Origin of the sequence: Paenibacillus lentimorbus NRRL B-30488 (assembly GCF_000411595.1) — a bacterium.
Classification (GTDB): Bacteria; Bacillota; Bacilli; order Bacillales; family Bacillaceae; genus Bacillus; species Bacillus velezensis.
In genome coordinates, this window is the sequence record NZ_ANAT01000011.1 from 57,672 (window position 1) to 115,342 (window position 57,671).

The 57,671-nt window shown below is 47.6% G+C and carries 46 protein-coding genes, 18 pseudogenes and 2 riboswitches (2 of these 66 cut by a window edge); of the genes and pseudogenes, 21 read left to right on the plus strand and 43 right to left on the minus strand.

Translation table 11 applies throughout. The features are described from left to right. The 13 genes and pseudogenes from D368_RS07025 to D368_RS07085 form a co-directional block, all read right to left on the minus strand. Window positions 1-26 carry the 5' end (the start) of a carboxymuconolactone decarboxylase family protein gene (locus D368_RS07025; RefSeq protein WP_031306536.1) on the minus strand. It extends 352 nt beyond the left edge of the window, so only the first 26 of its 378 coding nucleotides appear in the window; it begins with the start codon at window positions 24-26; its stop codon lies beyond the left edge, outside the window. 93 nt (window positions 27-119) lie between these two features. Further along, window positions 120-935: a methionine ABC transporter substrate-binding lipoprotein MetQ gene (gene metQ, locus D368_RS07030; protein WP_015418164.1), complete on the minus strand. Its 816-nt coding sequence runs from the start codon at window positions 933-935 to the stop codon at window positions 120-122. A gap of 13 nt (window positions 936-948) precedes the next feature. Further along, the gene (locus tag D368_RS07035; protein ID WP_003151851.1) at window positions 949-1,617 is read right to left on the minus strand and encodes a methionine ABC transporter permease; all 669 of its coding nucleotides are present in this window, start codon (window positions 1,615-1,617) and stop codon (window positions 949-951) included. Beyond that, a complete protein-coding gene (gene metN / locus D368_RS07040; RefSeq protein ID WP_003151850.1) occupies window positions 1,610-2,635 on the minus strand; it encodes a methionine ABC transporter ATP-binding protein MetN in 1,026 nt (341 codons plus the stop codon). Before metN ends, D368_RS07035 begins: the two co-directional genes overlap by 8 nt. Before the next feature lie 105 nt (window positions 2,636-2,740). Beyond that, window positions 2,741-2,847: riboswitch (SAM riboswitch) on the minus strand. Between the two features lie 110 nt (window positions 2,848-2,957). After that, window positions 2,958-3,308, minus strand: a complete 351-nt coding sequence (locus tag D368_RS07045; protein WP_003151848.1) for an SCP2 sterol-binding domain-containing protein — start codon at window positions 3,306-3,308, stop codon at window positions 2,958-2,960. 96 nt (window positions 3,309-3,404) lie between these two features. Continuing rightward, window positions 3,405-3,725: a thioredoxin family protein gene (locus tag D368_RS07050; protein ID WP_003151847.1), complete on the minus strand. Its 321-nt coding sequence runs from the start codon at window positions 3,723-3,725 to the stop codon at window positions 3,405-3,407. A gap of 2 nt (window positions 3,726-3,727) precedes the next feature. Then, window positions 3,728-4,093: a toprim domain-containing protein gene (locus D368_RS07055; RefSeq protein ID WP_003151846.1), complete on the minus strand. Its 366-nt coding sequence runs from the start codon at window positions 4,091-4,093 to the stop codon at window positions 3,728-3,730. Window positions 4,094-4,162: 69 nt separating this feature from the next. Beyond that, the gene (locus D368_RS07060; protein WP_003151845.1) at window positions 4,163-4,399 is read right to left on the minus strand and encodes a YusG family protein; all 237 of its coding nucleotides are present in this window, start codon (window positions 4,397-4,399) and stop codon (window positions 4,163-4,165) included. Between the two features lie 54 nt (window positions 4,400-4,453). Next, window positions 4,454-4,837 carry a glycine cleavage system protein GcvH gene (gcvH, locus tag D368_RS07065; RefSeq protein WP_003151844.1) on the minus strand — a complete coding sequence of 128 codons (384 nt, stop codon included), beginning with the start codon at window positions 4,835-4,837 and terminating at the stop codon, window positions 4,454-4,456. Between the two features lie 58 nt (window positions 4,838-4,895). Next, window positions 4,896-5,253 (minus strand): annotated as a pseudogene (locus D368_RS07070) (arsenate reductase family protein). 113 nt (window positions 5,254-5,366) lie between these two features. Next, window positions 5,367-7,149: pseudogene (locus D368_RS07075) on the minus strand (acyl-CoA dehydrogenase family protein). A gap of 18 nt (window positions 7,150-7,167) precedes the next feature. Further along, the gene (locus D368_RS07080) at window positions 7,168-8,343 is read right to left on the minus strand and encodes an acetyl-CoA C-acetyltransferase (protein ID WP_003151841.1); all 1,176 of its coding nucleotides are present in this window, start codon (window positions 8,341-8,343) and stop codon (window positions 7,168-7,170) included. 10 nt (window positions 8,344-8,353) lie between these two features. Continuing rightward, window positions 8,354-10,722: pseudogene (locus D368_RS07085) on the minus strand (3-hydroxyacyl-CoA dehydrogenase/enoyl-CoA hydratase family protein). 189 nt (window positions 10,723-10,911) lie between these two features. On the opposite strand from D368_RS07085, the pseudogene D368_RS07090 reads away from it, so the two are divergent. After that, a pseudogene (locus D368_RS07090) lies at window positions 10,912-11,053 on the plus strand (YuzL family protein). 29 nt (window positions 11,054-11,082) lie between these two features. On the opposite strand, the gene D368_RS07095 reads toward D368_RS07090, so the two are convergent. Then, window positions 11,083-11,991, minus strand: coding sequence for a proline dehydrogenase family protein (locus D368_RS07095; RefSeq protein WP_101562407.1), 909 nt, complete (start codon window positions 11,989-11,991; stop codon window positions 11,083-11,085). An 89-nt stretch (window positions 11,992-12,080) separates the two neighbouring features. On the opposite strand from D368_RS07095, the gene D368_RS07100 reads away from it, so the two are divergent. From D368_RS07100 to D368_RS07115, 4 genes are all read left to right on the plus strand, one after another. After that, the gene (locus D368_RS07100) at window positions 12,081-12,338 is read left to right on the plus strand and encodes a hypothetical protein (RefSeq protein ID WP_003151832.1); all 258 of its coding nucleotides are present in this window, start codon (window positions 12,081-12,083) and stop codon (window positions 12,336-12,338) included. Window positions 12,339-12,349: 11 nt separating this feature from the next. Beyond that, entirely contained in the window at window positions 12,350-12,682 is a 333-nt protein-coding gene (locus tag D368_RS07105; protein WP_003151830.1) for a spore coat protein, read from the plus strand. A 136-nt stretch (window positions 12,683-12,818) separates the two neighbouring features. Further along, window positions 12,819-13,280 carry a MarR family winged helix-turn-helix transcriptional regulator gene (locus D368_RS07110; protein WP_015418172.1) on the plus strand — a complete coding sequence of 154 codons (462 nt, stop codon included), beginning with the start codon at window positions 12,819-12,821 and terminating at the stop codon, window positions 13,278-13,280. Between the two features lie 20 nt (window positions 13,281-13,300). Continuing rightward, window positions 13,301-14,896 carry an MDR family MFS transporter gene (locus D368_RS07115; RefSeq protein WP_007410079.1) on the plus strand — a complete coding sequence of 532 codons (1,596 nt, stop codon included), beginning with the start codon at window positions 13,301-13,303 and terminating at the stop codon, window positions 14,894-14,896. 107 nt (window positions 14,897-15,003) lie between these two features. On the opposite strand, the pseudogene D368_RS07120 reads toward D368_RS07115, so the two are convergent. Further along, a pseudogene (locus D368_RS07120) lies at window positions 15,004-15,890 on the minus strand (LysR family transcriptional regulator). Window positions 15,891-16,011: 121 nt separating this feature from the next. Between D368_RS07120 and D368_RS07125 the strand changes: the two are divergent. Together D368_RS07125 and D368_RS07130 are read left to right on the plus strand one after the other, a co-directional pair. Continuing rightward, entirely contained in the window at window positions 16,012-16,758 is a 747-nt protein-coding gene (locus tag D368_RS07125) for an acetoacetate decarboxylase (protein ID WP_128574669.1), read from the plus strand. Window positions 16,759-16,771: 13 nt separating this feature from the next. Next, a pseudogene (locus D368_RS07130) lies at window positions 16,772-17,811 on the plus strand (ketopantoate reductase family protein). 130 nt (window positions 17,812-17,941) lie between these two features. Here the strand turns inward: D368_RS07130 and D368_RS07135 are convergent. The 4 genes and pseudogenes from D368_RS07135 to D368_RS07150 all read right to left on the minus strand — a co-directional run bounded on the left by D368_RS07135 (window position 17,942) and on the right by D368_RS07150 (window position 21,573). Next, window positions 17,942-18,254 (minus strand): annotated as a pseudogene (locus D368_RS07135) (YusU family protein). Between the two features lie 2 nt (window positions 18,255-18,256). Then, window positions 18,257-19,081 carry an ABC transporter ATP-binding protein gene (locus D368_RS07140; RefSeq protein WP_003151820.1) on the minus strand — a complete coding sequence of 275 codons (825 nt, stop codon included), beginning with the start codon at window positions 19,079-19,081 and terminating at the stop codon, window positions 18,257-18,259. Window positions 19,082-19,241: 160 nt separating this feature from the next. Continuing rightward, window positions 19,242-19,673: pseudogene (locus tag D368_RS07145) on the minus strand (YusW family protein); the annotation flags it as partial. A gap of 118 nt (window positions 19,674-19,791) precedes the next feature. After that, window positions 19,792-21,573, minus strand: a complete 1,782-nt coding sequence (locus D368_RS07150) for a M3 family oligoendopeptidase (protein WP_128574671.1) — start codon at window positions 21,571-21,573, stop codon at window positions 19,792-19,794. Window positions 21,574-21,705: 132 nt separating this feature from the next. On the opposite strand from D368_RS07150, the gene D368_RS07155 reads away from it, so the two are divergent. Both D368_RS07155 and D368_RS07160 read left to right on the plus strand, forming a co-directional pair. Further along, a complete protein-coding gene (locus D368_RS07155; protein WP_128574672.1) occupies window positions 21,706-22,590 on the plus strand; it encodes an oxidoreductase in 885 nt (294 codons plus the stop codon). 45 nt (window positions 22,591-22,635) lie between these two features. Beyond that, window positions 22,636-23,099: pseudogene (locus D368_RS07160) on the plus strand (Dps family protein). 45 nt (window positions 23,100-23,144) lie between these two features. Here the strand turns inward: D368_RS07160 and D368_RS07165 are convergent. Further along, a pseudogene (locus tag D368_RS07165) lies at window positions 23,145-24,502 on the minus strand (S1C family serine protease). A gap of 275 nt (window positions 24,503-24,777) precedes the next feature. On the opposite strand from D368_RS07165, the gene cssR reads away from it, so the two are divergent. Both cssR and cssS read left to right on the plus strand, forming a co-directional pair. Beyond that, window positions 24,778-25,455: a two-component system response regulator CssR gene (gene cssR, locus D368_RS07170; protein ID WP_003151813.1), complete on the plus strand. Its 678-nt coding sequence runs from the start codon at window positions 24,778-24,780 to the stop codon at window positions 25,453-25,455. Continuing rightward, window positions 25,452-26,806: pseudogene (gene cssS, locus D368_RS07175) on the plus strand (two-component system sensor histidine kinase CssS). Before cssR ends, cssS begins: the two are co-directional and overlap by 4 nt. Window positions 26,807-26,832: 26 nt before the next feature. On the opposite strand, the gene spxO reads toward cssS, so the two are convergent. Next, on the minus strand, window positions 26,833-26,997 hold the full coding sequence (gene spxO, locus D368_RS07180; protein WP_003151811.1) for an anti-adapter protein SpxO: 165 nt from the start codon (window positions 26,995-26,997) through the stop codon (window positions 26,833-26,835). A 177-nt stretch (window positions 26,998-27,174) separates the two neighbouring features. Here spxO and D368_RS07185 point away from each other — a divergent pair. Then, a pseudogene (locus D368_RS07185) lies at window positions 27,175-28,049 on the plus strand (TetR/AcrR family transcriptional regulator). A gap of 36 nt (window positions 28,050-28,085) precedes the next feature. Here the strand turns inward: D368_RS07185 and fumC are convergent. Together fumC and D368_RS07195 are read right to left on the minus strand one after the other, a co-directional pair. Next, window positions 28,086-29,474, minus strand: coding sequence for a class II fumarate hydratase (fumC, locus tag D368_RS07190; RefSeq protein WP_007410064.1), 1,389 nt, complete (start codon window positions 29,472-29,474; stop codon window positions 28,086-28,088). A 67-nt stretch (window positions 29,475-29,541) separates the two neighbouring features. Then, a complete protein-coding gene (locus D368_RS07195) occupies window positions 29,542-29,727 on the minus strand; it encodes a YvzF family protein (RefSeq protein WP_003151806.1) in 186 nt (61 codons plus the stop codon). Window positions 29,728-29,983: 256 nt separating this feature from the next. On the opposite strand from D368_RS07195, the pseudogene D368_RS07200 reads away from it, so the two are divergent. The 3 genes and pseudogenes from D368_RS07200 (at window position 29,984) to D368_RS07210 (ending at window position 33,468) form a co-directional block, all read left to right on the plus strand. Further along, window positions 29,984-31,284, plus strand: a pseudogene (locus tag D368_RS07200) (spore germination protein). Continuing rightward, window positions 31,259-32,359, plus strand: coding sequence for a spore germination protein (locus D368_RS07205; protein ID WP_128574674.1), 1,101 nt, complete (start codon window positions 31,259-31,261; stop codon window positions 32,357-32,359). Before D368_RS07200 ends, D368_RS07205 begins: the two are co-directional and overlap by 26 nt. Beyond that, the gene (locus D368_RS07210; protein ID WP_039253908.1) at window positions 32,356-33,468 is read left to right on the plus strand and encodes a Ger(x)C family spore germination protein; all 1,113 of its coding nucleotides are present in this window, start codon (window positions 32,356-32,358) and stop codon (window positions 33,466-33,468) included. The genes D368_RS07205 and D368_RS07210 overlap by 4 nt, the downstream gene beginning before the upstream one ends. A gap of 42 nt (window positions 33,469-33,510) precedes the next feature. Here D368_RS07210 and liaR read toward each other — a convergent pair whose 3' ends face one another. From liaR to D368_RS07265, 11 genes and pseudogenes are all read right to left on the minus strand, one after another. Continuing rightward, complete coding sequence (gene liaR / locus D368_RS07215) at window positions 33,511-34,143, minus strand: two-component system response regulator LiaR (protein ID WP_003151798.1); 633 nt, start codon at window positions 34,141-34,143, stop codon at window positions 33,511-33,513. After that, window positions 34,121-35,203 carry a two-component system sensor histidine kinase LiaS gene (gene liaS, locus D368_RS07220; protein ID WP_128574675.1) on the minus strand — a complete coding sequence of 361 codons (1,083 nt, stop codon included), beginning with the start codon at window positions 35,201-35,203 and terminating at the stop codon, window positions 34,121-34,123. Before liaS ends, liaR begins: the two co-directional genes overlap by 23 nt. Next, window positions 35,200-35,970, minus strand: coding sequence for a cell wall-active antibiotics response protein LiaF (gene liaF, locus D368_RS07225; RefSeq protein WP_486129237.1), 771 nt, complete (start codon window positions 35,968-35,970; stop codon window positions 35,200-35,202). The genes liaS and liaF overlap by 4 nt, the downstream gene beginning before the upstream one ends. Next, complete coding sequence (gene liaG / locus D368_RS07230) at window positions 35,957-36,826, minus strand: LiaG family protein (protein ID WP_071392256.1); 870 nt, start codon at window positions 36,824-36,826, stop codon at window positions 35,957-35,959. Before liaG ends, liaF begins: the two co-directional genes overlap by 14 nt. Window positions 36,827-36,931: 105 nt before the next feature. Beyond that, a complete protein-coding gene (liaH, locus tag D368_RS07235; RefSeq protein WP_003151791.1) occupies window positions 36,932-37,609 on the minus strand; it encodes a stress responsive protein LiaH in 678 nt (225 codons plus the stop codon). Window positions 37,610-37,622: 13 nt separating this feature from the next. Then, on the minus strand, window positions 37,623-38,003 hold the full coding sequence (locus D368_RS07240) for a protein liaI (RefSeq protein ID WP_015387734.1): 381 nt from the start codon (window positions 38,001-38,003) through the stop codon (window positions 37,623-37,625). Between the two features lie 166 nt (window positions 38,004-38,169). Further along, window positions 38,170-39,438 carry an MFS transporter gene (locus tag D368_RS07245; protein WP_071392257.1) on the minus strand — a complete coding sequence of 423 codons (1,269 nt, stop codon included), beginning with the start codon at window positions 39,436-39,438 and terminating at the stop codon, window positions 38,170-38,172. 164 nt (window positions 39,439-39,602) lie between these two features. Then, window positions 39,603-40,172 carry a cob(I)yrinic acid a,c-diamide adenosyltransferase gene (locus D368_RS07250; protein WP_071392258.1) on the minus strand — a complete coding sequence of 190 codons (570 nt, stop codon included), beginning with the start codon at window positions 40,170-40,172 and terminating at the stop codon, window positions 39,603-39,605. After that, the gene (locus D368_RS07255; RefSeq protein WP_128574676.1) at window positions 40,169-41,395 is read right to left on the minus strand and encodes an ABC transporter ATP-binding protein; all 1,227 of its coding nucleotides are present in this window, start codon (window positions 41,393-41,395) and stop codon (window positions 40,169-40,171) included. The genes D368_RS07250 and D368_RS07255 overlap by 4 nt, the downstream gene beginning before the upstream one ends. Further along, window positions 41,392-42,439 (minus strand): annotated as a pseudogene (locus D368_RS07260) (FecCD family ABC transporter permease). Before D368_RS07260 ends, D368_RS07255 begins: the two are co-directional and overlap by 4 nt. Continuing rightward, window positions 42,402-43,345, minus strand: a pseudogene (locus tag D368_RS07265) (ABC transporter substrate-binding protein). Before D368_RS07265 ends, D368_RS07260 begins: the two co-directional pseudogenes overlap by 38 nt. A gap of 187 nt (window positions 43,346-43,532) precedes the next feature. Here D368_RS07265 and D368_RS07270 point away from each other — a divergent pair. Then, window positions 43,533-44,323, plus strand: a pseudogene (locus D368_RS07270) (SDR family NAD(P)-dependent oxidoreductase). A gap of 50 nt (window positions 44,324-44,373) precedes the next feature. Here the strand turns inward: D368_RS07270 and D368_RS07275 are convergent. The 5 genes and pseudogenes from D368_RS07275 to D368_RS07295 all read right to left on the minus strand — a co-directional run bounded on the left by D368_RS07275 (window position 44,374) and on the right by D368_RS07295 (window position 48,715). Next, window positions 44,374-45,252, minus strand: a complete 879-nt coding sequence (locus D368_RS07275) for an SMP-30/gluconolactonase/LRE family protein (RefSeq protein WP_071392260.1) — start codon at window positions 45,250-45,252, stop codon at window positions 44,374-44,376. 63 nt (window positions 45,253-45,315) lie between these two features. Further along, a complete protein-coding gene (locus tag D368_RS07280; RefSeq protein WP_070082351.1) occupies window positions 45,316-47,058 on the minus strand; it encodes a HAMP domain-containing sensor histidine kinase in 1,743 nt (580 codons plus the stop codon). Next, on the minus strand, window positions 47,055-47,774 hold the full coding sequence (locus tag D368_RS07285) for a response regulator transcription factor (protein WP_071392261.1): 720 nt from the start codon (window positions 47,772-47,774) through the stop codon (window positions 47,055-47,057). Before D368_RS07285 ends, D368_RS07280 begins: the two co-directional genes overlap by 4 nt. 173 nt (window positions 47,775-47,947) lie before the next feature. Further along, window positions 47,948-48,134, minus strand: a pseudogene (gene rsoA, locus D368_RS07290) (sigma-O factor regulator RsoA). Window positions 48,135-48,178: 44 nt separating this feature from the next. After that, window positions 48,179-48,715: a sigma-70 family RNA polymerase sigma factor gene (locus D368_RS07295; protein WP_087920805.1), complete on the minus strand. Its 537-nt coding sequence runs from the start codon at window positions 48,713-48,715 to the stop codon at window positions 48,179-48,181. Between the two features lie 242 nt (window positions 48,716-48,957). Between D368_RS07295 and D368_RS07300 the strand changes: the two genes are divergently transcribed. The 3 genes and pseudogenes from D368_RS07300 to D368_RS07310 all read left to right on the plus strand — a co-directional run bounded on the left by D368_RS07300 (window position 48,958) and on the right by D368_RS07310 (window position 50,878). Continuing rightward, window positions 48,958-49,113 carry a YvrJ family protein gene (locus D368_RS07300; protein WP_003151774.1) on the plus strand — a complete coding sequence of 52 codons (156 nt, stop codon included), beginning with the start codon at window positions 48,958-48,960 and terminating at the stop codon, window positions 49,111-49,113. A gap of 117 nt (window positions 49,114-49,230) precedes the next feature. After that, window positions 49,231-50,391: an oxalate decarboxylase family bicupin gene (locus D368_RS07305; RefSeq protein ID WP_077722824.1), complete on the plus strand. Its 1,161-nt coding sequence runs from the start codon at window positions 49,231-49,233 to the stop codon at window positions 50,389-50,391. A 66-nt stretch (window positions 50,392-50,457) separates the two neighbouring features. Beyond that, window positions 50,458-50,878, plus strand: a pseudogene (locus D368_RS07310) (YrvL family regulatory protein). Between the two features lie 34 nt (window positions 50,879-50,912). On the opposite strand, the gene D368_RS07315 reads toward D368_RS07310, so the two are convergent. Genes D368_RS07315 through D368_RS07325 form a run of 3 tightly spaced genes read right to left on the minus strand, consistent with a single transcriptional unit; the run spans window position 50,913 to window position 53,785 of the window. Further along, window positions 50,913-51,719 carry an ABC transporter ATP-binding protein gene (locus D368_RS07315; protein WP_003151771.1) on the minus strand — a complete coding sequence of 269 codons (807 nt, stop codon included), beginning with the start codon at window positions 51,717-51,719 and terminating at the stop codon, window positions 50,913-50,915. 18 nt (window positions 51,720-51,737) lie between these two features. Further along, the gene (locus D368_RS07320) at window positions 51,738-52,748 is read right to left on the minus strand and encodes a FecCD family ABC transporter permease (protein ID WP_071392265.1); all 1,011 of its coding nucleotides are present in this window, start codon (window positions 52,746-52,748) and stop codon (window positions 51,738-51,740) included. Beyond that, on the minus strand, window positions 52,748-53,785 hold the full coding sequence (locus D368_RS07325; RefSeq protein ID WP_486129242.1) for a FecCD family ABC transporter permease: 1,038 nt from the start codon (window positions 53,783-53,785) through the stop codon (window positions 52,748-52,750). The genes D368_RS07320 and D368_RS07325 overlap by 1 nt, the downstream gene beginning before the upstream one ends. Window positions 53,786-54,032: 247 nt before the next feature. On the opposite strand from D368_RS07325, the gene D368_RS07330 reads away from it, so the two are divergent. Both D368_RS07330 and D368_RS07335 read left to right on the plus strand, forming a co-directional pair. Next, on the plus strand, window positions 54,033-54,971 hold the full coding sequence (locus tag D368_RS07330; protein ID WP_101562421.1) for an iron-hydroxamate ABC transporter substrate-binding protein: 939 nt from the start codon (window positions 54,033-54,035) through the stop codon (window positions 54,969-54,971). A 146-nt stretch (window positions 54,972-55,117) separates the two neighbouring features. Continuing rightward, complete coding sequence (locus D368_RS07335; RefSeq protein ID WP_071392267.1) at window positions 55,118-56,032, plus strand: class I SAM-dependent methyltransferase; 915 nt, start codon at window positions 55,118-55,120, stop codon at window positions 56,030-56,032. Between the two features lie 52 nt (window positions 56,033-56,084). Here D368_RS07335 and D368_RS07340 read toward each other — a convergent pair whose 3' ends face one another. Then, the gene (locus D368_RS07340; protein ID WP_071392268.1) at window positions 56,085-57,497 is read right to left on the minus strand and encodes an amino acid permease; all 1,413 of its coding nucleotides are present in this window, start codon (window positions 57,495-57,497) and stop codon (window positions 56,085-56,087) included. A 110-nt stretch (window positions 57,498-57,607) separates the two neighbouring features. Then, a riboswitch (Lysine riboswitch) is annotated at window positions 57,608-57,671 on the minus strand (it continues 118 nt past the right edge of the window).

Genomic DNA, 57,671 nt, shown 5'->3' on the forward strand with positions numbered 1-57,671 from the left:
TTATCCTGGTATTGAGCCACTGCCATTCCCTCCAATCGTTAACCTTCCTTTTTATTATGGACAGTTCTCCGATTAATACCCGAAAAAAACCCCGGATGGATCATCCGGGGTTTTTCGCTTTATTCAGATACGGGAAGCACGGCTCCGTCGTATTTTTTCTCAATAAAGTCTTTGATTTTCTTAGAGTGAAGCACTTCCATAAGCGCTTTGATTTTCTCTGATTTTTCGTCACCTTTGCGTACGGCGATGATGTTTGCGTACGGGTTGTTTTTCGTTGATTCCACTTGAATCGCATCTTTTAACGGATTCAGTTTGTTTTGAATCGCATAGTTGACGTTAATGAAGACTGCATCGCCTTCTTCTTCATTATATGCTTTCGCCGTTAATTCAGGGGCGATTTTTTTGAATGTCAGGTTTTTCGGGTTTTTCGTAATGTTTTTCGTCGTCGCTTCAATCGTTTTTACCTTCGGATCAAGTGTGATCAGTCCGGCTTTTTCAAGCATCGCCAGCATACGGCCTTGTTCAGCGACATTGTTAGTCATGATGATGGTCGCGTCTTTAGGCAGGTCTTTCAGTGATTTGTATTTTTTCGTGTAAATTCCGAATGGCTCAAGGTGAACCGCTCCGGCATTCACGAGTTTGTAATCTTTATTTTCTTTCATTTCCTGTTCAAGGTAAGGAACGTGCTGGAAGTAGTTCGCATCCACTTCATTATCAGCTAACGCTTTGTTGTACATTTTGTAATCGTTCAGCACTTTTACTTTTAATGTGTAGCCTTTTTCCTTCAAGAGCGGTTCCGCTTCTTTTAAGATTTCAGCATGCGGTGTTTTTGTCGCGGCGACAACGATTTCCTTTTTATTCGAGCCGTTTGATCCGCAGGCGGCTAAAACTCCCGCGAACACAAGCAGCAGCGCACTTAATACAATCTTTTTCAATGTAAATCCTCCCTTATCTTTTGTCTATTATATTTGTAATTACATCACCGATAATCTGAATGATAAAGACGATGATGAGTATAAATACTGTCGCTACAAACGTTACATCCGTATTATTGGACTGGTAGCCTTCTACATATGCAAGGTTTCCGAGTCCGCCTGAACCGATGGCGCCGGCAATGGCGGTAGATCCGATCAGGGCGATGGCCGTCACGGTGATGCCTGAAATTAACGCAGGCATTGATTCAGGAATCAGCACTTTGAAGATAATCGTCGATGTCTTTGCTCCCATTGATCTGGCAGCTTCGATGACTCCTTTATCGACTTCCCGGAGCGCAATTTCCGCAAGACGGGCGTAAAACGGCGCGGAGCCGATAATCAGCGCCGGCAATGCGGCATTCGGTCCTAAAATCGATCCGACCAAAATCTTAGTAAAGCCGAGAAGCAGAATAATTAAAATAAGAAACGGAATAGATCTGAAAATATTAACGACCGCCGCAATCACGGTGTTAATAATTTTATTTTCCCATAAGCTTCCCTTGCCCGTTAAAAAGAGCAGAAGACCGAGAATCGCTCCGATGATAAATGAAAAAACTAAAGCGATAACCGTCATATAAAGGGTCTCGTATGTGGCCGTCCACAGCTCGGTTATATCAACGTTCGGGAACCATTTTTCAAACATTTGTGATCACCTCTGCTTCTACCTGTTTGTCTTTGATGAACCGGATCACGTTTTCTACTTCTTTTTCCTGACCGTCAATATGAATGAATAATGAACCGTAGGCTCCGTCCTTCGTCTGTGAAATTTTCCCCTGCAGAATATTGACGTCCACATCAAAGTTTCGGATCATTTCCGTAATGAGGGGCTGCTCGGCGGCCTGCCCGACAAATGAAAGCTGAATCGTTTTCCCTGTCGCTGTTTCCTGCAGAAAATGCTGGATGGTTTCTTTCGTCTCTTCCGGTTCTGTCACCTGCTGAACGAAACGCTTGGTCATCGGTTCGCGCGGGTTTCTGAAAACTTGGAGTACTTCGCCTTCTTCAACGACTTTCCCGTTTTCCATGACGGCGACTCTGTTGCAGATTTTTCGGATGACGTGCATTTCATGGGTAATGAGCACGATCGTTAGACCGAGTCTGTCATTTATATCGGATAAAAGATCCAAAATTGAATCGGTCGTCTGCGGATCGAGCGCTGATGTCGCTTCATCGCACAGAAGGACTTTCGGATTATTGGCGAGCGCCCGGGCGATGCCGACACGCTGCTTTTGACCGCCGCTCAGCTGCGACGGATAAGATTTTTCTTTCCCCTCTAATCCGACCAGTTTAATCAATTCATCAGCGCGGCGGACCCGTTCGCTTTTTTTTACGCCGGCGATTTCCAGCGGGAACATAATGTTCTCCCGGACGGTGCGCGACCACAAAAGGTTAAAATGCTGGAAGATCATGCTGATTTCCTGGCGCGCTTTTCTCAGCCCGCGGCTGCTTACTTTATTTAATTCCGTCCCCGCGACTTCCACGGTTCCCGACGTCGGCTTTTCAAGGCCGTTCAGGAGACGGATTAAGGAACTTTTACCAGCTCCGCTATATCCTATAATTCCAAATATTTCGCCCTTTTTGATATCAAGAGTGACATCTTGGACAGCATTGACATCCCCATGCTTCGCTTTGTAAATTTTTGAAACATTTTGAAGATGGATCAAAGCAATCACCCGCCTTACACTATTCTAAGAAATCTTCCGGGTTTCTCCGCAAAAGAAAAGCCTTTCTGCAAAAATGAGCAGAAAGGCTTATTGAAAAAGGCCTTTCTCTCATCTTTCAAAGCAGACCGCTTCGAGTGAATTGGCACCATTTCAACATCGTTGATGGTTGCCGGGCTTCATAGGGCACTTCCCTCCACCTCTCTTGATAAGAGAAAACATATCGTATTTTCGTCCGGAAATTCTTACTGTAGAATAGCACGGCGAATGATAAAAAGTCAATAAAATAAATATTGGAAGCTATTGTCACATAGTAGATTGGCAGTTACGGCCGTTTACTGATCGCCTGAAAAAATCCGTTTGTCAGCCAGAGGATGGCCTCCAGCTTCAGCAGGGCTCTGAATGATCCTTTCACTTTGAGTTTTCCGCTTTGGATAAGCTTTTGCAAAGAGACATCACCATGCAGGAGATGGATGATTTCCGTCTGGTTTCCGTAAAAGGTCAAATTAGATTTTTCCTTTGAAGCCGACGTTTTTCTCATTTCTCCCTGTCCGTTAATTGAGACCGTTAAGGCTTCTGTTTCTCCTTGGAATGTAATCAGCAGCGTTGAGGCGTTTAATAGCGGTTTCAAAAACAGATGCTGTCCGTCATTCTCTGAAACTTCTATTTTCTCCACTCGTATAACCTCCCGTTTTAATGGCCATACATACACTTTCTCTTTTTAACGGACAGAACCCTTTATAAACCGCACGACATTTTCCTGTAAATATTGTCACATCGGGAACGTTTGCGATGTTTTTTGTTTAATCAGCTCATATAAATAGGAAACGGAGCGGAAGGCGTATCCTTTCTCAACAAGCTCTCCGCCTTTAAACAGCAAAAAGCACGGAACGCTTTCAATCTGATAGGCTTTGGCGAATGCGGGGGAATAATTCACGTTGTTTTTATAGAAGGCGGCGCCGGGCAGCATTTCTTCGACGACAGTAAGCATTTTGGACGCCAGCTGGCATGTGCCGCAAAACGGGGTGTACAAATACAGGAGATAAACGTCATCCTGAATCGATTCGAGTTCATTTTCTTGGAGTTCTTTCATGATTACCACCTCAGGTCGTTCTTTTTCAAAAATACAGTGTCAGCATCAAAGCCGGCTCTGATCAGCACAGATGCGAGATGATGGCCCGGGCACGACTCGACTTGCCTGTATGTTCTGTCTATATAAATATGGCGCGCTTCGGGAAGCTCCCGTTTCAGCTGTTTTCTTAGTTTTTCTCCGGAGTCATCTGCGTCCGTTAAAATATAGACGTCTCTGTCAAACAGGCGGTCCGCCAACTCTTCCAGTTCGGTTTGGCCGATTGTCCCGTTTGTACAGACGATTTCCGCGGGTTCGATGAGCACTTCCCTGACTTTGATTTTATCAGATTTTCCTTCTACGATAATGACCTTTTCATCTCCGTTGTACATAAGCGCGTCACCTGCCGATTGTTTTAGCGTCAGATTGAAAAAGAAGGCAGTGAAATTCACCGCCAACTGTTAACACCAGCCATTCTCATAATCGCAATCGACATATTTCGGATCGCTGCCGTTTATGACATCGGCTGTTTTATAAAATTTTTGATTTTCAAATGAAAAGCCCTGTTTGAGCTCGTACTGGTCCATGCCTGTCATCTCGCCGATGGCTTCATTTTCATGAAACAAGGAAAACCGGCCGTTTTGAAAGCGGCCCGTGACGTTCTCCGTCACATCGACCTTTTGTTTATCAAAAGCCATTTTAGACACCTCCCGTTACAGATAGAGTGTCCAAATGGCCCCTTTGCTATCCGATCAGTCTTCCTGTGTCATTTCGTCATATTGCTCAGAAGTCATGAGGTTTTCGATTTCTTCAGCATCAGCCGGTTCCACGACGATCATCCACGCTTTTTCATACGGAGACTCGTTTACGAATTCAGGACTGTCATCAAGGTCTTCGTTCACTTCCGTCACCGTTCCGTTAATCGGTGCGTACAGTTCGGATACGGTTTTGACGGATTCCACGCTGCCGAATGGCTCGTCCGCTTTAATTTCGGCGCCGACTTCCGGAAGCTCGACAAATACGATGTCGCCAAGTTCGGCTTGCGCGAAATGTGTAATCCCGATACGGGCTTTTCCGTCCTCAACTTTGACCCATTCGTGCTCTTTGGAATAACGCATATCTTTCGGTGTGCTCATCTAAATCCCTCCATTTTTTCTTATAATAAGAAGATACCATAATTCTTTGAACCTGGCATTACATCCAATATTTTTCGAATTGGTCTTCTTTAAAGCCGACAGTGACTTTTTCGCCGTCTGTCGTAATCGGGCGTTTCAGGAGCATACCGTCTGATGCCAGAAGTTCGAGCTGTTCATCCTCTGACATATGATACAGTTTTTCCTTTAAGTTCAGCTCGCGGTATTTCATTCCGCTCGTGTTGAAAAACTTTTTTCAGCTCAAGACCGCTCTTTTCATAGAGGTCTTTAATTTCTTCTTTCGACGGAGTTTCCTCCGCGATATGTATTTCGTTTATTTCCTTACCGCGGTCTTCCAGCCATTTTTTCGCATTACGGCACGTTCCGCATTTAGGGTACCAGTAAAAATTTAACGACATCTTCTTCACCCCTTGTAAATGATCGTCGTTATTTTAACACAATCACTTGTAAAAACCTATAACGTTGCTTCATGAAAAAGCGCCCCTGATGAAGGAGCGCTTTCAGCATGTGATCAGACTGTATATTTTTCTTCACGGAAGACGGCTGCTGCCGCTTCACGTTTTTTCTGAATGAGGTTTTTCGGCGTCAGGCGCGTCAGTTTGCGCAGCACGGAAAGCATCATGCGGAGGGAATCTCCTTCCTCCATGGCGATCAGTGATTCTTTGGCGTGCGCTTCAATGTTCTGAAGGGCTTCCTGGGCAAAGATTTCCGTATATAACAGCTTCTGCGCGGCTTTTTCGGCACCGTCCGCCGCAATTGCTTTTTCCGTTCTGAGGACGGCGGATTCCAAAGCGTACAGCGCGCTGACAATATCGGCAATGTTCACCATGATTTCCTGCTCGACTTCGATCTCTTTGCCGTATTTCTGCGCCGCGAGACCCGCTGTCAAGAGGGCGATCTTTTTCGCCTGTCTGACAATGTATTTTTCCTGTTCAAGAGGTTCTGAGCCCGGCTCTTCAGGCATCAGCATCATGAGTTCATCTTGGAGCGCTTTTGCTTTTTCAAAGAGCGGCAGCTGACCTTTTACGGCTTTTTTCAGAAACGTGCTCGTTACGATCAGGCGGTTGATTTCATTTGTGCCTTCAAAAATCCTGTTGATTCTTGAGTCGCGATAGGCGCGCTCCACTTCATATTCCTGCATAAATCCGTAACCGCCGTGAATTTGAACGCCTTCGTCGGCAATGTAATCAAGCGTTTCAGAACCGCACATTTTGTTGAGCGAGCATTCAATCGCGTACTCGGCGATGGACTTCGCGACTTCGCGTCCGTCTTTTTGCTCCTCTTCCGTCAGTCTGCTCATGTTATCTTCGAATAAGCCTACTGTTCTGTATACAGAGCTCTCCATGGCGTAAAGCCGGGCTGACATCGTCGCAAGCTTTTCCTGAGTGAGCGTGAAGCTTGCGATCGGCGTTTTAAATTGCCGGCGCTGGTTTGCATAAGCGGCAGACAGCTCAATCACCCGTTTTGAAGCGCCGATTGTGCCGACGGCAAGCTTGTAGCGCCCGATATTCAGGATATTAAAGGCGATGACATGACCTTTTCCGATTTCGCCGAGAAGATTTTCTTTCGGGACTTCCGCCTGATCTAAAATCAGCGTTCTTGTCGATGAACCCTTAATCCCCATTTTTTCTCTTCCGGTCCCGTTGATACGCCCGGATAGTTCTTTTCTACGATAAATGCGGAAAACTTATCTCCGTCCACTTTAGCGTAGACGACAAAGACATCTGCAAAGGCGGAGTTTGTAATCCATTGCTTTTCCCCGTTAAGAATATAGTGTGTGCCCGCTTCATTCAAAACAGCCGTCGTTTTCGCGCCGAGGGCATCTGAACCTGAACCGGGCTCAGTTAAGGCATATGCCGCGATTCTTTGTCCTGAAGCCAAGTCCGGCAAATAGTTTTTTTCTGTTCTTCCGTTCCGAAGAACACGATCGGCAATGAGCCGATACCGACGTGAGCGCCGTAAGATAGCGAAAAGCTGCCGGCCCGTGAAAACTTTTCCGTAATGAAGGCTGAACTGATTTTATCCAGGCCGATACCGCCGTACTCTTCAGGCACGTCTGCTCCGAGGAGGCCGAGATCTCCGGCTTTTTTCAGCAGTCTGACCGAATGCTCAAACTGATGGTTTTCAATTTCATCTATATAAGGAAGCACATCGTTTACGACATAGTCTTCTGTCGTTTTGCCGATCATTTTATGTTCGTCTGTAAAGTCCTCCGGAGTGAATATTTGATCATATCCCGTCTCTTCAATCAGAAAGCTGCCGCCTTTTTTGACGTTGACCGTTTCCTGTTTCATGTTCGTTTCCCCCTTGTTTTAAATGAGCTCAAATACGCCGGCAGCGCCCATGCCGCCTCCGATGCACATCGTCACCACGCCGAATTGCTCGTTTCTCCGTTTCATTTCATGAATGAGTGACAGGGTCAGCTTCGTCCCCGTGCATCCGAGCGGATGTCCGAGCGCGATGGCGCCTCCGTTGACGTTCACCTTTTCTTCATCTATCCCGAGCGACCTGATGACTTGAATGGCCTGTGAAGCAAAGGCCTCATTTAATTCAAAAAGCCCGATATCCTGTAATTCGAGTCCGGCAAGCTTGAGCGCCCGCGGAATGGCTTCAATCGGACCGATCCCCATTACCTCAGGGGGAACGCCGCCTACGGCAAAGGAACGGAATTTGACTAGCGGCGCCAATCCGAGCGACGAAGCTTTTTCGCGATCCATCAGCATGACAGCCGCCGCGCCGTCACTCGTTTGTGAAGAGTTCCCGGCCGTCACGGTTCCCGTTTTAGAAAAAGCCGGGCGGAGCTTCGCCAAGACGTCAGCCGATGTGCCGGGGCGCACGCCTTCATCCTGAGAAAAGGTAAATTGTTTTTTCCGCGGCTTATGGTCATCCCCGACTTCTGTCAGCGATACTTCAACCGGCACGATTTCGTCATTGAATTTCCCCTCTTTAAGGGCTTTCGCGGCATTCTGATGGCTGCGGACTGCAAATGCATCCTGGTCTTCTCTGGATACGCCGTACGTTTCGGCGACCTGCTCCGCCGTATGCCCCATGCTCATGTAATACTCAGGCGCATGCTCCGCCAAAGCGATATTCGGCCGTGTCACATGCCCCATCATCGGAACTTGCGACATGGATTCCGCACCGCCGGCGATTACGGTGTCGCCCGCGCCGATCATGATTTTTTCCGCACCGTAAGCGATGGACTGGAGTCCGGAAGAGCAGTAGCGGTTCACCGTAATGGCCGGCACCGTATGAGGAAGCCCCGCCAGCGCACCGATATTCCGCGCCATATTTAATCCTTGTTCGGCTTCAGGTGTTGCACATCCGATAATTAAGTCATCGATATTTCCTTCATAGCCGCCTGCCCGTTTCAGCGTTTCTTTTACACAAAGCGCGCCTAAATCATCAGGACGAACGGCTGCAAGCGACCCTTTTTTCGCTTTACCGACCGGGGTTCTCGCACCGGCCACAATGACTGCTTCTCTCATAAACACCCTCCTAGTTCCGTAAAGGTTTGCCTTTGACGAGCATATGCTGCATTCTCGCTTGAGATTTCGCCTCGCCAGCGAGGCTTAAAAAGGCTTCTCTTTCAATCTCGAGTAAATATTCTTCTGAAACCTCCGTGCCGAACGGGACTCTTCCGCCGGCAATGACATGGGCCAGCTTCTTCGCAATCTTCATATCGTGATCGGATAAATAACCCGACCGTCTCATTTGGTCTGCTCCGAGCAGTAATGCCGCACAGCCGGTTTCTCCGGTGACTTTCACTTTTTTGCGGGCAGGCGGACGGTATCCGCTGTCATATAAGGAAGCAGCCAGCTGTTTCGCATCGTGCAGCAGGTGATCCTGATTCATGCTGATACGGTCTGCCGCGGACAAAATCTTCATGTCACGGGCTTCGTGTGCCGAACCGGACACCTTGGCAAGCGCGATTGTTTCGAAGGTTTTAATCGCTGCGTCCATCAGTTCACTTCCGCCGTCCAAATAATTGATGTACAGCTCTTTGTTTCCTCCGCCGCCCGGAATAAGGCCGACGCCGGTTTCAACGAGACCCATATACGATTCGCTCGCCGCCTGAACGCGTGCCGCCGGGAGACAGACTTCCGTACCGCCGCCGAGTGTCATCCCGAATGGCGCCGCTACAACGGGTTTAGCGCTGTATTTGATGTTCAGCATCGTCTGCTGAAAACGGCGGATGACAAAATCGACTTCCATGAAGTTATCATCCTGGGCTTCCATTAAAATCATCGCAAGGTTTGCTCCCGCGCAGAAATGTCTGCCTTGGTTACCGATGACAAGACCTTTATAATTCCGCTCCGTTTCCTCAAGCGCATTGTCAATCATCTGAATAATGTCTAAGCCGATCGCGTTGCTTTTCGTATGAAATTCCAGCAGCGCGATATCATCGCCGAGATCAATCAGACTTGCGCCGCTGTTTTTAGTGATAACGCCTTTTGTTTCTTTTAACGTTTGCAGGCTGATCCGTTTCGGATTTTCTTTCACAGCCCTGTATTGGCCGTCTGAATAATAAAATTGTGTTCCGTTTTCCTTCATATAAAATGTTTCATGGCCCTGATCAAGCATTTCTTTCACCCAGCCGGGGAGTGCTGCGCCTTCTGCTTCGAGCCGCTCCGCTGATTTTCTGACGCCGATGGCATCCCACATCTCAAACGGTCCGAGCTCCCATCCGAAGCCCCATTTCATGGCGTCATCAATTGCTTTAATATCATCAGCGATCTCACCTAAAAGCCGGGCTGAGTATAAGAGTGTTTGCGATGTGATATTCCAAAGCAGGCGTCCGGCGCGGTCATCGGAATATACAAGCGCTTTCATTTTGCCTTTGGCACCCTTTGCCTGTTTGGCGGCTTCTAAAGCGGGCGTCTTCATTTTCGAGCGCTCACCGTATGTCATGGTCAGCGGATCGAGTTCATATATTGTTTTACCTTCTTTTTGTAAAATCCTTGGCCTGATTTGCTGCCCAGCCAATTGTTTTTCAGCATGTCATTCATAAATTCAGGAAGCTTAAACATGTCTTTTTCAGCGCCGTCGGCTTTATCATACACATTTTTTGCCACATGAGCGAAAGTATCAAGCCCCACAACGTCAAGGGTTCTGAAGGTCGCGCTTTTCGGTCTGCCGATCAAAGGCCCGGTCACCGTGTCCACCTCGCCGATGCGGCAGCCGGAAGAAAGCATTTCTCTTACCGTGACCAGCAGGCCGTACGTACCGATGCGGTTGGCGATAAAGTTAGGCGTGTCTTTTGCGATGACGACACCTTTCCCAAGCGTGTTTTCTGCAAATGAAGTCATAAACTCCAGCACGTCAGGATCTGTTTCCTGAATCGGAATGATTTCCAAAAGCTTCAAGTAGCGGGCCGGATTAAAGAAATGGGTTCCTAAGAAATGAGCTTTAAAATCGGCAGATCGGCCTTCCGCCATTTTTGTGACGGAGATACCGGACGTATTGCTCGACACGATGCTTCCCGGTTTCCGGTATTCATCAACGAGTGAGAAAATCTGTTTTTTTACGTCAAGATTTTCGACGACGACTTCAATAATCCAATCAGCATCCTTCAATTGAGCTGCGTCATCTTCCAAATTCCCCGCCGTTATATAGTCGAGATTGGCAGCCGAAGTCAGCGGCGCCGGTTTTTGCTTCAGCAGCTTTTGCATGGCCGATCGGCTCAGTCTGCTGCGGACCTCCGGGCTTTCTAATGTCAGCCCTTTTTTCATCTCATCCTTTGTCAGCTCGTTTGGCACAATATCAAGCAGCAGGACGGGAATTCCGATGTTAGCCAAGTGCGCGGCAATTCCGGATCCCATGACGCCTGATCCGAGAACGGCTGCTTTCTTTATAAACTTGTGCATGAGTCATCCCCCTTGAACTTTGAATGAATAGTCATTCATTTTTTCGGCAAAAAAAATGAAACCCTTTTCTTCTTTCATCTTAAAAGATTTTCAGGATGACTTCAATAGCAAATATGGAATTTTTAAAATTTTTCGGCTTCCGCATGTTCCATGGCGCGGGCGGGAAACTTAAACCCGGAGGTGAAGGGAATGGTGCGAGGGAGAAAAGATCCGTCTTCTGCCGCAGTGAGCGCGGCCAGCATGAAAGGAAATGCGGGACCGAAGCAAAAAATACGGCGGCGGCAAACGGACGAGCCAAAATCAGCAATATAAAAAAGACAACATGGAATAACATACTGCGGCTGCTTTTTGGAGCAGCCGTTATTTTTTGAAGATTCCTTTCAGCACAAACGCCGCATTTGCCGGGCGCTCGGCAATTCTTCTCATCAGGTACCCGTACCAATCGGTTCCGTACGGGACATACACCCTCATCCTGTATCCTTCTTCGGCAAGCTCCTTCTGGCGCTCCGTTCTGATGCCGTACAGCATTTGGAATTCAAACTGCTCCCGGGGAATCTGATGCTCGCTGATGAGTGTTTTCGTATAAGAAATGATGTCATCATCATGTGTTGCCACCGCCGTTTCATGGCCGCTCAAAAGCTGCAGCTTAATCAGCTGCTGAAAATGAAGATCGGTTGCTTTTTTATCAGGGAACGCAACGGCCGCCGATTCTTTATAAGCGCCTTTTACAAGCCTGAGCCGCGGCTTATATGGCATCAGACCGCTGATGTCTTCAGCTGCCCGGTACAAATAAGCCTGAATGACGGTGCCGAGCATCGGAAAATCCGGCTTGCACCGCTTATACAGCTCAAGCGTACGGCCGCATCTTGAATAGTTCTCCATATCAATCGTTACAGGCACGCCGCGTTCTTTTGCCTCCGTCAATATGTCTCTGACATGCTGTTCCGCGAGTTCCTCGGAAATATCCAGACCGATGGATGTTAATTTCAGCGACAGCTCACAATCCAGTTGATTCTCGGCAATCGCCCTGATTGCTTTTTTACATTCTTCCGCCGTCCTTTTCGCATCCTTCTCTGAACCCGCATATTCACCTAGATAATCAATCGAAGCCGACAGCCCTTTTTGGTTCAGCCGCTTTACCGTTTTCACAGCTTCCGTGAGCGTTTCCCCTGCAACGAACCTTCCCGCGCCGAAGCGGATTCCGTAAGCCTGGGCGAATTTTGTAAGCATTTTATTTTTCGACAAAAATAAACATATGCTCCGCAGCAAGGATGAACTCCCTCCTTTTTCTTTTATTCGTGTATGAATTTCCGGTCGCAGAGAAAGCTAAAAAGAACAGAATTGAAGGAGGCGTTTATATGAACAACCAAGAGCAGCACGGAAACTTGCCGCCTGCCGTCATCTCAACGAAAGACCATTTGTATCTTGAGGACATGCTGAACTGGAATCTGCTTGCCATGAAAAAAGCGCATTTTATGGCGGAACACTGCCAGAATCAGACGTTAAAACAAGAGCTTGATCAGATCGGCCGGATGCATGAGAAGCATTATCAGCACATATTAGGCCGCTTGAACCCCGATCAAGGCGGACAGACAACAACAGGCTACATGCAATAGGAGGACAATACATGGAACAGCAAAATCAAAAAATCACGAATCCGCAAACGCCCGTGCCCAATACGGCGCAAATGAATGACAGAGACTTGGTCAATGAGCTGCTGACGACGGAAAAATACATCACGGCTTCATATTGCACAGCCCTGCACGAGTTCAGCCACGAGTCTCTTTATCAAGATATTCAGGCGATTTTCGATGAGTCACAAAAAGCGCAAAGAAGATTATACGATGTGATGTTTCAAAATGGCTGGTATTCCATTGAAGCCGCCGATACCCAAAAGCTTCAGCAATCGTATCAGAAGTTCCGGCAGACCATTCAGCAGCAGTCTCCTTACCAGCAGTAAAACGAAGAAGGATTTGATGTTTTCGCCAAGCATCAATCCTTTTTATTTTTGCACAAAAAGATTGACTTATCATTAATCCTTATTTATATTTAACTAATGTTAATTATTTTCTCGAGGAACAAGATGAGGAGGAGTTATGAAAAACGCGGATCAATATGTGTCTGACATCCAGAAATCTCTTCAGACGCTGCTGCAAAACATACAGCCTGAAATGGTGGAAAGCATGGCAAAACACGAGGTGACGCCTGCCCAATTATTTGTTTTAGCCAGCCTGAAAAAACACGGGAGCTGCAAAGTTTCCGAAATTGCGGAACGCATGGAGGTAAAGCCGAGCGCGGTTACGCTGATGGCCGACCGCCTCGAACAAAAAGGACTTATCGTCCGCAAACATAACCAGCAGGACAGACGCGTCATCGACATCAGCCTCACCAAAAAAGGAGAAACAAAATTCGAAGATGTTGTGGAAGGACGGAAAGCGATACTGGCGCGAAACCTGTCCGTTCTGACTGACGATGAACTGATTCAGTCCGTGAACATCATCCGCAAAGTAGCGGAAGCCGCCGAGAAATACGCGGCTGAGCAAAAAGAAAACGAATAGAAAAGAGGAGCTGCCGAAACATGAGCATTGAAAAGAAAGATCCAAAACGCACATTATTAATAACCGGCTTAATCATCGCCATGTTTTTCTCAGCCCTTGACGGCACCATCGTAGGAACGGCGATTCCTAAAATCGTGGGTGACCTCGGGGGATTAAGCATGATGACGTGGCTGACCACGGCATATCTTTTAACTTCGACGACGATCGTTCCGATTGCGGGGAAACTTGCAGATTTATTGGGGCGCCGCGTCGTCTATGTATCAGGTTTATTGATTTTTATGGGAGCTTCCGCACTGTGCGGAATGGCCAGCAACATGACGGAACTGATTATTTTTCGCGGACTTCAGGGAATCGGCGGCGGTGTCATGATGCCGATGGCTATGATCGTCATCGGGGATTTGTTCACAGGGAAACAGCGTGCCAAGTTCCAAGGGCTTTTCGGGGCGATTTACGGGCTTGCTTCCGTGATCGGCCCGCAAATCGGGGGCTGGATTGTTGACTCATTAAATTGGAAATGGGTTTTCTATATCAACCTGCCTGTCGGAATTTTAGCCGTGATCTTTATCGCAAGAGGACTTCAAGGCAGAAAACAGACCGGGCCGATTAACTTTGACATCGCCGGCATTTTCACAATGATCGTCGGAATCGTCAGCCTCCTCCTCGCGCTCAGCTTCGGAGGAAAGGATTACGCATGGGGCTCTTGGCAGATTCTCGGTCTCTTTGCGCTTGCACTTGCCGGGATTGTCGGATTCATTTTCGCTGAAATCAAAGCAAAAGAGCCGATTCTGCCGATGTACCTGTTTAAAAACAGAACGTTTACCGTACTGAATCTGATCGGCTTTTTCATGAGTATCGGCATGTTCGGCGCCGTTACGTTCGTTCCTTTCTTTATGCAGGGAATTATCGGAGTCAGCGCCACCGCGTCCGGCACGATTATGACGCCGATGATGGTATCTATGATTATCACAAGTATTATCGGAGGCCAGCTGGTTTATAAGATCGGTATTAAACCGCAAATCATGATCGGCATGCTGATCATGGCCGTCGGCTTCTTCTTATTAACGACTTTGCAGCTGGATACAAGCAAGCTCGCGGCTACATGCTATATGGCCGTGATCGGTCTGGGAATGGGGCTCGTCATGCCGCTTCTCACACTCGCTCTGCAAGAAACGTTTTCAAAAGAAGAGCTGGGTGTTGTGACCTCTTCAAGCCAATTTTTCCGGATGATCGGGGGAACGTTCGGTATTACGGTGCTCGGCGCTGTCATGAATGCCAGATCAGGAAGCCTTTTAACCGACAGACTGGTGCCTTACTTAGACTCACTCCCGAAACAGGCAAGTGCCTTTGCCGCCCAGTTTAAAGGTATGATTGACAAGAATCCTGAAGGGCTGCTTCAATCCTTGTTCAGCCAGGAATCGATTAAGCAGATTCCGGCCGCATTTTCTTCCCATATCGTGCCGGTTTTGAAAACGTCACTGATGGATTCGCTTCACAGCGTGTTTTTCACAGGCCTGGCCTTTATCGCTGCCGGATTGATCCTCACGCTGTTTGTTAAATCAATTAAACTGACAAACAAAAAGACAGGCAAACAAGAAGAAAAGGCGAAAGCCGTTTAACAAAGAAAAATCCCGCGGATGCCGCGGGGTTTTTTTATATCATCTGGGCCTCCCCGTTTCCGAATGACCAGTCTTCCGCCGCATTGGAAATCGGGGGTGATAATTATTTAATAAACCTTAAACATTTCATCGTTATCTTTATAGTACGACAAAATAAAGTCACGAAAATTTCTTACCGAAGAAGACAACAGCCTATGTTTCATCCAAGATAAGCCGACTGGATATGAAGCAGAGTGATCAGTCACTTTTATAAAATTCAGCCCCAATGTTCTGCAGACCGAAATAGGAAGCAACGCCACCCCCTGATCCAGCTTTATAATCTCGGCCAGTAAATGAGAATCTGCCTCAAATGCAATATTTGGGGTGAAACCGGCTTTTTCACAAAGCGAGGCTGTAAAACCGCTATACTCTTCATTATTAGCAAGGGTAATAAATGGTTCATCGGCGACAAGACGTAAAGAAATTTCGGTTTTACCCGTAAATCGGTGGTTTGAGGGCAAAGCCAGAACAATATCTTCATTTACCAGCATACAACTCTCTATCTCTTCATCTTGAATCGGATGACCTGTTATTCCTAAATCAATGTCCCCTTTTTTAAACTTGTTAGGATCCCGCTTTTAACTCCGATGGCTTGGAGAATTTTTGATTGAGGGGAGCGGTTGATATATTCACTCATCAGTCCTGCAAGGAATCTTGGATTGGAAATAGATATTCTGATGGTGTCAGACATTTGATGTTCCTCCAATTGAATCTCCGTTTGTGCATTTTCAATCTCAGTAAAAATCCTGTTTACATGTTTTAAAAGAATTTTCCCTGATGAACTCAGCTTAATATTTCTGCCTTTTCTCTCAAACAAAGCTGTTCCCAGTTCATTCTCAAGTCTTTTTATAGTGAGACTTAAAGAAGGCTGGGCAATCTTTAATTGTTCTGCTGCTTTAGAAATATGCTCAGTATAGGCAACTGTCTGAAAGTATTTTAGCTGCAGCAATTCCATCTGTCTGCATCCCCCTCATTTATTTCAACAAATATATATATAACTTATTATGTATTAGATTAAATGTAAATGCGGATGTAAGATAATAGCATAGTTAAAGAAAAGGAAAGGGTGTCATGCAATGAAAATTGATGTGAAAGATATAGCAAAAAATTTAAATACGCCACTAACGGCTCCTGCTTATCCTATCCCAAATTATAAATTTGTTAACCGTGAATATTTAAATATTATTTACCGAACGGAAGAAAAAGCTTTGCGTGCGGCAGTGCCAGAACCTCTTGAAATTACTGAACCTTTAGTGAAATTCGAAGTGATGCGGATGCCTGATGTTTCCGGACTTGGTGCCTATACAGAGGCGGGACAAGTCATCCCTGTCAGCTTTAATGGTGAAGAAGGAGATTATGTACATTCTATGTATGTAGACAATTTCCCGGCTATTGCAAGCGGACGGGAACTTACTGCATATCCAAAGAAATTGGGTGCCCCTAAGCTGTATATAGACTCTGATACTCTCGTTGGCACATTAGATTATGGCAGTCTTCGCGTGGCAGCTGCGACTATGGGATATAAACATTTCGAAATGGACAAGGAAAAAGCGAAAAGGGAAATTTGCCGACCTAATTTTATGGTGAAGATTGCTACTGATTACAATGGTGATTTAAGGGTTTGCGATTTGGTGCGAACGCAAATAACCAATATAGAAGTTAAAGGTGCCTGGTCTGGACCGGCGCGGCTTCAATTATTTGAACATGCTCTGGCGCCTCTTGCAGATTTGCCTGTATTAGAAGTCGTTTCAGCATCTCATATTATTACGGATTTAACCTTAAATGCAGCACAGCCGGTTTATAACTACTTAGAGGAAAAATAAGGAGACGTTTACAATGAGAATTGCAATTTTAGGAGCAGGTTCTTTAGGAACCATAGTTGGAGCATATCTGTCTGCTGGCGGAATGGATGTCGAATTGATTGATTCATACAAAGAACATGTAGATACTTTAAATCAAATAGGTGCTAAAGTAGTTGGTACAACGGCATTTCAGGCAAAGGTAAAAGCCATTACCCCTGAAAACAAGTCAGGCAAGTATGATTTCATATTACTTCTGACGAAACAATTATATAATGACTCCATTCTTAAAGAGTTACTGCCTTTTTTAAAGGATGACAGTGTAGTATGTTCCTTGCAAAACGGTATACCTGAACAGAAAGTTGCTTCGATCGTTGGTGATGAACGTGTTATTGCGGGTTCTGTTGAATTTGGTGCTACGTTTATTGAACCAGGCGTATCGAGACTTACAACTGAGTATACTCAATTTAAAGAGTACGCTTTTCAAATTGGAGAATTAAATGGTGAAACAACAGAAAGAATCCAGCGTATTAAATCGGTTTTAGACCTTATCGGCGGAACACATATTTCCGATAATTTAGTTGGAACGAAGTGGTCAAAATTACTTATCAATAATGCATTCAGTGGTTTATCGGCGGCATTAAACGGAGAATACGGAGACATTCTGGACCATGAAATCGGCATTGTCAGCGCAGTTCATATCGCAGATGAGACGATTAAGGTTGGACACGCCAATGGTGTCAAATTTGCGAAAATGGGCGGCCTTGATTTAGAATCTTTGGAATTAAGAAGTGAAAATGATATTCCTGAACGTATTCAAACATTTAGGGCAGCCATGGAACCATCCAGGCTTTTAAGAGCAAGTATGCTTCAGGATCTTGAGAAAAACGTAAAACTGAAATTGATTATATTAATGGAGTCATTCCCAAAATGGCAGAAGGTACTGGAATTTCAACACCTTTTAATGATTTGGTTGTAGCACAAGTCAAATGTGCCGAGGAATCTCAAACAGTGCCCAATTTTGATACAAATATAAAAGCCTATGAAGAGTTATTACGTATCCGAAAGGAAATGTGATATATAGGAAAGAGAGAAAGGGATTGCTGCGGCAGTCCTTTTTTCTTGGTTCAGCAAGTAAACAAACGGGTGTGTTAGTTACATTAAAGTTCTTCGTTATGAATTGAACGGCGCCTTTATTGATTCCTTTTCAGCAAAAAAAGCTTCCGGCACCTCTCTTTGATGCCGAAAGCTTTTTATTGTTTTTTCTGTGAGCTTCATTGAGCTGTTTAATGTGCTGTATCGCAGCTTTGATGCCCTCTTTGGCGTCCGGGTAGGATTGATTCCAATGTTTGACGAGCGGAGGCATGCTTTTTGCGATATGTGTATACAAAATCCACTGCCTGACTTCTTCCTTTACATCCGGGTTTGTTTCGCCAAGCAATAGTTCCGTGTATTTCTCAAGCAGGCCGTCCAGCTGCTGCTGCAGTTTTTCTTCCATACCGTTTCCTTCCCTTTTTCATGATTATGACAATCGGGCGGTGAGGGCCGCTTCCTGCACGATACATCTGCCGCGTCCGTGCGGAATGCAAAGCGGTGTGCCGAACAGCGGATCTTGCGTTACCTGGCAGTTCATCGCAAAGACCTGCTGTACAAGCTCGCAAGTGATGACTTCTTCGGGACGGCCCTCTGCGTAAATCTGTTTATCCTTAATGGCGACCAGATAATGGGCATAACGGCATGCCAGATTGAGGTCGTGCAGCACCATGACGATTGTGCGTTTTTCTTTTTCATTTAATTCAAACAGCAAATCAAGAATTTCAATTTGATGCGTCATGTCGAGATAAGTTGTCGGCTCGTCAAGCAGAATGATATCCGTATCCTGAGCGAGTGTCATCGCAATCCATGCACGCTGGCGCTGTCCGCCTGACAAGGAATCCACAGGACGGTCGGCCATTTCCTCAAGCTTCGTCGCTTTTAGCGCTTTTGTGACTGCGTCTTCGTCCTCTTTGGACCATTGCTTCAGCCAGCTTTGATAAGGGTATCTTCCCTGCTTCACAAGCTGATGCACCGTCAGGCCTTCGGGAGCTGACGGACTCTGCGGCAAAATAGCGAGCTCTCTTGCCACTTCCTTCGTCGGTAGCTTAGCGATGGCTTTTCCTTCTAAAAGCACAGAACCGCCCCTCGGTTTCATCAGCCGGGCCAATGAACGTAAAAGCGTCGATTTTCCGCAGCCGTTGCTTCCGATCAATACAGTGATTTCGCCTTTTGGAATCGCGACATCCAATTCGTCAATGATAACAGTCTCTCCGTACCCTAAGCTCAGCGTCTCTGTAGAAATTGCACTCATACCGCTAACCGCTCCTTTTTTGAGTTTCCCAACACTATGTATATAAACAAATTGCCTAAACATTCAACGTGAGATCATGATTATATTGTAACAGAAATTAATGACTCTGAATATCATTATCAATTAGTTTTGGGCAAAAAAGCAGCGGGAGGCGGTTATTTTTTATTTCCGTCATTTCTCCGTCGTTCTTTTTCAGTTTCAGATAAAAATGTTCATAGCGGCTGTCTAAATTAAAAGCCGAGAGCACCTGCCGGACGACCTCGCTTTCCTGCATCCGGCCGTTTACGGCAAGTTCTCCGAGGATCATCTTCATTTCATCAAGCGCTTCCTCGCCCTCTCTGTGAACCCCTGAGAGCTTGTCCCGGATGTCCGCCTTTTCATGACCGCTTTTTCTTTCATACAAACCTTCATAGCGGTTATGCTCTCCGGCTCCGTAGCTGACGCGAAGGGAAAAGCTGCTGTAAGGAACCGGCTTCGCGGATGACACGGGTGTGCTGTCTTGTTCCGCTTCCCGTTTTTCTTCATTCAATCGGCAGCCGGCAATCAGCATCAGCGTAAGACATAAAACGCCCGCCGTTCTGATCCATTTCATGCGATTCACTCCCATTCCATTCCGATCGTTTTTAGGTATTTCCAAGGGAGGCGGCTGTCATTCACGGAACAAAAAGAACCGGAGCGGTAACAGCTCCGGCCGGTTCATCTCCAGATTATCATTCAGTCAGCTCTAAAAATTCCTGCACATCCTGTACGGCAAGGCGGACCGCGTCTTCCCAAAACGACCGTTCCGTGAGATCCGCTCCAAGGTGCTTCATCGCCAAATCCTCAACGGTCATCGAAGCCGTGTCACACAAAAGCGCGATATATTTTTCTTCAAAATCCGCTTTTTCCCGAAGAGCTCTTGCGTATATTCCAAGCGAAAATAAATAACCGAACGTGTACGGAAAATTGTAGAACGGCACTCCCGTAATATGAAAATGCAGTTTTGACGCCCAGAAATGAGGATGGTATTCCCCTAATGAATCGCAAAATGCTTCTTTCTGCGCCGCTTCCATCAATTCATTCAATTTATCAGCCGGAACGACGCCCTGCTTCCGCTCTTCATAAAAACGCGTTTCAAATAAAAATCTCGCATGAATATTCATAAACATGGCTACGCTTCTTTGAATTTTATCTTCAAGCAAGAACAGCTTTTCATCCTTTGTCTCCGCTTGTTTCAAAGCGGCGTCGGCGACGATCATTTCCGCAAAGGTCGAGGCTGTTTCAGCCACATTCATGGCGTAGGCTCTGTTCAGCTGCCGCACTTGGAGCATGGCCTCCTGATGGAACGCGTGACCGAGCTCATGCGCCAGCGTCGATACATTCGAAGCGCTTCCGGAAAACGTCATAAAAATCCGGGATTCTCCGCTGTCGGGAAAGCTGGTGCAGAAACCGCCGACCCGTTTGCCGCTGCGGTCTTCCGCTTCTATCCACCGATCGCGGAACGCTTTTTCCGTGAATGCGGACAGCTTTTTGCCAAACGTCGAAAATTGGCTGACGATCAGATTAGCCGCTTCATCATATGTGTATTCTTTCGGCGCCTCGCCGATCGGCGCATTCACATCATACCAATTCAGGCGCTCAAGCCCTAAAAGAGACGCCTTTCGATTCAGGTATTCGGCAAAAGGCTTTTTATGATCGGTAATGACCTGCCACATGACATCCAGCGTTTCTTTTTTCATCCGATTGATCGCAAGCGGCTCTTCCAAAGCGCTTTTCCAGCCCCGCGCTTTATAGATTTCCGTGCGGAAGCCGGCCAGATGGTTCAGCGTGCTGCCGAAAAGCTCCTCTTCTCCTTTCCAGGCTTCATTAAGCTCTTTGAACACTTGACGTCTGATGCGGCGATCCGGGTGCGCCATCATATTTTCCGCTTGGCCGACCGACAGCTCTTTATCCTCAAACGGAACCTTCATTCTGCCGACAGCCGCATTATACAGGTCGCCCCATGCATGGTAGCCGTCAACGGCCAGGCCTTCAATCAGCCTTTCTTCTGAAGCGCTGAGCTTCTCTCTGACACGGTCTCTTCTCTCATTTAAGACATATGTGAGATCCTGAAGTTCCGGTTTTTGCAGCAGCTCCTCCCAGACCCGCTCGTCAATCCGGACAAGTGTATCGTCAAGGGTGACCAGAGCGGATTTAAAATCACTGCTCAGCTGATTGATCCGCGCCCTCCATTCATTCGCTTTCTGATCATGAGTGTTCTGAGCCTGAAGACAGCCGACGAACGCTCCCGCCTGCCTGATCATGATCGCTGACCGTTCAAACCTATCAATCAGATTGATCAGCTCCCGGCTTTCATCCGCGTGCGTCGGAACTGTAAATGCTTCAACCGCATGTTGAAAAGCGCTTAGATGCTTTTTGAGCTCTTGTATGTATTGCTGAAACTCTTCCGACCGGCTCCCGCCCTCAAAAATGGAGTTTAAATCCCATGTTTCCTTCAATCCCTCTAATGCCATCTTTTCTTTACCCCTTTCTATCCGAAGCTGACTCCATTATAAAACAATTCTGACATATTTCCGAACGATTTCTCCTTCTTTCCTCGAGATGTTATACACTATGAGATAAGAACAAACGGGGAGGATTATAAGATGAACAGAAAAGTTGCCATTGTAACCGGTGCGACGAGCGGATTCGGGATGCTGACAGCGCTGAAGCTCGCCCGGTCTTATCACGTCATCGCAACAGCCAGACAGCCGGAGAAAGCTGTAATACTGAAAGAGGCCGCCGCTCAAGCGGGTACATCCGAACATATTACGGTCGTTTCTTTAGATGTGACAAATGAGCAGTCGGTGTCTGACTTCGGGAACACCATCAGCGGTTTCGGACCGATTGACCTGCTTGTCAATAACGCCGGCACTGCGTACGGAGGGTTTATTGAAGATGTGCTGATGGAACATTACAGACAGCAGTATGAAACAAATGTATTCGGTCTGATTCATGTCACAAAAACCGTGCTGCCTTATATGCGGAAACATGGCGGGGCGAAAATCTTCAATATCAGCAGTATCAGCGGACTGACCGGTTTCCCGGCTCTATCTCCGTATGTCTCTTCCAAATTCGCGGTTGAAGGGTTTACAGAGTGTCTGCGCCTCGAGCTTCTGCCTTTAGGAATTGATGCCGCTTTAATAGAACCGGGCTCCTATAAAACGTCTATTTGGGAGACGTCTCTCTCCAGCCATATTACGGCGCCCGGCAAAGACTCGCCTTATTATCGCTTTTATCAGCCCCTTGAAGCTTACTTCAAAGCCAACGCATCCAAAAGCGGCGATCCTGATGACGTAGCGGAGCTGATTTATCAATTGGCACAAAGAAAACGGCTGAAGAAACTGCGGTATCCGATCGGCAGGGGCGTTAAGCTGACATTGGCTTTCCGCTCACTCTTTCCGTGGTCCGCTTGGGAATCGATTATAAAGAAAAGCTGTTCACTTAAACTAAATTATAATAATTATAATTTAGTATTGATTTTTATTTGATACGTGATATAATTAAATTAACAGATCACAGGGAGGACGATGAATATGAATACACAAAACGCGAAAAAACTGAAACTCTTGTTGAGAAATCAATGAACACACAATTATCAAACTGGTTTATCCTTTACTCTAAACTGCACCGCTTCCATTGGTATGTAAAAGGCCCTCACTTCTTTACGCTTCATGAAAAATTTGAAGAACTGTATAACGAAGCGGCGGAAACGGCGGATGCCATCGCAGAGCGTCTTCTGGCCATCGGCGGACAGCCTGCGGCGACTTTGCACACTTACCTTGAACAAGCTTCCATTACGGATGAAGGTCAGGAAAAAACGGCGTCTGAAATGGTGAAATCACTGGTTCAAGACTATAAACAAATCAGCCGCGAATCAAAATTTGTCATCGGCATCGCCGAGGAACAAAATGACCCGTCAACTGCCGACCTGTTTGTCGGATTAGTTGAAGAAGCGGACAAGCATGTGTGGATGCTGTCAGCCTACTTGGGAGAATGAAGAAAAAGCTGAACCTCAGTTGAAGGTTCAGCTTTTTTTATGCGTTCAGCTTGCGCTTTCAGTTTGTTTCGTTAATGTGACGTTCAGCGTCTTTTTGCTTCCGCTTCTGAGCACTTGAACAGTCGTTTTATCGCCGATTTTCAGCTGGTTATATAAGATCTGTCTGATATCAGCGCTGCTGTCGACATCTTTGCCATTCAATTGTACAATGACGTCATTTGATTTGATGCCCGCTTTCGCAGCCGGTGAGCCGGATTGCACTTCTTTTACGTAAACACCCTTAGACAGCTGGTCGCCGAACAGTCCGAGCGTGTTTTCCTGATAGGTTTCCGGCACTTGCGCCATGTCAATCATCTGCACACCTAAAAACGGGCGCTCGACTTTTCCTTTTGCAAGCAGCTGGTCGACTATCGGTTCTACATCATTGCTCGGAATAGCAAAGCCGAGTGACTCCACGCCGTTTTCACTGACTTTCATGCTGTTGATCCCGATGACCTGGCCGCTTGAGTTGATTAACGGGCCGCCGCTGTTTCCGGGGTTAATCGCCGCATCCGTCTGAATCACGTTCATTTCCACCGTGCCTTGGGATGTATCGGCGTCCACCGTTCTGTTCAGCCCGCTGATGACACCTTGTGTGACGGTGCCGGAAAACTGCTGGCCGAGCGGGTTGCCGATGGCAATCACTTTATCGGCAATGCGGAGCTTGGAGGAATCCCCGAAGCTGGCGGCTTTTTGACATTGGACGAGCTGATTTCCAATACAGCCAAGTCACTGATGGCATCCTTTCCGACAAGCTTTGCCGTTTCGGTTTTCCCATTGTAAAGAGTGACCGACAGTTTGTTCGCCCCTTCTACGACATGATTGTTTGTAATAATGTACGCTTTTTCGCCGTCTTTTTTGAAGATGACGCCTGACCCCGTGCCGCTTTCCGTTTCAGAGCTTGAACCGCCGTCAAGTCCGAACTGGCTGCTTTGCGAAGCTTGGTAGTTGGAAACTCCGACAATCGCAGGCTCCAATTCTTCCACCATATCCGCTACGCTTGAGGTATTTTTCAAAGGCGTTGACGTAAAATTCGAAGACTGAACTTGTTTCGTATCAGAAACGGCTTCTGTCTTATGCTGCTCACCCGGCAGGTTCGGCACAATGCCAAGCACGAGGCCTCCTCCGATAATGCCGCCTAAAATCGGGCTCAGCCAAGCGGCTCTCCGTTTTTTCTTTTTCACAGCAGCCGTTTTTTCAAATTCCGTACCGGCAGCCGTCTCGTTTTCCGGTTCTTTCGAGACGGTCCCTTCAAGCAGCTCGGGCTCCTGATGGCTGATCTGCTGCTGTTCATTTCTGTTTTGTTCCGTATGTGAAAGATCTGACTGATCGCGGCTTCTGCCGTCATCTCGATGATCGTTCATATTCACGCACACTCCTTCAGCATGTTTCATTCTATCGATTACATATTCATCGCATGTACAAGTTCTATTGTCCCAATAATAAGGAGAAAAGCAAAGCTCCAAAACAAAATGTGTTTGAACATGTTATCTTCCCCGCTTTTTTTCTTCCTTTCTTCCCTTATACACATCATAAACAAACATTGTGGGATAAAAATGAAAAGAATATGTGAAATTATGAAAATGCGGCTTGAGTGTGTTAAAACTAGTATAATGATGTTGAAAGGATGTGAAATGCCTTGTCATACACCATTTATCTAGTTGAAGATGAGGATAACCTGAATGAACTGCTCACAAAATATTTAGAGAATGAAGGCTGGAACATTACATCTTTCACAAAAGGCGAAGATGCCAGAAAGCAGATGCAGCCGTCTCCCCACTTGTGGATTCTTGACATCATGCTTCCGGATACGGACGGCTATACATTGATAAAAGAAATAAAAGAAAAAGATCCCGATGTGCCGGTCATTTTCATTTCCGCGCGGGATGCCGATATTGACAGAGTCCTCGGGTTAGAGCTTGGAAGCAATGATTATATCGCCAAGCCTTTTTTGCCGAGAGAGCTTATTATTCGGGTCCAGAAACTGCTCGAGCTCGTGTATAAAGAACAGCCCGCCGCAAAGAAAACCGGCATCACCGTTTCTTCCTACAATGTGATCGAGGATGCCCGAGAGGTTTATGATGAAACCGGCAGCCTGGTCAATTTGACGTCTAAGGAATTTGATCTGCTGCTTTTATTTCTTCACCATAAAGGACACCCCTTTTCCAGAGAAGATATCCTGCTGAAAATATGGGGCCATGATTACTTCGGCACTGACCGGGTGGTCGATGATCTTGTGCGGAGGCTGCGGAAAAAAATGCCGGAGTTAAAGGTTGAGACCATTTACGGATTCGGCTACAGGATGATGACGTCATGAAAAATAAGCCGCTTGCTTTTCAAATATGGGTGGTCATCTCAGGCATCCTCTTAGCCATTTCGATTCTGCTGCTCGTGCTGTTCTCAAATACGCTGCGTCATTTTTTCACGGATGAAACGTATACGACCATTGAAAATGAACAGCATGTACTGACGGAGTACCGGCTGCCCGGATCGATCGAGCGGGGATATTACAGCGAGGATGCGACCGCTCCGACGACTTTCCGATCCGTTCAGCACGTTCTTCTGCCGGAACGGGAGGAATCGGCCAGTGACAAAGACTTGAACTACTTTTCTTCTTCCTTTATCCATAAGGTGTACAAGCTCGCGGGCCGCCAGCACAGCGTCACGAAACGATACAGCGCGGACATCAGCGGTGAAAAAGTATTTTTCGTCATTAAAAAGGCCTCACCATTAACGGCCAGGATGCGATGATGCTGTCTTACGCCCTTGATTCTTATCGTGATGATCTGGCATTCACCCTGTTCAAGCAGCTGCTCTTTATCATTGCCGGCGTGATTTTGTTAAGCTGGATTCCGGCGATTTGGCTTGCCAAATATCTCTCGCGCCCGCTCGTTTCCTTAGAGAAGCATGTCAAACGGATTTCCGAACAGGACTGGGATGATCCGGTCATCGTCGACAGAAAAGACGAAATCGGAAAATTAGGCCATACCATTGAAGACATGCGGAGCAAGCTGGTGCAAAAAGATGAAACGGAAAGAACGCTCCTGCAAAATATCTCTCATGATTTAAAAACGCCTGTCATGGTGATAAGGGGCTATACTCAATCAATAAAGGACGGGATTTTTCCTAAGGGGGATCTGGAAACCACAATTGATGTCATTGAAGGCGAAGCAGAAAAACTTGAGAAGAAAATTAAGGATTTATTATATTTAACGAAGCTTGATTATTTAATGAAGCAGCGGGTGCACCATGAGACATTTGACATTGTGAAGGTCACGGAAGAAGTCATTGAACGGCTCAAATGGGCCCGGAAGGAATTATCGTGGACCGTTGATACAGAAGATGCATTAATGATGCCCGGTGATCCGGAACAATGGAGCAAACTTCTTGAAAACATTCTCGAAAATCAAATCCGCTATGCAGAAACGGCGATTCACATTCGGATCAGCCAAAATCAGCAGCAGATTGTCATGACGGTTAAAAATGACGGGCCTCCGATTGAGGATGAGATGCTATCCAGCTTGTACGAGCCTTTTAATAAAGGGAAGAAAGGCGAGTTCGGCATAGGACTCAGCATCGTAAAACGGATTTTAACCCTGCATAAAGCATCAATTTCAATTGAAAATGACCAATCGGGTGTAATCTACCGAATTATCATACCAAAGTAGACTGTAGTGTTTCATTGCAGTCTTTTTTATGTGAAGGAATAGCCGTTAAAATCTCTGTAGTTTGCTTTCAGCGGTTTTTGGCATTGATGAACCCATTTCTTTTCACAAATTGTCTTTTTCGGATATTTCACCTTTTCGACTTTAATTCCTCTGTTTCGCAAGCGGCTGATCATTTCATCTAATTCTTTCATTTTCAGATTCACCCTTTCGCCAGAACTTTGACCATTCGGTCAGCTCACTTTATAATATAAATAAAACAAAACAAAAAACAAGTTACAATCAGGTTAAATTTACGGAATATCAATATGACCATATAGTCATACATGAGAAGCACAAGCCAGCCTCCTGGCTCCGAAAGGGTGGAACCATTGAAGGAAAAAGAAAAGCTGATCATTGAAGCAGCAATCAAACTGTTTGCCCGAAAAGGGTACAAATCTACATCGGTTCAGGAAATCGCCGATGAATGCAAAATCTCAAAAGGCGCTTTTTATCTTTACTTTCCTTCCAAAGAAGCACTGCTCCTATCCATGCTGAATTACTACTATGATAAAACGTTTACCCGAATCACGACGATCCAAACGGAGGGTGACAGTCCGAGAGCCGCTTACCAAAAACAGCTTGCGGTATTTTACGAATCGATTCTCGCCCATCAGGATTTTATTACCGTGCAGATGAAAGACGGTTCACTTCCTTATACCGAAGAAGCGGCGCAGTGCGGAAAGAGAATCCGCCGGTCGATCCTGCAGTTTCATATCGACAGTCTTCTTGCTATTTACGGAGAAAAAGCTGAACCATACACAGCCGAGCTTTGTTTTTAATAGAAGGAATCAGTCAGATGTATCTTGAGTATCTGATTCTGACCGGCCGGTCCGTACAGCCTTCGCTTCTGGCAAATACCGTGATTCACAGAATTGATGACATCGTAAACGGAATGGCGGACAGACATGATGAAGCATTTATTTCTCTTGATGAGGCAAGCTCACTGTTTGGGCCCCTTCATAACGGGCAGCCCGATCCTTTAAGTCAATCGATCTTGCAGACCCTCCGCACGCGCATCGGCACGATGGACAAGGCGCAAGCATCTGAATTCACCGAGAGCTTGGATATTCTGGAAGCGGAAATGAAGAAAAAGTCACCGAAACCGGCAATCATCAAAGGAATGATTTTGAATTTGAAGGAATCCGACCTGCTGGCTGAAGATGCAGAACAGCTCAGATTTTTACTGAAACAGCAGTTTATTTAGAAGAACGGCCGCAATAACTGCAGCCGTTCTTTCTTTTTATGCTTTCGGGTGCACCATATCTTCCGGACGCACCATTTCATTAAATTGTTCTTCTGTCAGAAGGTTCAGCTGTAATGCCGCTTCTTTCAGTGTCAGGCCTTCTTTGTGGGCAAGCTTGGCGATTTTCGCGGCGTTTTCATAACCGATGTGCGGGTTAAGCGCCGTAACAAGCATTAATGAGTTAGAGAGATTTTCCTGAATCGTCTCTTGGTTCGGCTCAATACCGACAGCGCATTTGTCATGGAAGGAATTCATTCCGTCACTGAGCAGCTGCACGGTCTGCAGGAAGTTATAGATAATAACCGGTTTGAAGACATTCAGCTCGAAGTTTCCTTGGCTGGCCGCAAATCCGATTGTCGCGTCATTTCCCATCACTTGCGCGGCGATCATTGTCAGCGCCTCACTTTGCGTCGGGTTGACTTTGCCCGGCATGATAGAGCTTCCCGGCTCATTTTCAGGAATGACGATTTCGCCGATTCCGCAGCGCGGGCCGCTTGCCAGCCATCTGACATCGTTGGCAATCTTCATCAGGTCGGCAGCCAATGCTTTTAACGCGCCGTGAACGTGAGTGATTTCATCATGGCTTGTGAGCGCGTGGAATTTGTTAGGCGAACTCTTGAATGTCTGCCCCGTTACTTTTGTGATTTCTTCCGCGACGAATTCACCGAACTGCGGATGGGCGTTGATTCCCGTGCCGACTGCCGTGCCTCCGATGGCAAGCGCGCGGATTTTTTCCGTTGACTCAAGAATCATTTCTTTCGAACGGTCAAGCATGTATACCCAGCCGCTGATTTCCTGTCCGAGCGTCAGCGGAGTGGCGTCCTGCAAATGCGTGCGTCCGATTTTCACAATATCCTGATAAGCTTTCGCTTTTTCATCAAGCGTCGCGCGCAGCTGATCAAGCGCCGGAACGAGCTGCTCATATACGGCAAGAACCGCCGCAACGTGCATCGCCGTCGGGAATGTATCGTTTGAGCTTTGGCTGCGGTTGACGTCATCATTCGGATGAATCTTCAGCTCGGAATTTTTTTCTTTCAATAAAGCAGTCGCGCGGTTGGCCACCACTTCATTCATGTTCATGTTGCTTTGCGTGCCGCTTCCCGTCTGCCAGACAACGAGCGGAAAGTTATCGTCGTATTTGCCGTTTAAAACATCGTCACATACAGCGGCAATCGCCTGTGCTTTTTCAGACTCTAAGTTGCCGAGGCGTTCGTTGGCGATCGCTGTGCTTCTTTTCAATATTGCAAACGCCTTCACAACACGCTGAGGCATTTTTTCTGAACCGATTTTGAAGTTCTCCTTGCTGCGCTGTGTCTGAGCGCCCCAAAATTTATCTGCCGGAACTTTAACTTCTCCCATGGTGTCTTTTTCAATTCTGTAGTCCATTTATGTATCCCTCCATAACAGTTGCTTCACCCTGAGTATTATTCGCCAGTAACAGATGAAACCCTTTTTATTTTTCGGCCTTGGCCGTTTTTAATTTCAGCTCAAGATAGACGCGCGAATCCTTAGAGTATTTATACTTCGGATTTGTTTTACGGTATTCTTTCGACGTGTAAGCCACTTCGTAATGCGCTTCAAATGATTTGATGAGCTGTTCAATTTCTTCGGCATTCCCTGCCAGTCTGACTTGTGCCACATCTCTCCTCCGCTTTCATAAAAAAACTTGTACCATTAAATACTTTATCATAGTATATCATTTTTTTAACAGGAAAAGATAACCTCAATTAAGGATTGGAAGGCGGGTGACTGTCGATGGCGCAATCGGAATTCAAGGAATACATACACGTTAACCTGGCACTGGTGCTTCCCCACGTAGAGCAGAATGATGACCTGGTTCAAAATAAAAAGATGCTTCCGAACGGGCTTGTTTTTATTATATGTATCTGAGTGAAATGAACGACGAAGACAAAATAAAAGAAGCGATTGAAACGCTGCTTCGTGAGGAAGACACTCTGACGCTGGATACGGTGACGAAACGTCTTGATAAGATCGACGCCCGTCCTGTCTTTACGTCGAAGGAAGCCGTCATCTCCATTCTGCGGGGAAAATGCGCCGTGTTTATTAACGGACTTGACAGCGTATACATTTTGTCCACGGGAAAAAGAGAAAAAAGAAGCGTAAATGAACCCACATCCGAAAAGGTCGTAAGAGGTCCGAAAATCGCCTTCATAGAAGATTCTGATACAAACATCGCCATGATCAGGCAGCGCACGAACCATCCGAAGCTGAAAACGAAAAAGGTTCCGATCGGAGAAAACAAGTTAAAATACGCCACGGTCATGTACATAGATGATAAGGCGGACCCGTCTGTCGTCAGCGATGTTGTAAAGCGCCTCAGCGAAGTGAAGATGGACGACATCCAGGATTCCGGAACGCTTGAGGAGCTTATTGAGGATAATAAGTATTCGCCCTTTCCGCAAATACAAAATACGGAACGGCCTGATAAAGTCTCTTCCGCCTTGTTCAACGGCCGCGTCGCCATCCTTGTCGACAACTCGCCGTTTGCGCTGGTGGTTCCGGCTTCTTTAGGAATTTTAATGCAGTCCCCCGATGATTATTATGAACGGTGGATTTCCGCCTCACTCATCCGGGCGCTCAGGTTTACGTCTATTTTTATCACGCTGTTTTTTCGTCCATTTATATCGCCCTCGTTTCGTTTCACCAAGGGCTGCTGCCGACGTCGCTTGCAGTCACCATCGCGGCGAACAGAGAAAACGTTCCCTTCCCGCCTATCATTGAAGCGATGGTAATGGAAATTACGATCGAGCTGCTGAGAGAAGCGGGCTTGAGGCTTCCCAGCCCGCTCGGCCAGACGATCGGATTGGTGGGCGGAGTCGTCATCGGCCAGGCGGCCGTTGAAGCGAATATTGTCAGCTCCATCATGGTCATCGTGGTCAGCATTGTCGCGCTCGCTTCATTTACGGTGCCGCAGTACGGGATGGGTCTGTCGTTCCGTGTGCTCCGTTTTATTTCGATGTTTACCGCGGCAGCTTTCGGGCTGTACGGCATGATTTTATTTATGCTGGCGATCTACACTCATTTATCGAGACAGCGAAGCTTCGGTTCTCCGTATTTCTCGCCGAATGGATTTTTCAGCTTAAAAAACGCAAACGACTCTATTCTCCGTCTCCCTATTAAAAATCAACCAAAAGAGGCGAAAAACATAAATGAGCCAGAAAACAACTCACAATAAGCTTACAAGCTATCAAGGGACAGCATTGATTGCAAACACGATGCTCGGCGCGGGGCTTCTCACCATGCCGCGGGCGCTGTCATCCAGGGCAAATTCGCCGGACGGCTGGATCGCGTTATGTCTGGAAGGCGTCATCTTTATCTTTTTGATTTATCTCAATACGCTCATTATGAAAAAGCATCAGTACGGATCATTATTTGACTATATGAATGAAGGACTCGGCAAATGGGCGGGAAATATCGTCAATCTTATGATCTGTCTCTATTTTATAGGAGTCGCCAGCTTCGAAGCCCGGGCGATGGCGGAAATGGTCAAGTTCTTTTCATTGGAAAGAACGCCCGTGCCGGTCACGCTGTTTATCTTTATCGCCTGTTCCGTTTATTTAATTATCGGCGGCATGAGCGATATCGGCAGGCTCTTTCCTTTCTATTTAACGATTACGATTATTATTTTGCTGGTGGTGTTTTCCTTCAGCTTTAAAATATTTGATATCGACAACCTGCGGCCGGTGCTCGGACAGGGGTTTTCTCCCGTTATGGCCTCCTTGACCGTCGTTTCTGTTTCCTTTTTGGGGATTGAGATTATGCTGTTTCTCCCCGAGTACCTCAAAAATAAAAAGCACACGTTCGGCATGTCGGCCATGGGCTTTGGCATCCCGATTATTTTATACATTATTACCTACGTGCTCGTCGTCGGCGCCTTAACCACCCAGGATGTCAAAACAATGATCTGGCCTACGATCGCGCTCTTTCAATCATTTGAAATCAAAGGGCTTTTTATTGAAAGGTTCGAGTCCTTTTTGCTTGTTGTCTGGATTATCCAATTTTTCGCCACCTATGTATCATACGGATATTTCGCGACTTCAGGCCTTCATAAAATTTTCGGGCTGAAGCAGAAAAAGGGCGTCGTCATCGTAGGGATTGCGACATTCTTGGGGTCATTGATGCCAAAGGATGCGAACAAGCTGATGCTGTTCAGTGATATTCTCGGCTATATCTTCTTGGTTTTCTTTTTGCTGCCTTTACTGATATTTGCAGTCGTCGCTGTGAAAAGGAAGGTGAAAAAAGCGCAATGAAGAAATACATCGTAATCATATTTTGCACATTGCTTTTGGCCGGGTGCTGGGACAGCCGCAATTTAGAAGACTTGAGCCTCGTTATCGGAGTCGGGCTCGATAAACCCGAGGAAGAAAATGTGGAAGTGACACAGCAGATTCTGGTTCCGCAAAAAGCAAGTGCCCAGCAGTCGTCGTCAGGTGACACGACAAAGGTGACTTCCACTCCAGGGGAAACCGTCCATCAAGCATTACGAACGGCATCGTTAAAAAATCACCCCGCCTTCTCCCAGCACTTGCGTATCATGCTGTTTTCCGAAGCGCTGTTAAAGGATCACATCCCGCTTGACGCATTGATGAACCAGTTTATCAGGGACAACGGTACGAGAAGAAGCTGCAATGTGATGACGGTGCCGGATAAAACGAAAGATATTTTCAAAATCAGTGACCAGGGAGAGCCTGCGTCAAATACGATCTATGACTTAACGGAGAACAATGCGGTCACCATCCGGATGATGGAGCCCGTGACATTGGGGGAAATATCCGAGAGAATCGCCAAGGGCGAAACCTTTGCCCTTCCTCAAGTGCGCAAAGTGGGCAGCAGACTGGAAATCTGGGGCGCTACCATTATTAAAAATAAATTCTGGTATGCGAATTTAACGCCTTTACAAGTCCAGAATATGAACCTGTTCACAGGCACGGTAAAGGGGGGCGTCACGGTTGCAAAGCATGACAATCATTTTTTATCCTTCGAGGTATTTTCCAGCAAATATGATGTAAAAACACAATATAAAAATGGAAAATTCAAGTTTATCGTCACCCGGTTTGTTGAAGGCCGTCTGTCTGAGGATTGGAATCCGAAAGAAGATTCTTTCAAGGAGTCCTATATAAATGAAATCAAAAACGCGGTAAAACGCAGCATTCATTCAGATGTCATGGCATTCATTGATTACATGCAGCATGAGTTGAAAGTGGATATTACCGGGTTAGGCGATCAAGTCCGGATACATTATCCCGATAAATGGAAAAAGATATCCTCTGACTGGGATCATCATTTCAGTGAATCGGATATCGAATATAAAGTAAAAGTCGCCATCAGGGATTTCGGAACAAAGGGAATGTCCCAATGACCCCGTCCCTCGGGAGAGTGTGCCGGCGCCGCTCTCCTTTTCTTATGTCACGAGATGATTGCGGTGGGCATATACGGCTGCCTGCGTGCGGTCACTGACATCAAGCTTTGACAATATATTCGTAATGTGGGTTTTCACCGTTTTAATCGTAATGAAGAGCTCTTCACCAATCTCTTTATTCGTCTTGCCTTCCGCGACGAGACAGAGGATTTCCAGTTCTCTTTTCGTCAGCGTTTCATGCGGAAGCTGATTCTCTGAATGGCGCAGCCTTGACAGCACTTTTCCCGCCACTTTCGATTCAAGCTTCGGTTCGCCCTTGGCAGCCGCTCTGATGGCTTCGGCTATTTCTGCCGCCTTGGACGTTTTCAGCAAATAGCTGAGCGCTCCCGCTTCGATCACCGGATACACTTTGTCGTCATCAATAAAGCTCGTCAGCACGATGATTTTCGGGTCATTGAGTTTCGCGCAGATCTGTTTTGTCGCTTCGATGCCGTCCATGCCGTCCATGACAAGGTCCATTAAAATCACATCCGGCAAAAGCTCTGCGGCCAGATCGACGCCCTGCTGCCCGTCTGATGCTTCACCGGCGACTTCAATGTCCGGCTGCGCTTCTAAAAATGCGGCCAGACCCATCCTGACCATCTCATGATCATCAATCAGTAACACTCGAATCACTGTCGTTCTCTCCTTTTGTTTTCTGATAAACCGGGACTTTCACGTCGATCTGCGTACCTTTTCCCTTTACGGAGATAATTTCCGCTATGCCGCCGATTTCACTCGCTCTTTCCTTGATGGAATGCAGGCCGTATGAGGATGCTTTCACTTGATCCATCGTAAAACCCGCCCCGTTATCAATGACTTTAAGCTGCAGCTTTTGATGTTTCGCGCCGAGTCTAACGGTGACCTTGGTCGCCTTTGAATGTCTGAAAACGTTGGAAAGCGCCTCCTGCACGATGCGGAACAGATGGTCTTCAACGCCTTTTGACACACCCGTATCGCTGATGTCCCACTCAATATCCAGCGGCTGCTTCGCTTTGAACTCTTTTAACAGCTCAATCAGCCCTTCTTTTAAGCCTTTTCCTTCTAAAGTGACGGGCCGCAGATGCAATAGCAGCGCTCTCATCTCGTTTTGCGCTTCCCCCGCCATATGTTCAACCATGCGAATCCGTTTGACGATTTTGTCATCCGCATCTTTCACCTGCTCTAAGACGGCGGATGTCATCATAGAAATGGCAAAGAGCTGCTGGCTGACGGCATCGTGCAGATCGCGCGCCAGCCGCTGGCGTTCTTCAGTGATGACCGATTTTTTCATTTGATCCTGCCATTCCGCCCGCTCGTTGGAGAGCTTTTGCAGCGATGTGACCTGGAGCTCGACCCGCTTGGCCATTTCGTTGAGCTGATCTGCCGCCAGACCGATTTCATCATCGCCGAGCGGCGGCACCCGATAAGCGAAATTGCCGTTTTCAAATTTCAAAACCGCTTCAATCAGTGTATCCATTCTTGTTTTCAGGCGGCCTCCGTATACATAACCGGAAATCAATCCGGCCGAAAGTGACGCCAGAAGCAGGATGACCACAAACGGAATACCGAACCAGCCGGAAGAAAACAGCAGCATCGGGTCAAGCCCGTAATACAGCAGCATCAGCGTAATAAACACCGCGCAAAGGAGCAGACTGAGCCCCGCGGTCATCCGCATGGCGCGCCACTGAATATTGGCGAGTAATTTTTTCCTCATAAATACTTCACATCCACATCGCCGATGAATAACGAAATTGAAATTTTAATCCGCCGCGGCGAGTCGCCGTACTCAGACGATACTTTATAAAGATTCGGGCTCATGCCGCTTTTCTTAGAGCCGAGCAGGTTCATATCGCCGATAAAAGCCGATGAACTGACGGACACTTCGATATCCGGCGGGACGTACACATCGACATTGCCGATGACACCGCTGATGGTCATCGTGCTTTCTCCTTCGGGAATCATCGCTTTTGACAAATCAATTTTCACATCGCCGATGAATCCGGAAACATTTAAATCATTCAGCTCAAATGGGTCCTTCATCATCCGCAGCTCGCCGATAAAAAAGCTGCGGAGATCCGGCTGTCTGCTTTCCGTCTGGGCGGAAGGCTTTGGCTGCTCTTCTTTTTCAAGATTGATTTTCTTCTCTTTATGTTCATACACGCGCTTTCCTTTCAGGAGCCTGTAGCCCGCGTATATGAGAAAGGCGGCGAAGGCATAGCCGAACAGGTTAAAGGTGGCGCTGAACAGATTCCTCAAAAATAAAAAAGCGGCGAAGATATACAGGACGGAGCCGAGCCAGCCGCGGGAATATTTATTAAAAATATAGCCTGTGATCAGAAAAAAGAGCGGCCAAAACAAGAAGTCGCCGATGCCGATAATACGCAAAAACATGCTGACGCCTAATAAGGCGATGATAAGTCCGAGAATCTGTTTTTTGCCATCAGCTGCCTGCCCCTCCTTTCCTTGACTATTGCAGTGCAATATTGCCGCTCGTCACTTTTATATCAATCGGCCTGGCGCCGCTGCCCTTCATACCGGTGAATGCCCCGCCGTCCTTACTCGTTTTCTCAAAGGAATAAGACGGCTGAATCCTTCCGCTTGCCGTCTCGGCGTTCACCGTAAAACTTCCGTCTTTCGGCAGGCTGATCGCTGCGCTGCCGCTCGCAAGCCTGACGGATACGGGAGCATCCGCCGTCTCAAGCGAGGCGTCGACACTGCCGGAAGCGACCCGCACGTCAAGGGCGCCCGCCGCATGTTGAAGCCCGACATGTCCGGAGGATAAGCGGATATCCCCCGTTTTTGACGCAAGGCCTGCTGCTGTGAGGTTGCCCGACAGCCCCTTCGCTTCAAACACATCCGTCTTCACGTGCTTCAGCGACATATTCCCGCTTACAGAACGGACGCCGAGGTGCGCAAGAGACAGCCCCTTGTTTCCGTCGACGGCAATGCTGCCGCTTGACGTATGGACGGTGATATCCCGATGATAATCATACGGAATGCGGACAATCAGCAGAGGACGCTGAAAGAGATTCAGAAATTGAAACCCTTTCTCCTTCGCTTTGAGATTGAGGGTTTTTCCCCTGCTTTGGACAAACATTTTCCCTGGCGGTCCCGCCATGTTTGCCGCGATATCATTCCGCGCTTCCGCGATGATTTTTACATCCGTCTGTTCCGATGAAACCGACAGGCTGTTGACGGCACGCGGCGGTATGCTTGCCGATTCTGCTTCTGTTTCGTACAGCGGAAAAAAACGCCCGGCAAACACTTCTTTCACCAAAAACAGACAGCAGATCAGAACGGACGCCGCCATCAGTCCTTTGGCAATCTTACGCTTCATTACGTTCCATCCTTTTTCATTCATTTTATTATAAAGGAAAAGCCGGAGAATTGATACGTGCGTATAGGGAAGAGGCGTAAAAGCGCCGATCTTCCCTTGTGCACATTATTCATGAGCCGCTTTTTGATGCTCTGTTTTCTCCAGAGAAAGCGAGCGCATTTTTTCAATCTCGGCTTCCACCTCATCTGAATATTGGGAGCGGCTGTATTCTGTGTTCGCCTCAGCTGAAGTGCCGTATTTGACGCGGACTTCCATTTCTTCAATGCGGCTTTCCATTCGAAGAAACTCCCTGTAGGCGCTTTCGCTGTCAATTTTGTCGAAAGAAGCGTTCATATGTTCCTTCGCTTTTGCCGCGTTGGCGCGGGCGATGAGCGCCTGTTTTTTATCCTTTACGTCGCGGAGGCGCGTTTCTAAAGTTTCCAGCTGCTCTTTCAGCTCTGCCAGCTGTGTTTTCGCCTGTTCATACGCTTTTTCATGTTCGGCCGCTTTTCCCTCAAGGTATTTCATTTCAGTCAGCGCCTTTTTCGCAAGCTCCTCTTCCCCGGCGTCAAAAGCAAGCTGAGCCTGGTTTTTCCGTTTTGCCGCCGTTTCGGAGGCGTCTTCCTGTTTTTTCTTAAACTGATGGACGATCGTGTGCTGTTTGACAATCGTTTGTTTCGCCTTAGCGATGTCACTTTCCATATCACGCACATATTGATTCAGCATGACTTTCGGATTTTCTAATTTATCAAGCCCTTCGTTAACAGATGCGACGAACATATTTCTTATTCTTTTTAAGACCATTTTGTCTTCCTCCTTATTTTTTCTTCAGAAATTCTTCCCATTCAGAGTCAAATCCGGATTGATAGCCCGGTGATGCCGCTTCCGGTTCATACTGGCGGGAAGCGGTGTCTGAGCCGCCCTGCTTCATCATCTTCCACCCGAAATACACCATGGCGCCGGCCAGTCCGATGGCAACGATAAATGGAAGAGAACCGACGAGAATCATAGCTCCGATGAAGCCCGCGATGATACCCGATACCGCCCGGCCTTTTGAAAAACGTTTGATTCCCCAGTAAAGCATCAGGCCTCCGATCGCCAGCGGGATGATAAATGCGAAATGGCCTCCTCCGAAAAAGACAGAAAGTCCGAACACAATCAGCAGAAAGCCGCCTGCCGTTTTTACATTTATATTCATGCAGATCCTCCTTTCGTTTTCCTTGTCTTTACTATAAACAAATCCCGCGGCCGGCAAAACGAGTCAGAGATTGATTTTCATATCAGACCGGAGTCGTATAACCCCCCGGACCTTCGCATAAAAAAACGCCGCTGCACCGGACGGCGCAGGGCGTTTCACGAAAAATCTATATTCTGATGCTCGCTTCTTTTTCCCTGATGAGATCTGAGCGTTCGGCTTTGGCCAGCTTCGTAAAGATCAATATTCCGAGACCGGACAGGACTTCAACGAGACCGCCGGCGGCAATGACTTTTCCGGGACCGAAGGCATTAGCCGCGTATCCGCAAAGAACCGCGCCGAGCGGAATGGATATGTTTGAGATCATGTGAATGACGGCATAGACTTGCGGCTGGTCATCATGGTCCACAGACGTCTGAATAATCGTATATTCCGGCACATTAATCGCGCTGACGGCAGATCCGAACGCAAACGCGGCGAGGAAGACGAGCGGCAGAAAAGTGTTGAGGCCGGTGATGAAAAATGCCGCCCCTTCTATGATTCCCGCTGACACAAACAGGAGACCGTATTTGTTCACCTTCACCTTAGCCAAAATAAAACCCATTAAAAAGGCTCCGCCCGTGCCTGTCGCTTTCAAAAGCGAGTAGATGATCGGCGGCATGTTTAAATCTTCGGCGACATAAACGGCAGAGAGCGCCTCCCACGGAGCGGCCGCAAAATTCATGAAGATACAATAGATGGCGAGCGGGTATAAAATCTGGTGTTTCCTGACAAGAACGAAACCCCGTTTGAGCCTTCCGAAATACGTCCCGCGCTGTCTGACGGCGACGGTATCCTCTTTGGCATGCTGGACTTGGTATGACATAAAGAGTACGAGAAAACCTGATAGAAGATAGAATATAAGAGCGATAAACAAAGAATAAGCGGGACTGATAAATGTTAAGAACACCCCGCTCAGCGTAATGGCGGCAAGCCTGACGATCTGGCCTGATGACTGGATGACCGCATTCGCTTTCTGCAGGCTGTTTTCTCCGACAATATTGGGGATTAATGAGATAGATGCAGGATTATAAGCGGCTCCCGTGGCTGAATGCAAAATCATGAGAAGCATGACAAACCATAAAGGAGAAAAACCGTTAAAGTAACAGACCGGAATGATCAACACGACCGCCGCGCGCGTGAGATCGGAGAAATACATCCAGAATTTCAGCGTATGCTGCTTCATAAAAGGCCCGGTAATCGGCGCCAGCATCGCCTCCGGAAGGAACGTAACCGCAATGAGCAGGGACGTGCCGATCGCGCCTTCCCCATCAAAAATCAAAAACCACAGAATGGAATTAAAGGCAAAACCGTCGCCCGACAATTTAACAAGCCTCGAGATAAACAGAAGGGTGAAATTTTTATTCCAGATGCTCTCGCTCTTATTATATGTATCCATCTATCAAATCCCCCATTATTTTACAATGTTTCTTATAATATCTCATTTTTTAATTTTTCAGTCAATAATGCATAAGATACATTTTCCTTCTGTCAATAAAGGTTCAATTGATGGATATCTCTATAAAAAAACAGCCGGCTTGCTGCTGCCGGCTGAACAAAACGTTATTCATCATCACGGAATACCGCGGCGCTTCTTTCATACTCTATATCCTGAACGCCCTGTCTTGCGTTAACTGCTCTTGCCGCCGCGAAAAAATAATCAGACAGGCGGTTCAAGTAACGCATCACCGTATCGTTTATCTCTTCTGTTTTGCCCAGTTTCACGACGAGACGCTCAGCCCGTCTTGTGACGGTCCGCGCAATGTGAAGCTGAGCAGCCGCCTTATGCCCGCCCGGAAGAATAAATTTCTCAAGCGGGGGCGCTTCAGCCGTGTAACGGTCTATGCAGTCTTCCAATGCGGAAATAGATGTCTCTCTTAATGTATAGCTTCTATGTTCAGTGACCGTCGCCAAGTCGCCGCCGCAGTCAAACAGCTCATGCTGAATGATTCGGAGTTCGGCTTTCACATCACCGCAATTCTCACAATCATCAAGCTCCGCAAGCGCAAGCCCGATAAAGCTGTTCAGCTCATCGATCGTCCCGTAGCTTTCAACCCGCAGACTGTCTTTATCCGTTCTGCCGCCGATCAGGCTTGTCTGTCCTTTATCGCCGGTTTTCGTATACAGCTTCATCGTTGTATTCCTCCTTCTTCCGCCGCTTTTACACATGCCGCGGTTCCTCTTCTGACGGCTCTTTCCGCGTGAGGGACGTCCATTGTCTCTCCTGTCTGCAAGGCACAAATGACAATGTCGCCTTTTGCCTGTCTGCCGGAAAGAGCTTGCATTCTCGCTTCAGCCGCTGCCGTTAACAGCCGAACAAATCCCTGTTCCGATAAACGTCCGCTGATCAGCACCCAAACGGTATACTGCGCAGTCACGGCTATCGTAACCGAATCAAACGTACGGCAGATCAAACCAGCTGCCGCTGAGCCCGAAAGCCGGCGGCTCCACGAAAAGCCCGGGCCGTCAGATGCGGTTGACAGCATTCTGAACGGCCGTTCTGTATGAAGCGTTACGGTATTTCCGCTTTTGTTTATCAGAGAGGCGAACGGAACGCCGGCGGGCTCTCCTTCCTCCCGCGCTTCCGGCATAAAAGAGATCAGCGGTTTCGGCGACGATTGCTGGGCAACAGCGCTGACGGTGATGCCGTAAATGTCTTCAATCGTCTCTTTTTTTAAAGCCCGATCCGGCGTCTGCTTCGGAAAAGCGCGTCCGTCTTTCATCATCAGGAGCTGATCACAATATTGGCTTGCGGCGTTGAGGTCGTGAAAAATACTGATGACCGTCAGGCCTCTTTCTCTCGTCAGCCGCTTTACCGTATCAAGCAAGTCTTTTTGATATTTGAGATCAAGAAAGGTCGTCGGCTCATCCAGACAGAGCACCTCAGGCTGCTGAGCCAGCGCCTGCGCCAGATAGACGCGCTGCCGCTCCCCTCCGCTCAGATTGCGAACGGATTGCTGCGCATATCGGTCGATGCCCGTCATTTCCATCGCTTCCCGGACAATGTCTTCGTCATGTTGATCCATCTGTCTGAAGAGTCCTTTTTGATACGGGTATCTGCCGAAGGACACTGTTTCCTTAACGGTAAATGTAAAAGCTTGCTCCGTATGCTGCGGCAAAACGGCCATAATTTTCGCAAGCTCCCGCGGCTTGTATCTGCCCGCGGGCCTGCCTGCGACGAGCACCTCGCCCTTTGACGGAGAGAGCATTCCCGTCAGCAATTTCATCAGCGTTGTTTTTCCCGAGCCGTTCGGACCGAGTATGCCGACAAATTCACCTTTTCCGGCGGTAAAACTGACAGCTTCTACAATCATCCGGCCTCCGTACCCGCCGGACAGGCTGCTCACTCTGATCATAAGCGGTTCCCTCCATGATGCTGGCGAAGCAGAATCAAGGCAAAAACAGGCGCTCCCGCCAAGGCCGTCATAATGCCGATCGGCAATTCGACAGGTTCAATGACGGTGCGGGAAAACAAATCCGCCAAAATGAGAAACCCGGCGCCCGTCAATGCTGACAGCGGCAGTAAATGGCGATGATCCGTCCCCCACAAAAGCCGTGTCACGTGGGGAATGACAAGGCCGACAAACCCGATCGTCCCCGAGACGGCAACCGCGCCTCCCGTCAGCAGAGATCCGGCGGCGATCATCAGCAGTTTTCTTTTTCCTGTACTGACGCCTAACAGCCTTGCCTTTTCTTCTCCATAAGTCATAATGTTTAATTCTCTGCCATTGATAAGCAGAAGCGCCGTCCCGGCCAGAAAAAAAGGCAGAAACAGCGCGACATAGCCCCAGCCCCTCATTGACACGCTTCCCAACAGCCAGCGGACAATCGGGAGCAGATCATTTCCCGTTAAAGCAATCACAAGCGAAATAAGAGCCCCGAGAAAAGAATTCATGATAATGCCTGTCAAAATGAGCGTCGAAACCGACATCGACGCATGAACGAGGCGGCTGAAAAACAGAACCGCCGCCATAACCGCAATGGCAGCGGCGATGCTGACAACCGGAAGTGTGAACCGGCCGATGACGGGAATCTGAATGCCGAAAAACAAGGTGATAACGGCTCCCGCCGAGGCTCCCGAAGATACCCCGAGTGTATAAGGGTCGGCGAGCGGATTTTTCAGAAGTCCCTGAAACGCCGCCCCCGCAATGGATAACGCGGCTCCGACAAGAGCGGCCAGAACGACTCTCGGCAGGCGGATATTGATCATAATATTTACATTCATGGGATCGACAGAGGATGTCCGGCCGATCCCGATCCAAAAAAACGTCGGATAAAGGAATATGCAGACTGCCGATTGAAATGCCGAGTGCCGTACAAACGGCTAAAAACAGCAGGCTGACCGTGTAGGCCAGCGGGCGGTTACTTTTTAAACGTTTCAGGATAAACGCTTTCTGCAAGCTTCTCGACCCCTTTGACAAGGCGCGGGCCTGAGCGTGTGACAAGGTCAGGATCAACAGAATAGACATTGTGGTGTTTGACCGCATTGACGGCACCCCAGCCGGCGCGTTTTTCCACTTCAGCGGCCTTTACGCCGTCTGTCGTAATGATGACGTCCGGATTCATTTTGACAATCGCTTCATCCGTCAGCTGCACCCAGCCGGTCTGGCTGCCGGCGGCGTTTTTCGCATGTATATCTTCAAGCATTTCGTTCATAAACGTGCCTTTCCCCGTCGTGTAGCCGTCAGGAGACACTTCGACGAATACTTTCTTCTCGTCTTTTTCAGAAATGGCCGCCGCTTTCTTTTCTATGCCGGAAAGGTCGGATTTCATCGATTGGATCAGCTGATCCGCCTGCTTTTCTTTGCCGGCCGCTTTTCCGATCATGCTGATTGATTTGTACACATCTTGGAACGATTGCGCATCATTGACCGTTAAGACGGTGATGCCCGCATCTTTCAGCTGCTTCATCGCATCGGCGGAAGCGGACATAGAGGACGCGTGGGCAAGCACGAGATCCGGCTTCAGCGCGATGACTTTTTCAGCGTTCACATTCATATCTCCGACTTTCGGTTTTTTACGGCTTCTTTCGGATATGTATCATTTGTCGTGACGCCTGCGACCTTATCTCCCAGTCCGAGCGCGTATGTAATTTCCGTATTGCTCGGCATGAGGGAAACGATTTTTTCCGGTGCCTGCTTTATGGTTACTTTTTCGTTCGCGGCATCCTTAATGGTTACCGGGAATGCTTCGGTTGAGACGGCTTTTTGTTTGGCCGCGCTTCCTTCTCCCTGTGCGCCGGAACAGCCGGCGATCACAAAGGCGGTGACCAAGAGCGCCGCCCAGACGGCAGTGATCTTCTTCATTCTTTTAACTCCCCCTGATTATGGTAAACGATTGTCTCTTTGACATTCGTATCCTTTTTTCGCAGTAATTATACTATAAGTCTTTAAGGCTTGTATATCCGGCCTTTTTGCATGAAAGCAAATTGTTCGTACACACTAAAATTCATCATGTATACTGTTACACAATGGTGTAAAAAGGAGGATTATCATGGAATTACAGCTTGAACGAAAGCTCGTGTTGATTACAGGATCAACTTCAGGGATCGGAAAAGCCGCGGCAAAAAGCTTTTTAGCCGAAGGCGCCGAGGTGATTGTAAACGGAAGAAAAAAGAAACTGTGGAACGGACGGTTGAGGAGCTTTCCGCTTACGGAACGGTTCACGGCATCGCTGCGGATTTATCGCGTCAGGATGAGGCGGATGACTTGATCAAGCGCGCCGGCGGAATCGGGGAAGTCGATATTCTCGTCAATAATCTCGGTTTTTTTGAAGTAAAGGATTTCGCTGAGGTGTCTGATGACGAATGGACTCGGTATTTTGAAGTGAATGTTATGAGCGCCGTGCGCCTGTGCCGGCGTTTTCTGCCGCAAATGCTTGAAAGAAACAGCGGACGGATTTTGAACATCTCCAGTGAAGCCGGAGTCAAACCGCTTGCGCAAATGATTCCGTATTCAATGACGAAAACGGCGTTAATCAGCTTGTCCCGGGGGATGGCGGAAATGACGAAAGGCACGAATGTCACGGTCAACTCCGTGCTGCCGGGACCGACATGGACCGAAGGCGTCGCTTCTTACATGGAAGGAGCCGCAAAGGCTGCCGGAGAAGACACGGACAGCTTCGTCCGGGATTATTTTAAAGTGAATGAACCGACATCTTTGATTCAGCGCTATGCAACCCCGGAAGAAGTCGCCAATACGATTGTATTTCTCGCTTCATCAGCTGCTTCTGCCATTAACGGCACCGCACAGCGGGTTGAAGGCGGCATCATCCGCTCCATTTAACACAAAAAAGCCCGGCACAATGGGAACTTCCCCATATGCCAGGGCTTTTTTTACATCATGCCTGCAAACGGAACCGGCTCCCAGCCGCCCGTCTCAAGCTCTGCTGAAAACAGGCCGCCCGCATGCGGCTGCTCAAGTCTTTCGGCTTCCGTCAATTTTTCCGTCGCGGTCGTAATGTATAACGTGTTCAAATCTCTGCCTCCGAACGCGCAGCAGGTGACGTATTTCGCCGGAACTTCGATAGATGCAATTTCCTTATGCAAAAACGGGTCAATCCGGACGGCGCGGCCGCCTCCGAACAGAGCCACCCACAGCATTCCGTCACGGTCAATGGTCATTCCGTCGGGAGATCCTTGCGACTCCGGAAAGCGGTAGACCGTTTTCGGATCTGATACGGCTCCGGTTTCAGGATCGTATGCATAACAAACGATTTCCTGCGTCGGAGTATCAATATAGTACATCAGGTTTCGGTCCCGATCCCAATCCAAACCGTTCGAGGTGGAGACCTGGTCTTTTATTTTGGCAAGGCTGCCGTCCGTATTCAGACGGTACAGCGAAGCCTCCTCTTCTTTGCCTTCCATGCTCGTCGTTCCCGCCCATAATCTGCCGGACGGGTCGCATTTTGCATCATTGAAACGGATATCTTCCCGCATGTCTTTCGGCTGCTTCATCTTCGTCAATGTGTCTTCCCGCAGATTGTACAGGTAAAACCCGTCTTTCATCGTCATCACCAGCTCTTCTTTTGAATACAAGGCCAGAGCCGTGACAAATGATTTGAATTTAACGGAACGGTTGATTCCGTCAGCCGGAGTGAAGATATGGAGCTGGCTGCCCAGTATATCCACCCAGTACAGGCATTCCTTATCCTTGTCCCATAAAGGGCCTTCTCCGATAACTGCTCTCGTATCTGCTCGTAATGCTGCTTCCATGTGTGAACACCTCTTTTGCTTGTCAGTCTTCTATTGTTATTCCCGACAAAGCGGCGTCCAAACTCAATCTTTTTTAAAAAGAATCGTAATCACCGTTCCGGCGCTGATTCTGCTGTTGACATGGATGGTTCCGTTATGAAGGTGAACCAGCTCTTTGGCAATGGCGAGCCCAAGTCCAGTTCCTTCTGAGGGCCCCTTCGTATTCGTTCCCCGGTAATAACGGTTAAACAGCTGGTGAATCGTTTCATCGTCCATTCCTCTTCCGTTATCTTTCACCTTCAGAATGAGCTGTTCGGCTGATTCCTCAAGCACGACCCGAATGGCGGTCCCTTTCTTATTATGCTTAACCGCGTTTGCCAGCAGATTCTCCAGAATACGGCGGAACCACGCTTCATCAATGGCGAAAAGAATGTCTTCCTTTTTGGTTTCAAAGGCGATGTCATAGCCTTCCGAGAATGTGTTTTTCGTGAAATCGTTCGTGACGTTTCTGATAAACGGCACGACGTTGATCAGCCGCCGTTCGATCGGGAGGGCCGCGTTTTTGAGGCGGTATGTTAAGTTTAAGTCCTCAATCAGCTTCGACATATATTCTGATTTTTCCCGGACGATCTGCCCCATTTCTTTGACTTCTTCCGGTGTCCAGTCGTATTGCTTCGATTCAAGCATCATGCTGTAGCCGTAAATCGTGCTCAGCGGGGTTTTTAAGTCATGGCTCAGCCCGGCGATCCATTCTTCCCTTGTCGCCTGGATTTTTTCTCTGTTTTTCTTATCCCGCTTCAGCGTGTCGGTCAGCTGATCCATCGATTCGAAAATCTCGGCGAAAAAGCGGAACGGCTGTTTTGTTTTGCCTTTTTTGTTTTTGCTGACCGGCTGTCCTTTGCGGTTCTTCGGCTCTTCAAGCCGGCCCTTTGATAAATTGACAAGCCATTTGATGGTATGAAACAGCGGCCAGCCGAAACGGAAAGAGTACCAAATGGTCAGGATGCAGATCATAAATACCAGGATTCCGATCAAGAGGAAGAGGGTTTTCATCACATTTCTCAAAAATGATTTGTTAAACTCGTGATCGGGGATGTACACGGGGTTCGGCACCGACGCGACCATCCATTTCGTTTTATCGAGTCTTTTAAAAGAAATTTCCCGTTTGTAATTCCACGGCTTGGAACTGTATTTCAGCAATTCAAGCTCATTGACGGTGTTCCGTTCTTTTTTCGTGCTGTTGATATCCCCGAGCAGTCTGCCGCTGTCTTCGAGAAGGTAGACCGCCCCTTTTTCCCGTTTAATATAATCAACCGTGCTTTTTTTATATTGAGAAAGGGAAGCGAGGGATGGCTCCTGTGATTCGATGTAAGTGAGAAGCTGCTCACTGGCGGATTTCCAGCCGAACAGAATCAAATAGGTCTCATCATTTATCGTGACCGTCCAGTAATTCAGCTTGTAGTTGTCAAAATTCCGGTACTGGTAAATGGATAAGAGGTCTTTTCTGCTGTAATGGCTCGGGACGTCTTTCGGCACTCTGTACGCGTAGTCCGTTTTTTCTTTGTCATTAATGATCTGCAGCCAGCCCTTCTGCTTTCTGACCGACATCTTTAAAAATTCATCGACATCCCATGTGCCGTCTTCGTTTTTATCAAGCCACGCTTCAAACGAGTCTGCCGTCGCTTTGGTCAGTCCCGCATTGGCTTCCGCTTCGCTGAAACGCCAATCCAAATAGAAGAAAGAAGCGACGGCCAAAACGGACATCAGCAGGATGACAAGCAGAAGCTGTCCGAAAAAGTGGAGCAGAAATTTTCCGCGCATTCTCATGAGCGGGTTCCTTTTTCTCCTTGATCGGGAATAAACCGATAACCGAGGCCGCGCACCGTTACAATATAGGACGGATTGCTGGGGTCTTTTTCAATCTTTTCTCTGAGCTTGCGGATGTGAACCATGACGGTGTTGTTATCGCCGTAAGACGGATATCCCCACACTTTTTCATAGATCTGATCTTTTGAGAGCACCACATCAGGGTGTTCACAGAAATATTGAAGCAATTGCAGAAGCTGTGCGGAGCAGCTGACGGGCTCGCCCCCGACGATCAGCTCGGCGTTTTGCGGCGAATAGGAAAAATGGCTGTATGAATACGTTTTTACCGCCGCTTTCTCTTCGCGCTTATAGGTTCTCTTTAACGTCGCTCTGATCCGCGCCGCCAATTCGAGCGGATTAAACGGCTTTGTTATATAATCGTCAGCTCCCAATGCAAATCCTGACAGCTTATCCGCATCAGAAGAACGGGCAGTCAGAAAAAAGATCGGAGCGTCGGTATAGTTCCGGATTTCGGTGCATGCTTCAAAACCGGACATGCCTTCCATCATCACATCCAGCACGAGCAGATCCGCGGATTCATGTTTAACAAACTCAATCGCTTCCTCAGCGCTTCCGGCTGTCTTAATGTTGTGATAGCCTTCTTTGACGAGAACGCGTTTGACCATATCAACGATCGCCTTCTCATCGTCTACAATTAAAATTGACGCATTTTCCACCTTGGACGTTCCTTTCTCTTTGTTTTTTTCATCATATCATTATATGGATAAGATTTGGTACTTTTTTAGTGCGGAGGTCTTGCGGGGAAACAGAAAAGAAAAACGAGACCGGACATCTCTTCTCGTTTTTCTCACGTTGTCAGAGCGGAATATCCATCATTCCGCCGCTTTTGTCAGGAGCTTTCATTTATAAGATGAAGAATAAATTCCCAAAAACCCGGCACTTCCTGGCATAACAGCATGTCCGCTTTTTCAACTATTTTAATCTTCAATTCTTGTTCAAGGTCTTCTCTTTCCTGGTATGATGTATTGCTCAGTTTTTTTTATCATTGGCGAAAAACGCGAAATCAAAAGTTCCATTTCGTCGGTATCTGTGTTCTCTTTGTTGAAGTCAAATGGCCCGTTCACTGCTTATTTTCCCCCTTTTTCTGCTTGTCCAGCTGCTTTCTGAGATTGTCGAGCCCTTTTTTATGAATATTGGAAATGTTCTGCCGTGATTCACCCAGCGACTCGGCAATCTCTTTCATCGTCGCTCCGTGAAGATAAATATTCGTCAGCACGCTTTTTTGTTTATCGGTTAACGTCTGAAGCGCTTCGTATAAATCACGGTTTTGGACATGCTGGCTCAAATCTCCCTGCTTCCGCAGAAACTCTTCATACGCGTCTTTTCCCATTTCATAGGGAAGCGCTTCACCTCCCTCCGGCTGATCCACCGTCAGCGGATAGCGCTTCTGATTTTTACGGATGCGCTTGTCAAAATCGATGGAGAAAATCCGGATCATAGAGTTCATATATTTGATGATCCGGATTTCCTTATAAAACTGTTTAAAATGGTCGTCCAGTGATTTTGCATCCTTCTCGTCTGAATGTTCCAGCACATTTTTAAATTTCTCGTAATGCTTTGGGTCACTTAAAAAATGTTTAACGATCGGATGTTTCATAATTTCCTTGCATTTTGACCGTAAAAGAACTTGATAGTCCATAAAACCGCCCCCTATTTAAATTAAATGAAAGAAAGCAAAAAAAAGTAAACTACTCCTTTCCGACTAAGATTCCGCATTCCTTATGTCCCGGATTTGCCGGAACAAAAAAAAGACCCTCAACCGGGATATCAGGTTTACAGGAGCCGTTCTTTCTTTCACTTATATACATGACTGCAGGTCAAGTCAGGAGGTGGCTGGTGATGGATCAGGTTTTTATAGAAGAAGCGGTCAGACAGATCGGCAATCTCGGCTTTCCGGCTCTGATTGCCATGTATCTTCTCACACGGTTTGAGAAGAAGTTTGACGCCCTGATCGAACTGATGACGGAACTGAAAGAGCAGAAAATGAAAAATTAATTTTCACACGAAGTTGACTTTTCATCGGAACGCATCACTTAACAAAGCAGAAGGGAAAACGAAAGGCCTTTCACATTCTCTTTCTGAAAAAACAAAGCTTGAGAGGAGACGATTTACATGTTAAAAGAAAACAACTGCAATATCCCGCAGCCGATCAGAGGAGACAAAGGGGCGACCGTCACGATTCCGCGCAATCTTGAAAGAGACCGCCAAAATCCGGATATGCTGACGCCGCCGGAAACGGATCACGGCACAGTGGATAATATGAAATTCTCTTTCTCAGATGTGCATAATCGGTTGGAAAAGGGCGGGTACGCGCGTGAGGTGACCGTTCGCGAGCTGCCGATTTCTGAAAATCTGGCATCTGTCAACATGCGTTTAAAACCGGGCGCCATCCGTGAACTGCACTGGCATAAAGAAGCCGAATGGGCATATATGCTGACGGGCAAAGCGCGGGTCACGATCGTTGATGAACAGGGACGCAGTTTTATCGATGACGTGAAGGAAGGAGATCTGTGGTACTTCCCGTCAGGCCTGCCGCACTCCATTCAGGCGCTGAAAGAAGGCTGTGAATTCCTCTTGGTGTTTGATGACGGTTCCTTCTCAGAAAACAGCACATTCCAAGTGACTGACTGGCTTGCCCACACGCCGCTTGATGTCATCGCCAACAACTTCGGGGTTTCAGAAAAAGACCTCGCCGGCCTGCCCGGGAAAGAAAAATATATCTTTGAAGAGCCGGTTCCCGGGAAGCTGAAAGATGACATTGTGGAAGGCCCGAACGGCGAAGTGCCTTATCCGTTCACTTACCGCCTGCTGGATGAAGGTCCGACTGCTGAGACGGACGGCGGCAAAGTATATATCGCGGATTCCACAAACTTCAAAGTGTCCAAAACGATCGCTTCAGCGCTTGTCGTGGTCGAACCGGGCGCAATGAGAGAGCTGCACTGGCATCCGAATACGCATGAATGGCAGTATTATATTTCCGGTAAAGGGCGGATGACGGTTTTTGCATCGGACGGCCATGCAAGAACATTTAACTATCAGGCCGGGGATGTCGGTTACGTTCCGTTCGCAATGGGCCACTATGTGGAGAATTTGGGGGATGAGCCGCTCGTCTTCCTGGAAATCTTCAAGGATGACCACTATGCCGATGTGTCCCTGAACCAATGGCTTGCCATGCTTCCTGAGAAATTCGTCCAGCAGCATCTGGATCTGGGCAAAGACTTTACGGATATTCTTTCGAAAGAGAAACACCCTGTCGTCAAAAAGAAATGCTGAAGACACACACCGACTTGCAGAGTTCCGTCTCTGCAAGTCTCCTCTGTGTGAAAAGGAGCTGAACAGATGATCAATCAAAACGGGACGAAAATGTTTTTTCTTCAGGTGCTCCGGTATGCCCTGGCAGCCGCTGCCGTATTACTCGGGTATTTCATCGTGATGATGGCCGTATTTTCATTAGCCGGGACGAGCTACGGATCGATGGCGTACGTCCTGCTTTTTCCGTGCTTTTTATTCTTCTCGGTTTATGTTTTGAACCGCTTGAACGGCTGATGATACATAGCTTTACCTTTTTGGGACGGGCAGGCTGCCTTTTCTCCTTTTAGCCAGCACCGTTCAGCTGCTGTTCCTCTGGATGACCGCGTATACGACGGATAAACTGATTGAAAAGATTTGGCTGTCAACGACGGAGGAGCTGATTGTGGCGGGGGTTTTTTTCGTTTTGGATAAATGCGTCTCCGGACAAAAGCAGCCCCGGGCGCACTAAAAAACGCAGGCCGGAATGGCTCTGCGTTTTTTTTTCATCTTACCGTTGCGTTTTCATGCCGGATTAAATCGTAGGTTAAGCAGACCGGTTTGTTCGTGCGCGGATCTTTTACAATCTGTGCGTCAATTTGAAACACGTCTTCCAATATACCGGGAGTCATGACTTCCTCCGCCGTTCCTTCCTTGATGACGCGCCCTTTTTTCAGGGCGATCATGTAATGGGAAAAACGGGCGGCATGGTTCAGATCATGAATGACCATTAAAATGGTGCGGCCCTGCTCCTTGTTTAATTTGTCCAGCAGCTGCAAAATTTCAAGCTGATGGGCGAGATCTAAATAAGTGGTCGGTTCATCAAGAAGCAGCAGCTCCGTTTCTTGAGCGAGCGCCATGGCGATCCACACACGCTGCCGCTGCCCCCCGGAAAGCGCTTCGATCGGCCGGTCGTAAAATTCGGCCATCCCCGTCTCTTCAAGCGCCCATTTGATCATGTCACGGTCTTTATCACTCAAGCGGCCCATTCCGGACTGATGCGGAAACCTGCCGTAAGAAACAAGTTCGTACACCGTCAGCCCGCTCGGCGCTTCAGGCGTCTGCGGAAGAATTGCCATTTCCTTGGCGATGTCCTTCGTGGATTTTTGCATGATCGCCTGTCCGTTTAAATAGACGGCGCCGGATTTCGGTTTCATGATTCTTGACATCGTTTTGAGAACCGTCGATTTTCCGCAGCCGTTCGGACCGATCAGCGTTGTAATTTTTCCTTTCGGGATGGCGATATCCAATTCTTTCGCTATCAAACGGTCGCCATAACCGACAGTAAGCTGTTCCGCCGATAATGAGTTCATCGCGGCAGTCTCCTTCCTCTATTTCGTTTTCATCAGCAAATATACAAAATACGGCGCTCCGAGCACGGAAATCACCAGGCCGACGGGAACTTCGGACGGTGCAAGCACATTTCTCGCCAGCGTATCGGCAAGCAGAAATAAAAATGCTCCGATCAAAGCTGAAACCGGGATAAGCGTCTGGTGGCGCGGCCCGGTAAGCCTTCTGGCCAAATGCGGCGCAATGAGTCCGAGAAAAGCGATTCCGCCGGCTGCCGCAACACATGACGCGGTCAGGGCAACGGCGGACATCAGCAGAACGCGCCGCTCCTTTTCAACCTTGGTGCCAAGCCCCGCCGCCAGCTGATCACCGAGCTGGAGCACATTTAAATACCTGGCTTTATAGAGGCTGAACGGTAAAAGAACCAGCAGCCACGGCAAAATGGACAGCACCATTTTCCAATTGGCGTTCCAAATCGAACCGGAAATCCATACAAGCGCCTGCATGAAATCCCGCGGGTCCATTTTCAGCTGAAAAATCAAGAGAAGCGCATTAAACCCCGCATTGACACCGATCCCGACCAAAACGAGCCGGACAGGTGAAACGCCTTTTTTCCAAGCCAGCACATAGATGAGCAGCGCAGCCAGAAAAGCTCCCGCCAAAGCGCTCACCGGAAGCAGCCATGTACTGGCCATGCTTAGATCAACAGCTGACCCTTGGAAAAAGAAGATAAACAGAACGACCGCCAAAGACGCCCCGGCGTTAATCCCAAGAATGCCCGGCTCCGCCAAGTCATTTTGAGACACGCTCTGAAAAATCGCGCCTGAAACCGCGATTCCTGCGCCGACAAGCAATGACAGCACCATACGCGGCAGTCTGAATTCAAATAAAACGAGCTGATCCCGGGCATCCCCCTGTCCGAAAAAGACACGCAGCGTATCAAGAGGCGCAATCCGGATCACACCCATGTTTAAGCTGATAAAAAAGACGATGCATATGAGCACAAACGTAACGGCCATGACCGCCAGCGGTTTTTTCGATTTTACATTCATTACAGCCCTCTCCTTTCCCTGCGCGCCAAATAAAAGAAAAAGGGAACGCCGATAAGGGCGGTTAAAGCGCCGACCGGTGTTTCAAACGGCGCATTGACGAGTCTTGCGGCAATATCACTGAAGACTAACAGAACAGCGCCGAATACCGCCGAACAAGGAATGATACACCTGTAATCTACCCCGACTAAAAATCGGGTGATATGCGGAATCACCAAGCCGATAAAAGAAATGGCTCCGGCGACTGAGACTGAAGCCCCCGTCAAGAGGACAACGACAAACATTCCGATTACTTTCACAAGCGATGTGTACTGCCCGAGCCCTTTGGCCAGTTCCTCACCCAAGCTCAGCACCGTCACTGAGCGCGCAATCAGAAATGCCAGCAATAGTCCGATAACACCGGCCGCCAACAGCAGCTGCACGCCTTCCCATTTCACAGAAGCAACTCCTCCGGCATACCAGAACTTCACATCTTGGGCGACATCAAAACGGATCGCAATCGCGCTTGAAAGCCCCGTTAAGAAATAGCCGACTGCCGTACCGGCCAGCGCGAGCTTCACCGGTGTCAGCCCGCCTTTTGAAAACAGGCCGATGCCAAACACAATAAGCGCTCCGATTCCCGCTCCCGCAAAGGACCACAAAACAAGTCCCGCCGCAGACAGACCCGGAAAAAAAGCAAATGCCAATGCGATCGCAAATCCTGACCCCGACGTCACGCCCATAATGGAAGGCTCAGCAAGCGGGTTCCGCGTCAGCCCCTGCATAATCGCTCCGGACACAGCTAAAAAAGCCCCGACGAGCGCGGCGGCGGCGGTTCTCGGCAGCCTCAGATCGCGTATGATTTGATGAGATGTATTTTGCGGCTGAAAGTGAAAGAGAGCATCCCACACCGTCCGCAGATGAATATCGGCAGCTCCGATGGAAACAGACAGAGCGGCGCCGATCAATAAAACCGCAATACCGGCACACAGCAGCACAGCCGCTCTGAATGAACGCGCCGTCCACTGGATTTCACTCCCTGATGCCCCTTGAGCCGTCATTGTCTGTTTCTTTTTCAATAGACCCAACACTCGTTCTTCCTTTCTCAAAACAAGAATGGTAATGATAATGATTATCAATGACTTGTTTCAGTATAGCACTTTTATCTTCTCTTTTAATAGACCTAATTTCATATAAAAAAAGAAAGTTTTTCTTAAAAAAGATCGTGCTTCTCTATGAAACCAGTGATATAATCACACTGATAATGATTCTCTTTATCACTAATTTTTATGAAAGAAGGAATGTCAGATGTTCCATACATACAAGAAAATCGGCGCAGCGCTGATTGCCATGCTGCTCATCGCCGCTTTGGCCGCATGCGGCAATTCTTCAGACACGAAAGGTTCTTCTGAAAAAGAAGAAACCATCACGTATAAAGCCGAAAACGGCAATATTAAAATTCCGAAGCACCCGAAACGGGTCGTCGTCATGGCTGACGGCTACTACGGCGACTTTAAACAGCTCGGCATCAATGTTGTCGGCGCGCCGCAAAACGTATTTAAAAACCCTTATTACAAAGGGAAAACAAAAGGTGTGACAAACATTGGCGACGGCACGTCCGTTGAAAAAATCATTGACTTAAAGCCGGATTTAATCGTTGTCTGGACGACACAAGGCGCCGATATTGAAAAACTGGAAAAAATCGCGCCGACAATCGCCATTAAATATGACAAGCGCAGCAACATTGATCAATTCAAAGAGTTTGCGAAAATGACAGGCACTGAAGATAAAGCAGACAAATGGCTGGCTGAATGGGATAAAAAAACCGCTGCCGCTAAAACAAAGGTTCAAAAAGCGGTCGGCTCAAAAACCATCTCCATCATGCAGACAAACGGAAAAGACATCTATGTATTCGGTAAAGACTTCGGCCGCGGCGGAAGCATCATTTATGACAAACTCGGGCTGAAGGCCACAAAACTGACGCAGGAAAAAGCCATTAATCAAGGGCCGGGCTACGCCAGCATTTCACTCGAGAAACTGCCTGACTTCGCGGGAGACTACATCTTTATGGGGCCATGGCAGGCCGGCGGTGACGACAAAGGCGTGCTTGACAGCTCAATCTGGAAGAACCTCGATGCCGTCAAACAAAACCATGTCTACCGCATTGATCCGATCGGCTTCTATTTCTCAGACCCGATCTCACTTGAAGGCCAGCTCGACTACATCACAAAAAGCTTAACGAAGTAGCCCCGAAGCCGCTGTCACAGCGGCTTTTTATTACGCTTAAAACTTGACAAAAAAATTCATTTATGCTATAATTTACATTTTTGGATTAACATGTATAATAAGATTCTCCCGGCCGGAGATTGATGAAAATAACGGAGGATCTTTATATGAAAGAAAACAAGGCGAGTATGACTTCCCTGCTGTCCGCTTTCGGAAGGGCGTACCATAGTAAATACGACACCCCGGTGATATTTGATGATTTTTTGGCACAAGATCTGATTTCTGAAAAAGAGCATTCGGACATCCGCGATCATCTGATTCAAGGTATATCATTTTTCAGCAAAGACATGGCACAGAGGCTTCAAGGCCAAGCGGATGACATCTTAAAATGGGTGACTCAAGTACAGCTGTCTCCTACACCGTTAGCCCGTGCCGCATATTGTGAAGAAGTGCTTTTGAATGAAGTGAAGCTCGGGGCCAAACAGTATGTCATCCTTGGCGCGGGTCTGGATACTTTCTGTTTCAGACATCCTGAGGTGACAAACGCCTTAGACATATTTGAAATCGATCATCCCGCTTCACAGGAAGACAAAATAAACAGATTGAAACATCTGAATCTCGACATTTCCCATCATCTTCATTTTGTACCGATGGACTTCGCCGCTTCGCTTTCTTTCAGCCGTCTGTATCAGGAAGGTTTTTCACGCCAAAAAACCTTTTTCAGCCTGCTCGGAGTATCATACTATCTTACGAAAGAGCATCTCTCCCGCCTGCTCACACAATTATTTGCCGAAGTCCCGCCAGGAAGCTCTATCGTGTTTGATTATGCAGATGAGTCGCTCTTTGAAGAAAGAGGACTGTCAAACAGAGTGGAAAACATGGTGAAAATGGCTGCAGCAGGCAAAGAACCGATGTTATCGTGTTTCAGTTATAAAGAAATCGAAAAAATATTAGAATCATCAGGTCTGCTTATTTATGAACATGTATCTCCGGCGGACGTCAATGACCGTTTTTTCAGCGGACGCACTGACCATTTAACCGCATTCGAGACCATTCATTATATACACGCCGTCAAAAAGTAATCCGCTGCCGCAAACAAAAAAAGACATCTCACAGACGTGAGATGTCTTTTTGTCATACCGATTGTCTGTTGTTTGCAAATTTCTTTGAGACGAAAGGATATAACAGCAAACCGACGAAAAACAGCCCGATACCGAGAATAAAGGTCGTTAAATCGGCCGTTCCGGTAATAATGACGTAAAAAGAATAAATGCAGGCAAGGATGGCGATGATACCGTCTCTTACTCTTGAGCCCTTTATCTCGTCATACGTTTCACCCGTAAAAATGAGCTTCAGGCTGTAAAACGCTGACACGAGATACGGAATCAGATAAGCGAGCGTCGCCGCCGTCGTTAAAAACGTAAACGCGTCACTGATCGTCCTGGAAATAACCGAAAAGATAAAGATCTGTGACATTACGTTCGTTACGATTAACGACACAACCGGGCTTCCCTGTTTATTCGTTTTTGCAAAAGCAGCGGGAAAGTCTCCTGATTTCGCCGCTTGATACGGAACTTCAGAACCGAGAAGAATCCAGCCGAGCATCGTTCCGAACAGACACAAAATCGCCAGAATCGCCATAATGACGCTTCCCGCGCTGCCGACGATCGCGTACAATACGTCAACAAACGGTTTTTCCGAGCCGACAAGCTTACCATGCGGAAGCACGCCCATCGTAATCAATGTCACGATGATATAGATGCTGAGCGCGATCAATAATCCGGTAATGGTGGCGCGTTTCACGTCACGCTGCGAACGGGCGCGCCCGGATAAAATGACTGCCGATTCAATTCCGACGAACGCCCATAATGTTGAAATCGCCGCATTGTGGATCTGTCCGCCGATTCCCTCAACCGTGTGAGGACCTGTTTGAACAGGAAAATAAAAATGATCGAAAAACGACGTTTGAAATACAAACAAACCTGCAATGATAAAAAAGATAAATCCTAATACTTTTGAAAACGTCGTGACGAAATTTAATTTACTCGCACCGTTAATGCTGGTGACGAGGATCGTGTGAGTGCCCCATAATAAAACCGTACATACGGCAAACGTCAGCAGCTGGCCGAGCGTAACCGCCTGACCGCCGATCGAAAACATTTCACGCTTATCCGTTAAAATCGGGAAAAATGATGTTAAATATCCGGCAAGGCTCGTGATGATCGCCACGTTGCTGATCCAGCTCGCCACCCAGTAGCCCCACACCATCGTGAAGCCCGCTGCATTCCCTTTTTTCCGATCGCTGAACAGCGCACGCGCATAGCTTTGCGGCCCCGCCGTCAGCTCAGGCTTGCGGATGGATAAGTGGCCGAAGACCAGCGCGATCATTAACACACCGGCTCCCGTTAAAAGCCATGCCGATGTGGCGCCAAACGGGCTCGCGATTTTTGCGAGCGTACTCGGAAGCGAAAAGATGCCCGAGCCTACCATATTTCCTACGACAAACGCCGTTAATAACCAAAAACCCCATTTTTTCGTCTGTTCCATTCCTGTACCTCCTGGTTGTTCATTCGTACGGACCAGACCCCGAGACCATATTTACACGCAAAAAAAGCCTGAACAAAAGTCCATGCTTAAAGAAACACACACACCCTTGATCTCCGGATAGCCCTCCGCGAAAAAGCACGCGGCAGTCCTGCACTTATTCAGATACAGTCCCAG

Bases quoted from the DNA above. Each gene is read 5' to 3' on its own strand.
- D368_RS07060 (WP_003151845.1), bottom strand. From the start codon at position 4,399: ATGGCTTTTGATAAACAAAAGGTCGATGTGACGGAGAACGTCACGGGC.
- gcvH (WP_003151844.1), bottom strand. From the start codon at position 4,837: ATGAGCACACCGAAAGATATGCGTTATTCCAAAGAGCACGAATGGGTC.
- D368_RS07280 (WP_070082351.1), bottom strand. From the start codon at position 47,058: ATGAGAATGCGCGGAAAATTTCTGCTCCACTTTTTCGGACAGCTTCTG.
- D368_RS07155 (WP_128574672.1), top strand. From the start codon at position 21,706: ATGAACAGAAAAGTTGCCATTGTAACCGGTGCGACGAGCGGATTCGGG.
- liaG (WP_071392256.1), bottom strand. From the start codon at position 36,826: ATGAAGCGTAAGATTGCCAAAGGACTGATGGCGGCGTCCGTTCTGATC.
- D368_RS07300 (WP_003151774.1), top strand. From the start codon at position 48,958: ATGGATCAGGTTTTTATAGAAGAAGCGGTCAGACAGATCGGCAATCTC.
- D368_RS07105 (WP_003151830.1), top strand. From the start codon at position 12,350: ATGGAACAGCAAAATCAAAAAATCACGAATCCGCAAACGCCCGTGCCC.
- fumC (WP_007410064.1), bottom strand. From the start codon at position 29,474: ATGGACTACAGAATTGAAAAAGACACCATGGGAGAAGTTAAAGTTCCG.
- D368_RS07205 (WP_128574674.1), top strand. From the start codon at position 31,259: ATGAGCCAGAAAACAACTCACAATAAGCTTACAAGCTATCAAGGGACA.
- D368_RS07240 (WP_015387734.1), bottom strand. From the start codon at position 38,003: ATGAATATAAATGTAAAAACGGCAGGCGGCTTTCTGCTGATTGTGTTC.
- liaS (WP_128574675.1), bottom strand. From the start codon at position 35,203: ATGAGGAAAAAATTACTCGCCAATATTCAGTGGCGCGCCATGCGGATG.
- D368_RS07315 (WP_003151771.1), bottom strand. From the start codon at position 51,719: ATGAACTCATTATCGGCGGAACAGCTTACTGTCGGTTATGGCGACCGT.
- liaH (WP_003151791.1), bottom strand. From the start codon at position 37,609: ATGGTCTTAAAAAGAATAAGAAATATGTTCGTCGCATCTGTTAACGAA.
- D368_RS07035 (WP_003151851.1), bottom strand. From the start codon at position 1,617: ATGTTTGAAAAATGGTTCCCGAACGTTGATATAACCGAGCTGTGGACG.
- D368_RS07080 (WP_003151841.1), bottom strand. From the start codon at position 8,343: ATGAGAGAAGCAGTCATTGTGGCCGGTGCGAGAACCCCGGTCGGTAAA.
- D368_RS07305 (WP_077722824.1), top strand. From the start codon at position 49,231: ATGTTAAAAGAAAACAACTGCAATATCCCGCAGCCGATCAGAGGAGAC.
- D368_RS07245 (WP_071392257.1), bottom strand. From the start codon at position 39,438: ATGGATACATATAATAAGAGCGAGAGCATCTGGAATAAAAATTTCACC.
- D368_RS07100 (WP_003151832.1), top strand. From the start codon at position 12,081: ATGAACAACCAAGAGCAGCACGGAAACTTGCCGCCTGCCGTCATCTCA.
- D368_RS07295 (WP_087920805.1), bottom strand. From the start codon at position 48,715: ATGAAACATCCGATCGTTAAACATTTTTTAAGTGACCCAAAGCATTAC.
- D368_RS07140 (WP_003151820.1), bottom strand. From the start codon at position 19,081: ATGAGTGCAATTTCTACAGAGACGCTGAGCTTAGGGTACGGAGAGACT.
- D368_RS07275 (WP_071392260.1), bottom strand. From the start codon at position 45,252: ATGGAAGCAGCATTACGAGCAGATACGAGAGCAGTTATCGGAGAAGGC.
- D368_RS07335 (WP_071392267.1), top strand. From the start codon at position 55,118: ATGAAAGAAAACAAGGCGAGTATGACTTCCCTGCTGTCCGCTTTCGGA.
- D368_RS07330 (WP_101562421.1), top strand. From the start codon at position 54,033: ATGTTCCATACATACAAGAAAATCGGCGCAGCGCTGATTGCCATGCTG.
- D368_RS07255 (WP_128574676.1), bottom strand. From the start codon at position 41,395: ATGATCAGAGTGAGCAGCCTGTCCGGCGGGTACGGAGGCCGGATGATT.
- D368_RS07320 (WP_071392265.1), bottom strand. From the start codon at position 52,748: ATGAATGTAAAATCGAAAAAACCGCTGGCGGTCATGGCCGTTACGTTT.
- D368_RS07115 (WP_007410079.1), top strand. From the start codon at position 13,301: ATGAGCATTGAAAAGAAAGATCCAAAACGCACATTATTAATAACCGGC.
- spxO (WP_003151811.1), bottom strand. From the start codon at position 26,997: ATGAAAGAATTAGATGAAATGATCAGCCGCTTGCGAAACAGAGGAATT.
- D368_RS07055 (WP_003151846.1), bottom strand. From the start codon at position 4,093: ATGTACAACGGAGATGAAAAGGTCATTATCGTAGAAGGAAAATCTGAT.
- D368_RS07150 (WP_128574671.1), bottom strand. From the start codon at position 21,573: ATGGCATTAGAGGGATTGAAGGAAACATGGGATTTAAACTCCATTTTT.
- D368_RS07050 (WP_003151847.1), bottom strand. From the start codon at position 3,725: ATGAAAGAACTCCAAGAAAATGAACTCGAATCGATTCAGGATGACGTT.
- D368_RS07110 (WP_015418172.1), top strand. From the start codon at position 12,819: ATGAAAAACGCGGATCAATATGTGTCTGACATCCAGAAATCTCTTCAG.
- D368_RS07340 (WP_071392268.1), bottom strand. From the start codon at position 57,497: ATGGAACAGACGAAAAAATGGGGTTTTTGGTTATTAACGGCGTTTGTC.
- D368_RS07125 (WP_128574669.1), top strand. From the start codon at position 16,012: ATGAAAATTGATGTGAAAGATATAGCAAAAAATTTAAATACGCCACTA.
- D368_RS07210 (WP_039253908.1), top strand. From the start codon at position 32,356: ATGAAGAAATACATCGTAATCATATTTTGCACATTGCTTTTGGCCGGG.
- D368_RS07250 (WP_071392258.1), bottom strand. From the start codon at position 40,172: ATGAAGCTGTATACGAAAACCGGCGATAAAGGACAGACAAGCCTGATC.
- D368_RS07325 (WP_486129242.1), bottom strand. From the start codon at position 53,785: ATGACGGCTCAAGGGGCATCAGGGAGTGAAATCCAGTGGACGGCGCGT.